48 protein-coding genes (1 of these 48 only partly in view) are annotated in these 54,586 nt (G+C 63.3%); 22 read left to right on the forward strand and 26 right to left on the reverse strand.

Annotation, left to right across the window (positions count from 1 at the left end):
- Positions 1–877, reverse strand: partial view of an acetolactate synthase 3 catalytic subunit gene (locus NCR93_RS09055; RefSeq protein ID WP_008341907.1) — the beginning only. It extends 887 nt beyond the left edge of the window; only the first 877 of its 1,764 coding nucleotides appear in the window; its start codon is at positions 875–877; the stop codon falls past the left edge of the window.
- Positions 878–1,300: 423 nt separating this feature from the next.
- Here NCR93_RS09055 and NCR93_RS09060 point away from each other — a divergent pair, with 423 nt between their 5' ends.
- The 10 genes from NCR93_RS09060 to NCR93_RS09105 all read left to right on the forward strand — a co-directional run bounded on the left by NCR93_RS09060 (position 1,301) and on the right by NCR93_RS09105 (position 8,498).
- On the forward strand, positions 1,301–1,864 hold the full coding sequence (locus tag NCR93_RS09060) for an RNA polymerase sigma factor (RefSeq protein WP_008341908.1): 564 nt from the start codon (positions 1,301–1,303) through the stop codon (positions 1,862–1,864).
- On the forward strand, positions 1,861–2,307 hold the full coding sequence (locus NCR93_RS09065) for a DUF3619 family protein (RefSeq protein WP_175982714.1): 447 nt from the start codon (positions 1,861–1,863) through the stop codon (positions 2,305–2,307). The genes NCR93_RS09060 and NCR93_RS09065 overlap by 4 nt, the downstream gene beginning before the upstream one ends.
- A gap of 28 nt (positions 2,308–2,335) precedes the next feature.
- Positions 2,336–3,103: a DUF3106 domain-containing protein gene (locus NCR93_RS09070; RefSeq protein WP_175982715.1), complete on the forward strand. Its 768-nt coding sequence runs from the start codon at positions 2,336–2,338 to the stop codon at positions 3,101–3,103.
- Positions 3,100–3,621 carry an RDD family protein gene (locus tag NCR93_RS09075; protein WP_008341911.1) on the forward strand — a complete coding sequence of 174 codons (522 nt, stop codon included), beginning with the start codon at positions 3,100–3,102 and terminating at the stop codon, positions 3,619–3,621. The genes NCR93_RS09070 and NCR93_RS09075 overlap by 4 nt, the downstream gene beginning before the upstream one ends.
- 67 nt (positions 3,622–3,688) lie before the next feature.
- Positions 3,689–4,651 carry a UDP-2,3-diacylglucosamine diphosphatase gene (locus tag NCR93_RS09080; RefSeq protein ID WP_239295366.1) on the forward strand — a complete coding sequence of 321 codons (963 nt, stop codon included), beginning with the start codon at positions 3,689–3,691 and terminating at the stop codon, positions 4,649–4,651.
- A gap of 29 nt (positions 4,652–4,680) precedes the next feature.
- Positions 4,681–5,712: a glycosyltransferase family 4 protein gene (locus NCR93_RS09085; RefSeq protein WP_034473050.1), complete on the forward strand. Its 1,032-nt coding sequence runs from the start codon at positions 4,681–4,683 to the stop codon at positions 5,710–5,712.
- Complete coding sequence (locus NCR93_RS09090) at positions 5,709–6,263, forward strand: diacylglycerol kinase (RefSeq protein WP_034473049.1); 555 nt, start codon at positions 5,709–5,711, stop codon at positions 6,261–6,263. Before NCR93_RS09085 ends, NCR93_RS09090 begins: the two co-directional genes overlap by 4 nt.
- A gap of 144 nt (positions 6,264–6,407) precedes the next feature.
- Positions 6,408–7,154: a TetR/AcrR family transcriptional regulator gene (locus NCR93_RS09095; RefSeq protein WP_008341915.1), complete on the forward strand. Its 747-nt coding sequence runs from the start codon at positions 6,408–6,410 to the stop codon at positions 7,152–7,154.
- Positions 7,155–7,739 carry an LOG family protein gene (locus NCR93_RS09100; RefSeq protein ID WP_034473048.1) on the forward strand — a complete coding sequence of 195 codons (585 nt, stop codon included), beginning with the start codon at positions 7,155–7,157 and terminating at the stop codon, positions 7,737–7,739.
- A gap of 12 nt (positions 7,740–7,751) precedes the next feature.
- Positions 7,752–8,498, forward strand: a complete 747-nt coding sequence (locus NCR93_RS09105; protein ID WP_008341918.1) for an SDR family oxidoreductase — start codon at positions 7,752–7,754, stop codon at positions 8,496–8,498.
- Here the strand turns inward: NCR93_RS09105 and NCR93_RS09110 are convergent, their stop codons facing one another.
- The 10 genes from NCR93_RS09110 to sugE all read right to left on the reverse strand — a co-directional run bounded on the left by NCR93_RS09110 (position 8,499) and on the right by sugE (position 19,074).
- The gene (locus tag NCR93_RS09110) at positions 8,499–9,374 is read right to left on the reverse strand and encodes a DUF5672 family protein (protein WP_175982717.1); all 876 of its coding nucleotides are present in this window, start codon (positions 9,372–9,374) and stop codon (positions 8,499–8,501) included.
- 193 nt (positions 9,375–9,567) lie between these two features.
- Entirely contained in the window at positions 9,568–10,437 is an 870-nt protein-coding gene (locus NCR93_RS09115) for a DUF5672 family protein (protein ID WP_008341920.1), read from the reverse strand.
- 294 nt (positions 10,438–10,731) lie between these two features.
- Entirely contained in the window at positions 10,732–12,129 is a 1,398-nt protein-coding gene (locus NCR93_RS09120; RefSeq protein WP_208457015.1) for a S8 family peptidase, read from the reverse strand.
- Between the two features lie 281 nt (positions 12,130–12,410).
- Positions 12,411–13,286 carry a DUF5672 family protein gene (locus NCR93_RS09125; RefSeq protein ID WP_239295367.1) on the reverse strand — a complete coding sequence of 292 codons (876 nt, stop codon included), beginning with the start codon at positions 13,284–13,286 and terminating at the stop codon, positions 12,411–12,413.
- Positions 13,287–13,476: 190 nt separating this feature from the next.
- The gene (locus NCR93_RS09130) at positions 13,477–14,055 is read right to left on the reverse strand and encodes a DUF924 family protein (protein ID WP_175982719.1); all 579 of its coding nucleotides are present in this window, start codon (positions 14,053–14,055) and stop codon (positions 13,477–13,479) included.
- A gap of 2 nt (positions 14,056–14,057) precedes the next feature.
- The gene (locus NCR93_RS09135; protein WP_175982720.1) at positions 14,058–14,789 is read right to left on the reverse strand and encodes an alanyl-tRNA editing protein; all 732 of its coding nucleotides are present in this window, start codon (positions 14,787–14,789) and stop codon (positions 14,058–14,060) included.
- Between the two features lie 82 nt (positions 14,790–14,871).
- The gene (locus NCR93_RS09140) at positions 14,872–15,285 is read right to left on the reverse strand and encodes a group II truncated hemoglobin (protein WP_008341927.1); all 414 of its coding nucleotides are present in this window, start codon (positions 15,283–15,285) and stop codon (positions 14,872–14,874) included.
- Positions 15,286–15,302: 17 nt separating this feature from the next.
- The gene (locus tag NCR93_RS09145; protein ID WP_372492618.1) at positions 15,303–17,819 is read right to left on the reverse strand and encodes an ABC transporter permease; all 2,517 of its coding nucleotides are present in this window, start codon (positions 17,817–17,819) and stop codon (positions 15,303–15,305) included.
- Between the two features lie 71 nt (positions 17,820–17,890).
- Positions 17,891–18,520, reverse strand: coding sequence for a DUF4126 domain-containing protein (locus NCR93_RS09150; protein WP_008341929.1), 630 nt, complete (start codon positions 18,518–18,520; stop codon positions 17,891–17,893).
- A 233-nt stretch (positions 18,521–18,753) separates the two neighbouring features.
- On the reverse strand, positions 18,754–19,074 hold the full coding sequence (gene sugE / locus NCR93_RS09155) for a quaternary ammonium compound efflux SMR transporter SugE (RefSeq protein WP_008341930.1): 321 nt from the start codon (positions 19,072–19,074) through the stop codon (positions 18,754–18,756).
- Between the two features lie 244 nt (positions 19,075–19,318).
- Between sugE and NCR93_RS09160 the strand changes: the two genes are divergently transcribed.
- Positions 19,319–20,776, forward strand: coding sequence for a cytochrome ubiquinol oxidase subunit I (locus NCR93_RS09160; RefSeq protein ID WP_175982722.1), 1,458 nt, complete (start codon positions 19,319–19,321; stop codon positions 20,774–20,776).
- A gap of 20 nt (positions 20,777–20,796) precedes the next feature.
- The gene (gene cydB, locus NCR93_RS09165) at positions 20,797–21,804 is read left to right on the forward strand and encodes a cytochrome d ubiquinol oxidase subunit II (protein ID WP_175982723.1); all 1,008 of its coding nucleotides are present in this window, start codon (positions 20,797–20,799) and stop codon (positions 21,802–21,804) included.
- On the opposite strand, the gene NCR93_RS09170 is transcribed toward cydB, so the two are convergent.
- From NCR93_RS09170 to NCR93_RS09180, 3 genes are read right to left on the reverse strand one after another with little or no spacing between them, the layout of a single operon-like run.
- A complete protein-coding gene (locus NCR93_RS09170) occupies positions 21,805–22,287 on the reverse strand; it encodes a hypothetical protein (protein ID WP_250532204.1) in 483 nt (160 codons plus the stop codon).
- Positions 22,288–22,326: 39 nt separating this feature from the next.
- Positions 22,327–22,893, reverse strand: a complete 567-nt coding sequence (locus NCR93_RS09175) for a peroxiredoxin (RefSeq protein ID WP_051996614.1) — start codon at positions 22,891–22,893, stop codon at positions 22,327–22,329.
- Positions 22,894–22,934: 41 nt separating this feature from the next.
- Positions 22,935–24,233 (reverse strand): EAL and HDOD domain-containing protein, encoded by a 1,299-nt coding sequence (locus NCR93_RS09180; protein WP_175982725.1) that lies wholly within the window; start codon positions 24,231–24,233, stop codon positions 22,935–22,937.
- 464 nt (positions 24,234–24,697) lie between these two features.
- On the opposite strand from NCR93_RS09180, the gene NCR93_RS09185 reads away from it, so the two are divergent.
- Together NCR93_RS09185 and NCR93_RS09190 are read left to right on the forward strand one after the other, a co-directional pair.
- Positions 24,698–26,578 (forward strand): putative bifunctional diguanylate cyclase/phosphodiesterase, encoded by a 1,881-nt coding sequence (locus NCR93_RS09185; protein ID WP_175982726.1) that lies wholly within the window; start codon positions 24,698–24,700, stop codon positions 26,576–26,578.
- 136 nt (positions 26,579–26,714) lie between these two features.
- The gene (locus NCR93_RS09190) at positions 26,715–28,187 is read left to right on the forward strand and encodes an HDOD domain-containing protein (RefSeq protein WP_008341937.1); all 1,473 of its coding nucleotides are present in this window, start codon (positions 26,715–26,717) and stop codon (positions 28,185–28,187) included.
- Between the two features lie 37 nt (positions 28,188–28,224).
- On the opposite strand, the gene NCR93_RS09195 is transcribed toward NCR93_RS09190, so the two are convergent.
- Entirely contained in the window at positions 28,225–28,668 is a 444-nt protein-coding gene (locus NCR93_RS09195) for a hypothetical protein (protein ID WP_008341938.1), read from the reverse strand.
- A gap of 157 nt (positions 28,669–28,825) precedes the next feature.
- Positions 28,826–30,454 carry a methyl-accepting chemotaxis protein gene (locus NCR93_RS09200; RefSeq protein WP_175982727.1) on the reverse strand — a complete coding sequence of 543 codons (1,629 nt, stop codon included), beginning with the start codon at positions 30,452–30,454 and terminating at the stop codon, positions 28,826–28,828.
- Positions 30,455–30,798: 344 nt separating this feature from the next.
- On the opposite strand from NCR93_RS09200, the gene NCR93_RS09205 reads away from it, so the two are divergent.
- Positions 30,799–32,073 carry an MFS transporter gene (locus NCR93_RS09205; RefSeq protein WP_008341940.1) on the forward strand — a complete coding sequence of 425 codons (1,275 nt, stop codon included), beginning with the start codon at positions 30,799–30,801 and terminating at the stop codon, positions 32,071–32,073.
- Positions 32,074–32,134: 61 nt separating this feature from the next.
- On the opposite strand, the gene NCR93_RS09210 is transcribed toward NCR93_RS09205, so the two are convergent.
- The 6 genes from NCR93_RS09210 to NCR93_RS09235 form a co-directional block, all read right to left on the reverse strand.
- The gene (locus NCR93_RS09210; RefSeq protein WP_034473029.1) at positions 32,135–34,027 is read right to left on the reverse strand and encodes a propionate--CoA ligase; all 1,893 of its coding nucleotides are present in this window, start codon (positions 34,025–34,027) and stop codon (positions 32,135–32,137) included.
- Between the two features lie 95 nt (positions 34,028–34,122).
- On the reverse strand, positions 34,123–34,581 hold the full coding sequence (locus tag NCR93_RS09215; RefSeq protein WP_034473027.1) for a hypothetical protein: 459 nt from the start codon (positions 34,579–34,581) through the stop codon (positions 34,123–34,125).
- Positions 34,578–34,862, reverse strand: a complete 285-nt coding sequence (locus NCR93_RS09220; protein ID WP_175982728.1) for a hypothetical protein — start codon at positions 34,860–34,862, stop codon at positions 34,578–34,580. The genes NCR93_RS09215 and NCR93_RS09220 overlap by 4 nt, the downstream gene beginning before the upstream one ends.
- A 131-nt stretch (positions 34,863–34,993) precedes the next feature.
- Positions 34,994–35,752: a 5'-methylthioadenosine/adenosylhomocysteine nucleosidase gene (locus NCR93_RS09225; protein ID WP_250532205.1), complete on the reverse strand. Its 759-nt coding sequence runs from the start codon at positions 35,750–35,752 to the stop codon at positions 34,994–34,996.
- Complete coding sequence (locus NCR93_RS09230; RefSeq protein WP_008341949.1) at positions 35,749–38,115, reverse strand: UvrD-helicase domain-containing protein; 2,367 nt, start codon at positions 38,113–38,115, stop codon at positions 35,749–35,751. Before NCR93_RS09230 ends, NCR93_RS09225 begins: the two co-directional genes overlap by 4 nt.
- A gap of 86 nt (positions 38,116–38,201) precedes the next feature.
- On the reverse strand, positions 38,202–39,410 hold the full coding sequence (locus NCR93_RS09235; RefSeq protein ID WP_175982730.1) for a hypothetical protein: 1,209 nt from the start codon (positions 39,408–39,410) through the stop codon (positions 38,202–38,204).
- Positions 39,411–39,625: 215 nt separating this feature from the next.
- On the opposite strand from NCR93_RS09235, the gene NCR93_RS09240 reads away from it, so the two are divergent.
- Together NCR93_RS09240 and galU are read left to right on the forward strand one after the other, a co-directional pair.
- The gene (locus tag NCR93_RS09240) at positions 39,626–42,493 is read left to right on the forward strand and encodes a valine--tRNA ligase (RefSeq protein WP_239295368.1); all 2,868 of its coding nucleotides are present in this window, start codon (positions 39,626–39,628) and stop codon (positions 42,491–42,493) included.
- A 78-nt stretch (positions 42,494–42,571) separates the two neighbouring features.
- Positions 42,572–43,453, forward strand: coding sequence for a UTP--glucose-1-phosphate uridylyltransferase GalU (gene galU, locus NCR93_RS09245; protein ID WP_008341953.1), 882 nt, complete (start codon positions 42,572–42,574; stop codon positions 43,451–43,453).
- Between the two features lie 88 nt (positions 43,454–43,541).
- Here the strand turns inward: galU and NCR93_RS09250 are convergent, their stop codons facing one another.
- The 4 genes from NCR93_RS09250 to NCR93_RS09265 all read right to left on the reverse strand — a co-directional run bounded on the left by NCR93_RS09250 (position 43,542) and on the right by NCR93_RS09265 (position 46,719).
- On the reverse strand, positions 43,542–43,769 hold the full coding sequence (locus NCR93_RS09250) for a sulfurtransferase TusA family protein (RefSeq protein ID WP_008341954.1): 228 nt from the start codon (positions 43,767–43,769) through the stop codon (positions 43,542–43,544).
- A gap of 64 nt (positions 43,770–43,833) precedes the next feature.
- The gene (locus NCR93_RS09255; RefSeq protein ID WP_175982732.1) at positions 43,834–44,850 is read right to left on the reverse strand and encodes a Gfo/Idh/MocA family protein; all 1,017 of its coding nucleotides are present in this window, start codon (positions 44,848–44,850) and stop codon (positions 43,834–43,836) included.
- Positions 44,847–45,851 carry an inositol 2-dehydrogenase gene (gene iolG, locus NCR93_RS09260; protein ID WP_250532206.1) on the reverse strand — a complete coding sequence of 335 codons (1,005 nt, stop codon included), beginning with the start codon at positions 45,849–45,851 and terminating at the stop codon, positions 44,847–44,849. The genes NCR93_RS09255 and iolG overlap by 4 nt, the downstream gene beginning before the upstream one ends.
- Positions 45,841–46,719 (reverse strand): MurR/RpiR family transcriptional regulator, encoded by an 879-nt coding sequence (locus tag NCR93_RS09265; RefSeq protein WP_008341959.1) that lies wholly within the window; start codon positions 46,717–46,719, stop codon positions 45,841–45,843. The genes iolG and NCR93_RS09265 overlap by 11 nt, the downstream gene beginning before the upstream one ends.
- Before the next feature lie 200 nt (positions 46,720–46,919).
- Here NCR93_RS09265 and NCR93_RS09270 point away from each other — a divergent pair, with 200 nt between their 5' ends.
- The 5 genes from NCR93_RS09270 to iolD all read left to right on the forward strand — a co-directional run bounded on the left by NCR93_RS09270 (position 46,920) and on the right by iolD (position 53,966).
- Positions 46,920–47,972 (forward strand): sugar ABC transporter substrate-binding protein, encoded by a 1,053-nt coding sequence (locus NCR93_RS09270; protein ID WP_008341961.1) that lies wholly within the window; start codon positions 46,920–46,922, stop codon positions 47,970–47,972.
- Positions 47,973–48,114: 142 nt separating this feature from the next.
- Positions 48,115–49,281 (forward strand): ABC transporter permease, encoded by a 1,167-nt coding sequence (locus NCR93_RS09275; protein WP_008341964.1) that lies wholly within the window; start codon positions 48,115–48,117, stop codon positions 49,279–49,281.
- Positions 49,282–49,295: 14 nt separating this feature from the next.
- Positions 49,296–50,081, forward strand: a complete 786-nt coding sequence (locus tag NCR93_RS09280) for an ATP-binding cassette domain-containing protein (protein ID WP_008341966.1) — start codon at positions 49,296–49,298, stop codon at positions 50,079–50,081.
- A 13-nt stretch (positions 50,082–50,094) separates the two neighbouring features.
- Positions 50,095–52,086 (forward strand): bifunctional 5-dehydro-2-deoxygluconokinase/5-dehydro-2-deoxyphosphogluconate aldolase, encoded by a 1,992-nt coding sequence (locus NCR93_RS09285; protein ID WP_175982733.1) that lies wholly within the window; start codon positions 50,095–50,097, stop codon positions 52,084–52,086.
- Positions 52,083–53,966, forward strand: coding sequence for a 3D-(3,5/4)-trihydroxycyclohexane-1,2-dione acylhydrolase (decyclizing) (iolD, locus tag NCR93_RS09290; protein ID WP_175982734.1), 1,884 nt, complete (start codon positions 52,083–52,085; stop codon positions 53,964–53,966). The genes NCR93_RS09285 and iolD overlap by 4 nt, the downstream gene beginning before the upstream one ends.
- Positions 53,967–54,586 lie beyond the last annotated feature (620 nt).

Consider the following 54,586-nt stretch of genomic DNA (forward strand, 5'->3'; position numbering starts at 1 on the left):
CGATCAGCACGTCGCAGTTCTGCATCGCCATGTTGGCTTCGTACGTGCCGTGCATGCCGAGCATGCCGAGGAACTTCTTGTCCGATGCGCGATAGCCGCCGAGGCCCATCAGCGTGTTGGTGACGGGATAGCCGAGCAGATCGGCGAACTGGTTCAGCTCGCGCGATGCATCGGCGAGGATGATGCCGCCGCCGGTATAGATGTACGGGCGCTTCGCCGACAGCAGAAGCTGCACCGCCTTGCGGATCTGGCCCGAATGGCCCTTCGTGACCGGATTGTACGAACGCAGCGACACGCTCTTGACCGGCTCGTACTTGCACGGCGCCTTCGACACGTCCTTCGGAATGTCGATCAGCACCGGGCCGGGACGGCCGGTACGCGCGATGTAGAACGCTTTCTTGACGGTCTCGGCCAAGTCGCGCACGTCCTTCACGAGGAAGTTGTGCTTCACGCATGGACGCGTGATGCCGACGGTGTCGCACTCCTGGAATGCGTCGAGACCGATGGCCGCAGTCGGAACCTGCCCGCTGATGACGACGAGCGGAATCGAATCCATGTAGGCCGTGGCGATGCCGGTGACGGCATTGGTGACGCCCGGGCCCGAGGTCACGAGACACACGCCGACGTTGCCGGTCGAGCGCGAATACGCGTCGGCGGCGTGCACGGCGGCCTGCTCGTGGCGCACGAGAATGTGCTGAATCTGGTCTTGCTTGTACAGCTCGTCGTAGATGTAGAGTACCGAGCCGCCGGGATAGCCCCAAATGAACTCGACGTTCTCATCGGCCAATGCGCGCATGAGCACGGTGGCGCCGATGGAGTCAGCTTCGTGAGGAGGAGTCGTATCCGACGTGGAGAATTCCGCGCTGGGCATGTTCATTCATCACCTTTCGAATTTTCGGCAAAAAATTGATCGGGTGCTCTCTGCCGGGCTTGTGGCTCGGGTTCAAGCGGCGCGTCTAGGTTTGACTGGCGTGCTTCTTGGGCTCGCCTCAAAGCAGACATTTCACTGATGATGCGAGTCAGAAAATGTAACAGCGGCGCGCGCGGGCGGTCAAGCAAAAAGTTACCGAACGCGGCGTGCGCGCTGATTTTGCGCCGTTGCGGTGCGAAAGTTCCTTTACGGGGAGCGGCTGTCCGGGGCGCATTCGGCCGGTCGAGTGCAGGCGGCAAATGGCAACAAAAGCTCTCATCCGCTCCGGATGCGGCGAAACTTTGCTAGGATTCGCAGGTTTTCCTAGAACTCCACGATCCTCATCGACGCAACTTCGGACGCAGCTTCGTTGCGCCGGGTCCCCAACGGATGGCATCAGACAAGGAACTCGCCGACTTCCTGGCGGGCGTCGAAAGACGCGCGTTCAAGCAAACCGTGTACACCGTTCGCGACGACGACGCGGCGCTCGACATCGTGCAGGACGCGATGATCAAGCTGGCGGAAAAATACGGCGACCGGCCTGCATCCGAGCTTCCCCTTTTATTCCAGCGTATCCTTCAGAACGCGACGCATGATTATTTCCGTCGCCAGAAGGTGCGCAACACCTGGGTCAGCCTGTTTTCGTCCTTCGGCAATGCGGACGACGACGAATTCGACCCGCTCGAAACCCTCGAATCCGAGGACGGCGCGGCGGGCAGCGAGAGCAGCGAAAACCGTCTGGAGCGCGAGCAGGTATTGAATCTGATCGACGCCGAAATCCAGAAACTGCCCGCGCGTCAACGAGAAGCTTTTCTCATGCGTTACTGGGAGGATATGGATGTCGCCGAGACGGCCGCCGCGATGGGATGCTCCGAGGGTAGCGTGAAGACGCACTGTTCACGCGCTACGCATGCACTCGCGCAAGCCCTGAAAGCCAAAGGGATCACGCTATGAGTTCCACTCTTGAAACGAAGGAAAACGAGTTCGCGCTGAAAGTCGTGCGCGCACTCGATGAAAGCACGTCGAACATTCCGGCTGCCGCCGTCGACCGGCTGCGCGATGCGCGCCGCGCCGCGATCGCGCGCAAGAAGCCGGAGAAGGTGGCCGTCGCGATGACCGCGCCCGCCTTCGCTCCGGCGTTCGCCGGAGGCACGCTCGACGCGGGCGGCGCCGATAACGGCCGCGGCGCAAAAGGGCTGCTCGCGCGGCTCGGCGGCCTCGGACTCGCGTGGCCGCTCGCGGCGCTCGTCATCGGGATTGCGGGCATCGCGTATTGGGAAGATCAGCAGCGCAAGGCGGAACTGGCCGACATCGACGCGGCCATGATGAGCGACAGCCTGCCCATCGACGCCTATCTGGATCACGGTTTCAACGCGTATCTGACGCGCAATCATTAAGCACTGAAAACAGCGGGGGAATTTCCGGGTGAGTTACAAGCGCGGTCTCGCGATTGTCTTTAGTTGCGCGATTGCGGGTCTGGTTGCGTTCGCCGCGACTTATCCGCGCTTTTATTCCACCGCCGCAGCGCCGTCGTCCGCCGCCGCGCCGAGCGGCAGTTCCGGCACGCCCGCCGATTCGAACGCATCGCCGCTCGCCGCGCTGTCGTCCGACAGCCCGATCTCCTGGAGTCATCTCACCGAAGCGCAGCACGTTGCGCTCGCGCCCTTCGCCACGCAGTGGGACTCGTTCTCCGACGAGCGCAAGAAAAAGTGGCTCAGGATCGCGTCGCGGTTCCATCGGATGTCGCCCGACGCGCAGAAGCATCTGCATCAGCGCATGGAAGAATGGGTGCGGCTCACGCCCGACCAGCGCAAGGTCGCGCGCGAGAACTATCAGGTTTCGAAGTCGGTGCCGCTCGAAAAGCGCGAGAAGGCGTGGGACGCGTATCAGAAGCTCTCCGAAGAACAGAAGAAAAAGCTGGCCGCGAGCGAGCACACGCGCCGTCCGACAATCGTTTCCGCGCCGCCCACCGGCAAGACGGAAGTGAAGGACATCAACCGGCTCGTCGCGGCGCGCGAGCAGGGACACGTCGGCGGCCACGCGGAAGGCAGTTCGGCGGCGGCGGCCGCGCCGGCAGTGCCCGTTTCCGGCTCGCCGGCGCAACCCGCCATTCCGAGCGCGGCGAGCATCGTGCCGGCCACGCCGATTCCGGTATCGCCGCAGCAGGCGCCTTCGATGTACAACGGCTCGTGAGCGCGCAGCCGGCAGTGGCCACCGTCGATCCGATGCGCGCGCCCACACTGCGCCGCCGGCTCGCGACGATGCTCTACGAAGGCGTCATTCTCTTCGGCGTCGTGTTCCTCGCCGGTTATCTCTTCAGCACGCTCACGCAGCAACGCAACGGCCTCACGCATCACAACTGGCTGATGTCGTGGATCGGCATCGTCCTCGCGGCTTACTTCGTGTATTTCTGGACGCACGGCGGCCAGACCCTGCCGATGAAAACCTGGCGCCTCAAACTCGTCGATGCGCGCGGGCAACCCGTCAAACCCGCCCGCGCGCTCGCGCGCTACGCGCTCGCGTGGCTGTGGTTCCTGCCGCCGCTCGCGCTGCATCCGCTCTTCTCGCTCGCCGTGCCGCAGACGCTCGCCGTCTTCGCCGCGTGGGTCGCGCTGTGGGCCGCCGCCGTGTGGCTCGATCCGGCGCGTCAATTTCTCCATGACCGCCTCGCCGGCACGCGCATCGTTCCCGCGCAATCCGTTGTCAAGTAATAAGAACTTCTCGTGACTGTCACGGCTCGGTCACGGCCGGAAGGCGTAATGCGCATACCGAAACCCGATGCGCGAGCCAATGGCCTTCAACTCGTCCGCCCGACCGGCAATCGACCCGCCCTCTCCCTTCAGCTTCAGCAATAGCGAACTGCGCACCGGTCCCTTCGCGCTGCGATCGGAGTCCACGGAATCGTTCGGGTCCGAATCCGCGTCGCCGGGCCAGCACGACGGCATCGCCGATTCTGGCGGAGAGCCGCATCGATACCGCACGATCTGGCTGTCCGATATCCACCTCGGCTCGGGCGGCTGCCAGGCGCCGTATCTGCTCGATTTCCTGCGGCACCACGAGTCGGAGTATCTGTATCTCGTCGGCGACATCATCGACGGATGGCAGCTTCGTAAAGGCTGGTTCTGGCCGCAGGCGCACAACGACGTCGTGCAGAAAATCCTGCGCAAGGCGCGAAAGGGCACGCAGGTCGTGTACATCCCGGGCAATCACGACGAAGCGGCGCGCCAGTTCTGCGATCTCGCGTTCGGCGACATCCACGTTCGCGGCGAAGCCTTTCACACGACGCTCGCGGGCAAGCGTCTATGGATCGTACACGGCGATCTCTTCGATGGCGTGATCCAGCACGCCAAATGGCTCGCCTATCTCGGCGACACCGCCTACACGATGATCCTGCTGCTCAACCGCTGGTTCAATCGCGTGCGCACGAAGCTCGGCTTCAACTACTGGTCGCTGTCGCAATACCTGAAGCATCAGGTCAAGAACGCGGTGAACTTCATCTCGCAGTTCGAGCGCGTGATGACCGACGAAGCGCGCCGCCGCGGCTGCGACGGCGTCGTGTGCGGGCACATCCACAAGGCCGAAATCCGCGACATCGACGGCATTCTCTACTGCAACGACGGCGACTGGGTCGAGAGTCTCTCGGCGCTCGTCGAAACCTACGACGGCGAACTGAAAATCGTCTACTGGACGGTGATGCGCTCGCCGGAAGCGCGGCCGGCGAAAGCACGCGCGACCGTCTGACCACGAACGAACCAACGGGGCCAAAGCCGATGAAGATCATGATCGTTACCGACGCATGGGAACCGCAGGTCAACGGCGTCGTGCGCACGCTCACGCAGACGACGAAGGAACTCACCGCGCTCGGACATCGCGTGGAATTGCTCACGCCGCTCGAGTTCAGAACGATTCCCTGCCCGACCTATCCGGAGATTCGCCTGTCGCTGATGCCGGGACAGCGCGTCGCGAGCCGCATCGACGCGTTCGGGCCGGACGCGCTGCACATCGCCACCGAAGGTCCGCTCGGACTCGCGGCGCGCGCGTATGCGCTGCGTCACAAGCTGCCGTTCACGACCGCGTACCACACGCGCTTTCCGGAGTATGTGAAGGCGCGCTTCGGCATCCCGCTCGCGCTGACGTATCGCTTCCTCCACTGGTTCCACAAGGGCTCGCAGGCGGTGATGGCGCCGACGCCCGTCGTCAAGAGCGATCTCGAAAAATACGGCTTCACGAATGTCGTGCTGTGGACGCGCGGCGTCGATCTCGACATCTTTCATCCGATGGAGTCGAAGGTGCTCAACACGGCGCGGCCGATCTTTCTGTACGTCGGGCGCGTGGCCGTGGAAAAGAACGTCGAGGCGTTTCTCAAGCTCGATCTGCCCGGCTCGAAGTGGGTCGCGGGCGAAGGTCCGGCGCTCGCGGAGCTGAAGTCGCGCTATACGAACGTCAACTATCTGGGCGTGCTGTCGCAGCCCGAGCTCGCGAAGGTCTACGCGGCGGCGGATGTCTTCGTGTTCCCCAGCAAGACCGATACTTTCGGCCTCGTGCTGCTCGAAGCGATGGCCTGCGGCACGCCGGTCGCGGCCTATCCGGTGACGGGCCCGATCGACGTGCTCGGCGAAAACGGCCCCGGTGCGCTCGACGACGACCTTCACGAAGCCTGCCTGCAGGCGCTGAAAATCGAACGCGCCGATGCCCGCGCGTGGGCCGAACGCTTCTCGTGGCGCGCGGCCTCGGAGCAGTTCGCATCGCATCTGCGCCAGTTCGGGCCGCGCGCCGCGAGCTCGGACCGGGCAGCGGCATGACGCGACACGCCGTGGCGCAGGAACGGGCCGAAGCGAACGCGCGAGGCGCTTCGTCCGCGACGGGCCGCGCGCGCGATCCCTTCGACGATGACCCCGAAGACATCGACGAAACGTCCGCGCAGCCGCCCGAGCCGCTCGGCCCCGACGACCTGCCCTTCAATCCGTACAAGGGCAACCGCGGCTTCACGCGCGCGTGGCACGCGATGAAAAATTCGCTGTACGGTTTTCGCGTCGCGATTCGCGAGGAAAGCGCGTTTCGTCAGGAATTGACGCTCGCCGCGATCCTCTTGCCGTGCAGCCTTTTCGTGCCGGTCGCGCCCGTCGAGCGCGCGGCGCTGATCGCGTCCGTGCTGCTGGTGCTGATCGTCGAGTTGCTGAATTCGAGCGTCGAGGCGGCCATCGACCGGATATCGCTCGAACGTCACGAGTTGTCAAAGCGCGCGAAGGATTTCGGCAGCGCCGCGGTGATGGTCGCGCTCGGCGTCTGCGTCATTACCTGGGGTCTGATTCTTTGGCCGTTTGCATCCGCTTGGCTCGCGCGTATCTTATAAAAGAGAATTCGTGCGCTCAAAGCTCGCGTCCGTGCCGCAGAACGACCGGTTTATAATCGTCCGATATTCTCAAAAATAGCAACGGAAGCGGCCGCGCGAACGCTCATCCCGAGCCCTCGCGGCCCGATCCCAAGGTCGGACGACATGGAAGCCAAACCACCCCGCCGCACCCGCGAACGGATACTCGAGCTGTCGCTGAAGTTGTTCAACGATATCGGCGAGCCGAACGTCACCACGACGACGATCGCCGAGGAGATGGAAATCAGTCCAGGCAACCTGTACTACCATTTCCGCAACAAAGACGACATCATCAACAGCATCTTCGCGCAGTTCGAGCAGCAGATTCAGAAGCGTCTGCGCTTTCCGGACGATCATCGCCCGACGATCGACGAGATGTGGTCGTATCTGCAATACATGGCGGATTTCCTGTGGACTTACCGCTTCCTGTATCGCGACCTGAACGATCTGCTCGCGCGCAACCGCACGCTCGAAACGCACTTCAAGCAGATCATCACGCACAAGGTGCACTTCGCGAGCCAGTTGTGCGAGGCGCTCGTGGCCGATCAGGAAATGGTCGCGACGCCCGAGGAGATCAAGGTAATCGCGACGAACATCGGCGTGATCGCGACGTACTGGCTGTCGTATCAGTACGTGATGAATCCGCGCAAGTACAACGATCAGGAAGCGATCCGCACGGAACTGCATCAGGCGAGCCTGCATATCATCTCGATCATGGCGCCGTATCTGCGCGGACGCTCGCGTCAGCTCTTCGACGATCTCGTTTCCGGTAAGCTGCCAAAGCGCGAGTATGCGGATTTCCTGCCGCCGCGCGAAGACGCGTCCAACGCATCGAACGCGTCGAAGACCGAAATACCGAAGGATTCCAGATAAATGAAGGCAGTTTGTGTTTATTGCGGCTCCGCGACCGGCGCCCGCCCCGTCTATGCCGAAGCGGCCAAGGCATTCGGCCGCGCGCTCGTTGAAAACGATCTCTCGCTCGTCTACGGCGGCGGCCGCGTCGGGCTGATGGGACTCATCGCCGATGAAGTGCTCGCCGCGGGCGGACGCGCCGTCGGCGTGATTCCCGAGTTGCTGCTCGCGAAGGAAGTCGGCCACACGGATCTCACCGAATTGCACGTCGTGCCCGACATGCACGAGCGCAAGAAGAAGATGGCCGATCTGTCGGACGCGTTCGTCGCGATGCCGGGCGGCGTCGGCACGTTCGAGGAGTTTTTCGAGGTCTACACGTGGGCGCAGCTCGGCTATCACCAGAAGCCGGTCGGCTTGCTCGACGTGAACGGCTACTACGATCCGCTCATCGCGATGCTGCGTCATACGGTCGACGAAGGCTTCATGCGCGAGGCGTATCTGGATTTCATTCAGGTCGCAGCCGAACCCGGCGAGATGATCGCAAAGCTGAAGACCTACACGCCGCCCGCGATCGACAAGTGGTCCGAAAAACGTAACGCCGTCTGAGGAGCGGAACCGATGTCGAAAGTCATCCTGATTACGGGGGCAAGCCGCGGCATCGGCCGCTCGGCTGCGGTGCTCGCGGGCGCGCGCGGCTGGTCGGTCGGCGTCAACTACGCGTCGAACGCCGCGGCCGCCGATGACACCGTCGCGGCCGTCGTTGCGGCGGGCGGCAAGGCCATCGCGATTCCCGGCGACGTCAGCGACGAAGCCGCGATCATCGCGATGTTCGACGCGACCGAGAAAGCTTTCGGCAAGATCGATGGCGTCGTGAACAACGCGGGCATCGTCGCGCCCGGTTCGATGCTCGCGGACATGGATATCGCGCGCATGAAGCGCATCTTCGACATCAACGTGCTCGGTGCGTATCTCTGCGCGCGCGAGGCGGCGCGGCGCATGTCGACTTCGCGCGGCGGCAAGGGCGGATCGCTCGTGAATGTATCGTCGGCGGCGGCGCGGCTCGGCGGGCCGAACGAGTACGTCGATTACGCGGGATCCAAAGGTGCGATCGACACGCTCACGATCGGGCTGTCGAAGGAACTCGGGCGCGAAGGCGTGCGCGTGAACGCGATTCGCCCCGGGCTCATCGATACCGACATCCACGCGAGCGGCGGCAAGCCGGATCGCGCGCACGTACTTGGCGTGCAGACGCCGATCGGACGCGCGGGCACCGCCGATGAAGTCGGCGAATCGATCGTATGGCTGTTGTCGGATGCGTCGTCGTATGTGACGGGCGCGATTCTGGACGTGTCGGGCGGGCGTTGATCAAGCAGGCTCGGGCATGAACTCGAGCCGATAACCGCGCTCCTCGAGCATCTTGACCACAGGCGGCTCCAGCGGATGTTCGTCGATGTGGCGCCGCGTCGCGCCATAACGCACGACCGGCGGATCGATGCTGGCAAGACGCCGCCATGAACCGTGCATGCCAAATACAGCGTGAAGGTTCACGCCGATGTGACTGAGCGCGGCATGTTCGAAACCGAAACGCGCCGCGACTTCGAGCGGCGCGAACCGCAGACCCACGGCTTCCAGCTCGGGACGCAACATGCAGGTGAGTTGCACGTCTTCATGCGTGGCGTCGTTGAACCAGCTCATGGCGATCGGCTCGGAATCTCTGACGTCGGGCGGCGGGACCACCATCCGGATGTGCGGATGATCGACCAGCGCACGAAGCATGCGACGGCTACGGAGACTGAAGCCTCCGTTGAGCACCGGAATCACGACGGAGTCCGGGTTCTCGAGATCGCCGTACCAAGAAAAATCCTTCTTCCAGTAAATGCCTTCGGGTCTGTCGACGCGCGCGAGGTGTCCGGGCGCGCCGATATAGTCGTATTCGAGGAATTCATCGGTCCAGTTCGACGCGTCGAGCAGCCAGCCGTCTTCCTGGACGATCAGCACGTACTCCGTTTCGACCATGCGCCACAACGCGAACATCATGAAAAGGCTGTATTCCTTGAAGCTCAGCGGCGCGATGGCACGGTGACGAATGTCCGGCGGAAGATTGCCGGGTGCGGACGGGCTTAGAAGCAAGGCGGAAGCGCCGGGCATTTGCCGGCGGGAGAATTCGAGCGCCAGCGCCGCGCCGTGGGCGTCGTTCAGTCCGGTCACGGAGACCAGAGTGATGTTGCTGAAATCGGGCATGAAACACGTCGGATGATAAGGATGCCGAGCGATTCTAAATCACTGGCATTCGACGCCATCTCAAAAGGCTGGGTCATTCATCGACGCGCATTTGGCGGCGAGAATATGGTTTTGACGGGGAAAGTGCGCGATCATTTTCGATGAAGCGAGCAAATCGATCGGGTGGCTGACCGGTTTGGTTCCACCATCTTGCCTACTCCGGAACGAACCTCAATCGGTATCCACGTTCCTGAAGCATACGTGCAAATGCACGTTCTCCATGTTTCTTCATGACGGCGCTTAGTCTGATTTGAAATTGGACCGTGGGCGGATCGATACTCACTAGCCTCCGCCACGAGCAATGGTGACCAAACAGCGTCATGGTGTTGAAGTTGCGATGCAAATATCCGGCGTTTTCCATTCCAAAGCGCGCGCATAGCTCCGCCGGCGCGAAGCGTATTCCGACGGCCTCCAGTTCCGGGCGCAAAATCGCGGTCAACTGCACATCTTCGTTGGGTGCGCCGTTGACCCATGTCATCTTGAGTGAATCTCCGCCTACGCTATCCGGCGGCGGGATACGCACCATGATCTCGGGATGGTCGGCGAATACACGCATCATGCGCCGGCTGCGCAAACAGAAGCCACCGTTGAGCACGGGCATGACCCGCTTGCCCGGCTGATCAAGTTCCAAGCCCCATTTGTGGTGAACAACCCATTGCGTTCTGTCTTGGGTATCGATGCGCCCGACATGAGTCGGCGGCCCCACGTAATCGTAGTCCAGGAACTCGTCACTCCAGTTATTCGCATCGAGGACCCAGCCATCGTCCTGGACAATCAGCGCAAAGTCCGTTTCGATGACACGCCATAGCGCGAACATCATGAACCAGCTGTACTCTTGATACGTGAGGGGTGCAATCTTTCGATGTTCGATTCCTGCTGGCAGGTTCGCCGGAGCATGCGGACTGCACAATAATGCGCGCGCACCCGGCATTTGTTGCCAACTCAAAGTAAGTGCATCGGCCGCCCGCCCGGCATTCGAACACCCGGTTACGGATACGATCGTAATGTTGCTGAAATTCTGCATTCTTTTTCCATGAACTGCGGATAAGCGACCCAATGCTGTTATGAAAGGGCCTGCCAAGGTTCCGTTTCGTCGATGTCGGCAGGTCGGCGAGTCTATGCTTATGGCATGTCGACGGGCCATAGAAATAGTGCGAATTCAAGTCGCATAGGTAGACGAATCCACAGGGTCAGGACCGTCCAGACAACGAATCGAAAAATCTGTGCAGCGGGCGTGTTTATCCGGAAACGCGCACACACCATCGAGCAGGGCCTTCTTTCCGGGCACCACTCGATGGCGACGTTCTGGAAACCGCGATTATTGGATCGGCAGACTGGAAAGCGCTTTCTCGGCGTTGACAATTCCGCCCCCGCATCCCTCAGGGCAGCGTCCGGCCATCGAAGTGGCCGTAGAGACCAGAACACTCTTGATCTGGTCCAGCGTCAAACTCGGTTGCTTTTCGAGCATGAGCGCGATCACACCCGATACGTGCGGGGCAGACTGTGACGTGCCGCTTGACAGCTTGTAGGAGTTGTTCGATTGCGGAGCTGTCTTCCCTTCGTCAGTAAGCGAGATAATTGCCTCGCCCGGCGCCATGACCGTGACCGACGAGCCATAGTTCGAAGTAGCCGAGCGATTGCCAGCAGAGTTTGTCGCACCAATAGATAGCACTCCACGGCAGTTTGCGGGCAGTTGAGTGGATGCGTCGGCATTGGCATTTCCACTTGCCGCGACGATCACGGCGCCTTTTTCAACTGCAAAGCTGACTGCGTCTTGCATGGTCTTACTGCATGCGCCGATACCACCGAGACTCATGTTGATCACGCGCGCTGGATAAGGGTTATCAGGTACGCCTGACACTGAGCCTCCCGCGGCCCACACGACGGCATCCGCGATGTCCGACAACTCGCCGCCACAGCGCCCAAGCACCCGGACCGGCAAGATCTTGCTGTTATATGCGACGCCGGCGATTCCAGTCCCATTATTGGTCTTTGCCGCGATGATTCCAGCAACGTGGTCCCCGTGCCACTCCGAGTCCTTCGCGGAATTCTGCACACCCGAGGGGCATACGTCCCCTATCTGCGTCCAATTGCCGGGGTCCGTCGCATCGGATGAACGCCCGGACCGGTTTCTATCGTAGTTTGCATTGCTTATAAAATTGTATCCGGGAAGCGTCTGACCATCGAGATCCCTATGCGATGTATAGCCCGAATCGAGCACCGCAATCACGACGCCCTTTCCGGTCGCTTGTTCCCACGCAGCAGGCATCGCAATGGCGGTCGCCTGGCTCGACAAATTCCACTGATAGCTGTTATAGAACTGATCGTTCGGCACGAGATTCGCCTGCAGCATTAGGTTAGGCTCGATGTACTCCACCTCCGGGCTCTTCAGATACTCCACCATGAACGCCTGAGCCTCAGAGGAACTCATGCGCTTCGACGCCCGGATGACGTGCCCTCGACCACGCGTCACACTTCTTTCTTCGATCGAAAGATTCCTCAGTTTGGCCACGCGCGCATTGTTCGAAGTGGCCAGCGTAGCGTCGTTGATTGATCGATGCGCGGCACTGTCACCACTGCCGCTCTCGTTCGCCTGCGAGCGGTAATAGACGATGAAACTGTCGTACTCGCTTCCCTGAAGCAATCCGCTGACATTCGCGCGCGATGCATACTCCGTAGGAATTTCGTTCGCAGCGAGCCTCGTTGTCGCTTTCATTTGAGTGGACTCGGGCAACACCGATCCGAGTTCGGAAGATCCCCCGCCGCAGGCTGCGAGACTAGCGGAAGCAGCCATGATTAAAGCAATAGTTCTTTTCTTCATTATTTTGATTCTATTTTTTAATTCGTATACCTAATTTATAGGAACGTAATACATGAACTTACGACTAACACGCTATGCGACCATGCCGTCCTCCTTCGTCGATGATGAGTTCCCGAAAACCTCCCTAGCGTCATCGTCTGGGGGCGATGTCTTCCAGTGTGTCGCCCTATGCCTGCTCACTCCGCAGCGAACGTTACGCGATACCCGCGCGCCTCCAACATACGCACGACATCCATTTCCCGGAATGCCCGCTGTGCCAAACTGCGTTTGACTTTGTACTCCACGCTCGGTGGATCGATGCTGACCAGACGGCGCCAGAAAGCATGATGGCCGAATAGGTCCATGAAATCGGCATCGCCATAGATAGGACCGGAGTCTTCCACCGCGAACAGCTTGCACAAATCGAGCGGAGCGTACTTGATCCCGACCGCCTCGAGTTGCGGACGCAAAGTGGCAGTCAGTTGCACGTCTTCATTGGGTGCGCGATTACTCCAGCGCATGCGAAATTCGCTGTTATCGAGTAATTCCGGCCGCGGAATCTCAACCTTGATTTCCGGATGATCCATCAATGCGCGCAACATGCGCCTGCTGCGCAGGCTGAAGCCTCCATTCAAAACAGGCCGCACGACATGGCCCGGACGATCTATCCGATCGCGCCATTTGAAGTGTGAAATCCATTCGGTACCGGCGGCCGATTCGACGCACGCCTGATGAACGGGTGCCCCTATGTAGTCGTAGTCGAAGAATTCGTCACGCCAGTTATTGCCGTCCAGAACCCAGCCATCATCCTGCAAGACGAGCGCGAAATCGGTGTCGATCAGCTTCCAAAGCGCAAACATCACGAACCAGCTGTATTCGTGGTAGTTCATGGGAGCGATCTTGCGGTGCGCGATTCCTTCAGGCAGCCCGCGCGGCGAATTCGGACTGCAAAGTAATGCGCGCGCGCCTGGCATCTGTCTGCGACTCAATTCCAGCGCTGGAACGGCGCGCGTGGCGTCCTGCAAACCTGTTACGGAAACCAAAGTAATTCGATTAAAGTTCGCGCGCGTCATGCTGTTGCGATGGTCCGATATATGAATAGTGCCTTGATACAGCGGTATTCATATTAGGGGCGCATCGCTCATGCATCAATAGAACTAATCGGAAAACGGATCGTCAACGACCAATGTCAATCCGTTCGATCGACGATGTGACGCGGGCTTCCTCACGTAAAAGGGATGCGGCACACGCTTCGCCCGTGGGTCAAAACCCGCCATGCGCCGCCAGCCACGCCTCCTCATCGGCGCGCATTTCGCGTCCGAGAATCCGATTGCGATGCGGAAAGCGTCCGAAGCGCTCGACCACTTCTGCGTGCTCCAGCGCCGATTCATGGAAGCTCGAAACGCCGGTCTCTTCTTTCAGCTTTGCGAATAAGCGCAGCGCCTCGCGCTGGCTCCCCATCGATTCATCGTGCTCGAACGGCATGTACGCGAACGCGCGATGGTACGCACTCGGCAAGCGCAGATCGTCGCCGCGCTCGACCAGCGTCTTCGCCAGCGCGAGCGCACGCGCATCGCCCGCAAACGCGCGCGGCGTGTTCCGATGACAGTTGCGCGAAAACTGATCGATGAGCACGATCAGCGCAAGCGTGCCGAGCGGCGTGCTTTCCCACTCGCGCAAGCCGCCCGCGTGCGCCTCGTCGAGCAGCGCGCCGAAACGTTCGGTGAGCAGCGAATCGAAGGCGCGCTTCTTCTTCCACCACAGCTTGCGATCCTGACCGAATTCCGCTGAACCGGGCGCGCCGAACCAGAGATCGAGCACGGCCTGAGCGCGCGGATCCATGTTCAGACGAGTTCCAGCACCAGTCGCCGCGTGCGCGCGCTCTTTTTCTCCAGCTTCGCGATGCGCAACTCGCCGATCTCCTCCGTGTTGCGCACATGCGTGCCGCCGCACGGCTGCAGATCGACATTCTCGATGCGCAAGAGACGCACGCGGCCGAGGCCCGTCGGCGGCTTCACGCTCATCGTGCGCACGAGCTCGGGACGCGCGGCCATTTCATCGTCGGTGATCCATTCGGTCTGCACGCCGTGCGCGCCGCCGATCAGCGCGTTGAGCTTCGCTTCGACGGCTTCGCGCTCGATCGGCTCGACCGTCGCGAGATCGAGCCGCGCATATTCCGTCGTGATGCTGCAGCCGTCGACGGGATACGGCAGCACCGCGCAGATCAGATGGCTCGCCGTATGCAGCCGCATGCGCCGGTAACGCTGCGCCCAGTCGATCTCCGCGCCCACCTTGTCGCCGGTTTTCAGCTTCGCAAGCGCATCCTCCTGACCGGGCGCGGGAACGTGAACCGCGTCATCCGGCGTTGCGCCTTCGAACTTCGCCTTGCGCGTATCGGCGATCGCGATGACCGTCCCGTCCGCGAGCGTCAGCGTGCCGGCATCGCCCGCCTGGCCGCCGCCGAGCGGATAGAACACGGTTTGATCGAGGTGGATGCCCTGCTCGTCGATGGCGGTGACGGTCGCGTCGCAACGCGTCTGATAAGCGTCCTCGCGAAAGAGTGCGCGTGTGCTCATGGTCGTGCTTCCTTGCGATGAGGCGAAAAAGCCGATGATGCATCAGCCGCGCCCCGCCTGAACCGGTACAAAAGAAAGCGAATCAACCGGGACGGTTGCGCATCCAGTCAGCGGTATCGAAGAACGAAGTGAGCAGCCGCTCGCGCAAGGATGCGTCGATGCCGATGTCTTCCATCGCCCACGCCATGCAGCGCAGCCATTGATCGCGCTCGCTCGATGCAATCGCGAACGGCAGATGCCGCGCCCGCAAACGCGGGTGACCGAAGCGGCTGATGTAGTGATCCGGCCCGCCCATCCAGCCGCACAGGAACCAGAACGTCTTGTCGCGCGAATTGTCGAGCGTCGGCGGATGCAGCGCGCGGATGCCCGCGAACTCCGGCTCGAGGTCCATCAGATCATAGAAACGGTCGACGAGCGCGCGCACGCGCTCTTCGCCGCCGACCAGCTCGAAAGCGGTCGGCTTTTGCACATCGTCTTCGGGATTGACGTCGGTCATTGCTCTGATTCGAAAAACTACGCGTCGCGCAGCGATTGCAGCGCGGGGCGCGCCAATACGCGCCGCAGGCTCAGCCAGCCGCCGAGCCCCGCGCACGCGACGCCCGCGACGATGCCCACCGGCACGAGCCACGGATTGAAATCGATATGAAACTCGAACACGCGCGCCGCCAGCACATAGCCGATGCCCTGCGCGCCGACCGCGGCCATCAGCCCGGACAGCGCGCCCACGGCGACGAACTCGGCGACCTGCACGGAGCGGATCTGTCCGTGCGACGCGCCGAGCGCGCGCAACAGCGCCGATTCGCGCACGCGTTCGTCGCGCGTGCCGGCAAGGGCCGCGTAGAGCACGAGCACGCCCGCCGCGAGCGTGAAGAGGAACAGGAACTGCACCGCGCCGATCACCTGCGCGAGCGTGCGATGAATCTGCGCGAGAATCGGCGCGATATCGATCGCCGTCACGTTCGGATAACGCGCGACGAGCCCGTCGATCACGCGTTGCTCGTCCGCCGGCAGATGAAAGCTCGTGATGAAGGTCGCGGGAAGATCGGCGAGCGCGTCGGGCGGCAGCAGCACGAAGAAGTTGACCTTGAACGAATTCCAGTCGACCTTGCGCACGCTCGTCACCGGCGCTTCGACCGGCAGTCCGGCGACGTCGAAACGCAGCACGTCGCCCATCTTCACGCGGATCGTCTTCGCGATGCCCTCTTCGATCGACACCTGCGGCTTGCCGTCTTTGCCGAACCACGCGCCTTGCGTGACGCGGTTATCGCCGGGCAGTTCGGTCGTGTACGACAGATTGAATTCGCGATCGACGAGGCGCTTCGCGTCGGCACGGTCGTAGTTGTCCGGATTCACAGCCTTGCCGTTGATGGCGACGAGACGCGCGCGCACCATCGGCGAAAGCGCGGCGTCGGGCTGGCCGTGCGCGTGCAGATAGTCGAGCACGCCGGCGCGCTGGTCCGGCTGAATGTCGATGAGAAACTGATTCGGCGCGTCGGGCGGCGTCGCGTCGCGCCAGCCCTTGATGAGATCGTTGCGCGTCATGCCGATGAGCAGCAGACACATCAGCCCGATGCCGAGCGCGGTGATTTGCAGCGCGCTCGACCCGCTGCGCCGCTCCAGCGACGCAAGCGCATAACGCCAGCCGACGCCCGCGCGGCTGCGCTCGCGCCGCACGAAGCGCGCCGCCGCCCAGAGCGCCGCGCGCGCGATCGCGCCGAACACGAGCAGGCCCGCCGCGAAACCGCCCGCGACGATGCCGCCGAGCTTCAACTCGCCCGCCGCGACGATCAAAAGCGCCGCGAACAGCAGCACGCCGACGCCATACGCGGCATGGGCGACGCGTTGCGCATCGCCAAGCTCGCGCCGGATGACATGCACCGGCGGCACGCGCGTGATCGGCAGAAGCGGCGGCAGCGCGAAGCCGAGCAGCAGCACGAGCCCCATCGCGACGCCTTGCAGCGCGGGCCAGACGCTCGGCTGCGGCAGTTCGACATCGACGAGCGAGCCGAGCCAGTTCAGCAGCACGAGATGCCCGCCGAAACCGAGCACGACGCCCGCCGCGCTGCCGATCAGGCCGATCGCCAGAAATTCGTTCAGGAAGAGCGCGCGCAGCGTGCGCTGGCTGACGCCGAGACAGCGCATCGCGGCGCAGCCGTCGAGATGACGCCGCGCGAAACGATGCGCCGCCATCGCGATCGCGACCGCCGCGAGCAGCGCCGTCAACAGCGACACCAGCGTGAGGAAGTGGCTCGCGCGATCGATCGTCTGGCGCACTTGCGGCTGGCCGTCGGAGAGCGATTCCAGCGCGACGCCGCGCAGCTTGCCGCCATCGACGTTCTCGCGCGCGAACTTCGCGAACTGCTCGACCTGGCTGTCGGAACCGGCGACGAGCAGGCGATACGTCACGCGGCTGCCGTAGCCGATGAGTCCCGTGGCGGCGATTTCGTCGGCGCGCATCATCAGGCGCGGCGAGAAATTGACGAACGAGAAGCCGCGATCCAGTTCGCGCGTGATGACGCCCGCGACCGTGAACGTGCGCGTGCCGACTTTCACCGTGCCGCCGACCTTCGTCTTGAGCGCATCGAGCAAGGCGGCGTCGACCCAGACGGTGCCGGGCGCGGGAATGCCGTGCGCGGGCGCATCGGCGGCGTCGACGGCGGGCGCGATGCGCAGCGCGCCGCGCAACGGATAGCCCTGCGTCACGCCCTTGATCGCCGCGAGGCGCGAGAGCGGCTGCGCGGACGTCGAACTGATCATGCTCGGGAAAATCGTCGTGCCCGCCGTCTCGAGTCCGAGCGATTTCGCTTGCGTTGCGAACATCGGATCGACGGGATGATCGGCGCGCACGACGAAATCGGCGGCGATCATCTGGCGTCCGTCGCGCGCGAGCCCTTGGCGCATGCGATCCGCGAGAAACCCGACGCTGGAGAGCGCCGCCACCGCCAGCACCAGCGCGAGCAGCAGCATCGTGAGCTCGCCCGCGCGCCAGTCGCGGCCGGTCATGCGCCACGCCTGACGCATCGTCTGCATGAAACCGAGCGTGATGTGCGGATGCGAATGTCCTGCCTTACGTGCGGCCTGATCGTTCCTGAATGCGGTGCTCAATCGTGCTTGCTCCGCAGCCGGTTCATCCGATGTTCCGAGCTCGGCAGCATGTGCTTGGCCATGCGCGACACCCCGCCGTGCACGCCGCGCGCGAGCCTCGGCAGCGCCCAGCCCGCCAGCACCAGAAACGCGAGAAGCAGCACGAGAAACAGCAGCGGCACGAAGAGCGCGAGCGCGATGCCGGTGACCGCGCCGACATCCTCGGTCGCCGACGCCGCCCAGTTCGACACCGGCTCCGGCGACAGATTGATGAGCGCCCGCGTGCCCGCCTTCGCGAAATGCGATGCACCGGCGAGCGTGCCGCCCGCGAGCGCGGCGATGGTGAGCATGGCGGGATCGGCGTGGCCGAGGGAGCCGGCGGCGAGCACCGCGCCCGCCGGAATGCGGATGAACGTGTGCACCGCGTCCCACAGGGAATCGAAGGCGGGAATTTTATCGGCGAGAAATTCGACGACCGCGAGCACGCCCGCGACGCCGATCACCCACGGCGAGCCGAGCACCGCAAGCGAATCCGGCAGATGAACGATTCCCATGCGCTGGAACATGCCGGCGATGAAAACAGTGAGATACAGGCGCAGCCCGCTCGCCCATGACAGGCCCGCTGCGAGCGAAAGTGACTCAAGCATTGCCGTCTCCCTTAATGCCGCCAGCTGCCGGCGTTCGCCGCTACGGGACGATTTGCCGACTGAAAAGAGCGGTCTTTGCGGCAGATGCCGGAAGAAGCCGCCTACATCCGCGAAGATAGAACGAAAACACGCAAAACGTTGCGCTCAGACAAATGCGGATGACCTCGAACCATTATATCCACGCAAATACGCGCGGTGCAGCACGGTTCAAGCGATTGGCGTTCCCGGCGCCCTCAGTGTCCTGACGAGAGCTTGAGCCCGATCAGCCCGGCGACGATCAGCACCGCGCTCAGGATGCGCGCCGCCGACAGCGCTTCGCCCATGAACACGATTCCGAAGACGAACGCGCCGACCGCGCCGATGCCCGTCCAAACGGCGTAGGCCGTGCCGAGCGGCAGTTGCTTCATGGCCATCGCGAGCAGGACGAAGCTGCCGAGCGCGGTGATGACGGTAAAGACGGACGGTCCGAGCCGGGTGAAGCCTTCGGACGATTTGAGACCGGCCGCCCAGGCGACTTCCAGCAGACCGGCGACGAAAAGAAGAATCCAGGACATCGAGCGACTCCCTTGAAAAATGGGGCCGTCCCCGACGAAACGATGCGCATGCGGTCGTCCGCATGGCTTAGGCGCGAAAGCCGAAGATTGTACCAAACGGGTGCATTCGCGGCACGCGCACGCGGCGCTTCGCCGCGCGGCGTGTGGTCGCGTTCCTTGAAACCATGCTATTAAGGAGAAAAGCGCCCGCGCGAGGCGCGCCTTTCGACACATCCGCTGCAAAAAGCCTGAACAAGGAGCGTTCATGGATATCGACTCGGTCCTGCTCTCCCGCTTCCAGTTCGCGTGGGTCGTCGCCTTTCACATTCTGTTGCCGGCCTTCACGGTCGGTCTGTCGTGCTTCATCGCGACGCTCGAATTCAACTGGTGGATCACGAAGCGCGACGTCTATCGTCGCCTGTCGGCGTTCTGGCTGAAAATTTTCGCGGTGTCGTTCGGCATGGGCGTGGTGTCGGGCATCGTGATGCCGTTTCAGTTCGGCACCAACTGGAGCCGTTTTTCGGATGCGACCGCGAACGTCGTCGGCCCGCTGATGGGCTACGAAGTGCTGACGGCGTTCTTCCTCGAATCGGCGTTTCTCGGCGTGCTGCTCTTCGGGCGCAAGCTCGTGCCGCAGTGGGCGCATGTGATGTCGGCGATTTTCGTCGCGGCGGGCACCGTGATCTCGTCGTTCTGGATTCTCGCCGTCAATAGCTGGATGCAGACGCCGCAAGGCCACCGCCTGCTGCCGGACGGCCGCTTCGAAGTGGTGAGCTTCTTCGACGTGATCTTCACGCCGTCGTTTCCGTACCGGCTCGGGCACACGGTGAGCGCGTTTCTCGTGACGGCCGGCTTCGTGATTCTCGGCGTCGGCGCGATGTATCTGCGCCAGCGCCGCGCGCTCGAGGAAAGCCGCGTGATGGTGAAGATGTCGCTGATCTTTCTCATCATCATGGTGCCGGTGCAGATGGTGATCGGCGACGCGCATGGACTCAACACGCTCAAGCATCAGCCGGCCAAGCTCGCGGCGATGGAAGCGCTCTGGGAATCCGGCACGCGCGTTCCGGCCAATCTCTTCTCGATTCCCGATCAGGACGAGGAACGCAATCACTTCGAAATCTCGATTCCGGTGCTCGGCAGCATTTATCTCACGCACGACCCCAACGGCTACGTGCGCGGCCTCAAGGACTTTCCGCGCGAGGACCGGCCGCCCGTCGCGGTCGTGTTCTTCGCGTTTCACATCATGGTCGGCATCGCGCTGCTGATGTTCGCGCTCGTGCTGTGGGGCATCGTGCAGTTCGCGCGCGGGCGCATCGAGACGAGCACGCGCTGGCTGCGCGCGGCGACGTGGGCGATGCCGCTCGGCTTCATCGCGGTGATCGCCGGCTGGACGACGACCGAGGCCGGCCGTCAGCCGTGGACCGTCTACGGCATCCTGCGCACGAAGGATTCGGTGACGCCCTCGCTCACCGCCGCCGATGTCGGTCTCTCGTGGCTGCTCTATGTGCTCGCCTATCTCGTGATCTTCGGCGCGGGTTTGTTCCTGCTGCGGCGGCTGGTGCGCGTCGGGCCGGCCGAAGTCGGCCATGCGCACGAAAAGGACGAACTCGATACGAAGGCGCGCGCGGCGCGTCCGCTGTCGGCGGTATCGGCGGGCGCGAACGGCGCGACGCCCCGCGTGAGCGAGGACGACATCGTGCCGCCCGGCCGCGGACGCAAATAAGCAACGAACCGGAGAACGCGATGCTCGATCTCGTGCCGCTGTGGGCCGCCATTCTCGCGCTGGCGGTGTTCATGTATGTGCTGCTCGACGGCTTCGATCTCGGCGTAGGCATGGTTTTTCTGCTGCGCCGCGACGCCGAATCGCGCAATCTGATGATCAACTCCGTCGCGCCCGTCTGGGACTTCAACGAGACCTGGCTCATTCTCGGCGGCGGCGGATTGTTCGCGGTGTTTCCGCTCGCGTTCGCGATCATCGTGCCGGCCGTTTATTTCCCGATTCTCTTCATGCTGCTCGGGCTGATCTTTCGCGGCGTCGCGTTCGAATTCCGCGAAGTGACCGGCGCGCGCAAATGGCTGTGGGACGATGCGTTCGGCTGCGGCTCGCTCGTCGCGACGTTCTCGCAGGGCATCGTGCTCGGCATGTTCATCCAGGGCTTCCCGATCGAAGGCCGCGTCTACGCCGGCACGAGCTGGAACTGGGTCGCGCCGTTTCCGTTGCTCGTCGGCGTGGGGCTGATCTTCGGCTATGCGCTGCAAGGCACGACGTGGCTCGTGCTCAAGACCGAAGGCGAACTGCAGGACTGGAGCCGCAAGATGGCGCGCTATGCGCTCATCGGCGTGATCGCGTTCATTCTGCTCATCAGCCTGTGGACGCCGCTCAAGGACGCGCGCATTGCCGCGCGCTGGTTTGCCTTCCCCGACAGCCTGGCGTTCGCGCCGGTGCCTGTGCTCACCGTGCTGCTCGCGTGGACGCTCTGGTCGAGCCTCGCGAAAGACCGCGACGTAATGCCGTTCCTGTGCTCGATCGGGCTCTTCTTTCTCGCGTTCACGGGGCTCGTCATCAGCCTGTGGCCGTTCATCGCGCCGCCTTCGGTCACGCTCTGGGATGCGTCCGCCGCGCCCTTGTCGCATCAGTTTCTGCTGATCGGGACGATGTTTCTGCTGCCCGTCCTGATGATCTACGTGATCTGGTCGTACTGGGTGTTCCGCGGCAAGGTACGCGGCGACATGGGTTATCACGCGGAATAGTCAGAGCTTCTGCTGCGTGGCGAGCGACAGGATGCGCGCCCATTTGTGCGCCTCGCCGCGATCGCGCATCGGCAGCGTCCATTCGCCGTGCTTCGCGTCCCGCACGTCGAGCACGACCTGCCACGCGCCGTTCGTTCCATTCGCCTGCCGCATGCGCGCGCCGCGCAGGTCCGCGAAGATATAGCTGCCGCGCTCGTCGCCGACGCGCACATCGCACAGACGCTTGCCCGCCGCGACCCGCACGCCGCCCCAGTCGGATTTGAGTTCGTGGGTCCAGTCGCCGTGTTCGCCTTTGCGCAGATTCGGCGCGATCTCGCGGCGGCTCGCGAGCCAGCGCATCACGCCCGCCGCGATGATCGCCAGCACGACGATCGCAACCGCCACCGCGACGCCGAGGCCGAAGTGCGCGTATAGCGCGTCGAACGACCATATCGCGCCGTAAATCAGCAATCCTAAGACGATCAGTCCGACGACGATGGGCATCGCGCCTCCCGCACGCTCAATCGATGAGACCGCAGCGTATCACTGCGCCTTGTGCTTCGCGTTCCAGTCGCGCAGCGCCTGCAGCGTGTTGGCGACGTGCTGGTCCGGCGACAGGCTCGTGTATTCGTAGATGACGCGGCCGTCGGGCGCGATCACGTAGGACACGCGATTGGCCATCGTGCTTTTCATCGGCATAGAGGCGTCGTAGGACTTGATGATCTTCGAGTTTTCGTCCGCCGCGACCGGAAACTTGCTGCGGCATTCGCTCACCGAAAACTTCTTCAACGTATCGATGTTGTCGTGCGACACGCCGATGACCGTCGCGCCTTCGGCCTTGTACTGATCGACCGCTTCCGCGAACTCATGCGCCTCGATCGTGCAGCCCTTCGTGAACGCCGCCGGATAGAAGTACAGCACGACCGGGCCTTTCTTGAGGGCATCGGCGAGCGAATAGTCGTACACGTTGCCGCCGAGCGACGCCTGCGCGGTGAAGTCGGGCGCGGCATCCCCGGGCTTGAGCGTCGCGCCTGCGACGAGCGGATAAACGGCCGCGGCCGCGGCCATCGCCAGAACAGCAGCCGCTTTCATACCGGAAAATCTTTTCATGCGCGCTCCTTTCGAAGACCTCGTTCATGCAAAGACGCCGGCTATGCGTCGTCCTCGCCCTGATCCATCCGGTGTTGCGCGAACCACGCCGCCGCTTCGAATTGCAGTTTCGCGAGCACCGCGGGCGTGAGCACGTCGAGCGATGGCTGCGCGTGCCGGCTCGCGTCGATGGCGGGCGCATCGCCCCGCTCGGCAGCCCGCGCGATGCCGAGCAGCGCGCCGAGCAAGCCTTCGCCCGCGAGAATGGCCGTGCGGATTTCGGCCGCCAGATGGAGCTTATCGAGAATTTCCACGGGCTGCATGTTCAGCACGACATGCACGAGCGAGAAGATGCCGGTCATGAACGCGGCGTCGGAGAAGGCTTCGTCGGCGGGACGCAGCTTTTCGGCCGCGAGCTCCAGGAAGCGCGCGCGCGTGCCGACGAGTTGCAGCAGCGGATCCGAGCGCCACGGCAAACCGCTGCCGTCCGCGTAAAGCAGCAGCTGCGCCCAGCGCATCAACTGGCGCGTGCCGGTCGCGGCGATCGCCTCGCGCAACGACGACACGCGCCGCCCGCGCGTCTGCGCACTCGAATTCGCGAGACGCATCAGCTGCACGACGATATCCGGATTGCGCTTCAGTTCCGCTTCCAGCTCGCGCAGGCCCGGCTCGCCGGCGAGCACGGCCATGAGGCGCAGGAGCGAGCCGCGCGCCGGGCTCTCGCGCCGCGCCGAAAGCACCTGCGGCCGCGCGAAGAAATAGCCCTGAAAGAGATCGAAGCCGAGACGTTTGGCGCGCGTCAGATCGTCGAACGTCTCGATCTTTTCCGCCACGAGCAGCTTGCCGCGCCGCTTCACTTCCGCAGCGAGTAGCGGCAGATGCCGATCGTCCGCGGCGAGGAAATCGACCTTGACGATATCGACGGTCGGCAGCGCGGCGTGCAGCGCGTCGTCGAGCTTCACGACGTCGTCGAGCGCGAAGTGAAAGCCCGCGTTGCGCAACTGCGCGCAGCGTTTGAATAGCGACTCGTCGAACGTGATGCTTTCCAGCAGCTCCAGCACGAAACGCTCGGGCTGCATGATGTGGACGATGTCGTCGAACAGCAGCTCGCGGTTCATGTTCACGTAACCGGGATGCGGCCCGAGCACCGCCGGCACGCCCATCTCGCCGATCGTGCGCGCGACGACATGCGCGGTCGCCTGGACGTCGTCGTGGATGCGGGCGCGATTGTCGGGGCTGTCGCGAAAGAGCAGTTCGTAGGCGACGAGCGCGCCTTCGCCGTCGAGGATCGGCTGACGCCCGACATAGACGCTTTGCCCGCGCCGCGCCGATGCCGCGCGCTTCAGGGAAGAATCGGGCATGGCGCGGACCGGTCGGATGCGCGCGGCGGCGCCGTGAAGCGTTGCGTGATGGCCGGCTCGATGGCCTTGGCTATGGCACAGGCCGGCCGCTTGGTGGATTCGATCATGGGGCGAACGAGTCGAACGGAATTCTGATGGTCAACAGCACGGCGAAAGCCCTGCGTCCGGCGGCACACCGACGAGAGAACGGGTTCCCGGCCGCAAACGCGCCACTGTAACCGAATTCTCCTGACGAGATAATATGAAACCTCATATCGACAATAACTGGACATTCTTGATGCCGCGATGCGCCCGCCGCATCCGCGCCGCCGGTTAAAGAAATCCCCGATCGCGCCGATAACTCGCCTGATAGAGCGTGTCGCGCCTCATTGCGGCACGTCCCGGCCGGAACCCGCGAGGCGCGTGTTCCGCGCGCCGCCGCCTGGCCGAAAAAGCAGGCGCTGCCGCCAGAAACCAACGAGACCATGCAAGCGAACCGGATCAACGTCTCCCGCCGCGCACCGTGGCGCATCGCGCTCGATGCGCTCTCTCGCGCATGGGGAAGCGCCGCGCGCGAGCGGCATCCCGAGAGCGCCGGGGAGCCGCCCGCGCCCGCGACATCGCCCGGGGCCGGCGCGCCGGATGCGCCCGTCGCCGCCGTCGCGAATGCCCTGACCGACGCGTCCGAGGCCACGCTCGGCGCGGTCGACTTCCTCGCCCAGCTCGACGACGCGCTGCGCTTCCAGTATGTATCGGATGCGAGCATCGAGTTCATCGGCTATCACCGCGATTATCTGAGCATGCTGACGCTGCACGATCTCGTCGCATCCGAGGAAGCCGACGAGCTGCATGCGCTCGTCGCGCGGGCGCGCGTGAGCGGCAAGCTCGAATCGGCGACGCTGACGGTCGTGAAGTCGCTCACCTATCCGATCTGCGTCGAGTTGCGGCTCGTGTCGACGGCCGCGCGCGGCATGCCCGGCTTCGCGCTCGCCGCCTTCGACGTGACGCACTGGCGCGAGCGCGAAGCGGCGCTCGTGCATACGATCAATCACGATGCGCTGACGGGCCTCGACAATCTCATCGCCCTGAAGGCCGCGATCGTTGCGGCGCAGGACGAAGCCGAACTCACGCGCACGCACGCGGGACTCGTGCTGCTCGACATCGACGATTATCAGCGCATCAACCGCGCGCTCGGCTACGACGCCGGCGACGAGCTGCTGCGCGAAACCGCGCGGCGCATCCAGCATACGGCGGGACACGGCGAGCGCGTCGCGCGCGTGGCCGGCGACGAATTCGCCGTGCTGCTGCCGCCCGGCACCACGGCGGAACTCGCCGAAAGTCTCGGGCGGCGCTTGCTCACCGCGATCGCGCAGCCCTACCGGCATCGCGGGCAGCACACGCATTTGTCGGCGAGCGTGGGCGTCGCGCTGTATCCGGATCAGGCGGGCAGGCTCGCGCAAAGCGAAGCGCAGACCAACCTCTTGCGCATGGCCGATCAGGCGCTCGCGCAGGCGAAGGAATCGGGCGGCAATGCGCTCGTCTTCCACACGATCGACGACAACCCCGCTGACGCCGAGCGCCTCAAGCTCGAAGCGGACCTGTACGAAGCCGTGCGCAACGGTGAGTTCTCGCTCTACTTCCAGCCGATCACGAAGATCCGCACGGGCGCGGTGGTCGGCGTGGAAGCGCTGATGCGCTGGAATCATCCGGTGCACGGGCTCGTGCCGCCGTCGACGTTCATTCCGCTCGCGGAATCCATCGGCCTCATCAATTATCTGGGCAACTGGGTGCTGAAGGCCGCGTGCATGCAGATCGTGCAGTGGGACGCGATCGGCATCCGGCTCGATTACGTGTCGGTGAACGTGTCGCCGCAGCAGTTCCGCGACAAACGATTCACCGCCGCAGTGAAGGAAGCGCTCGCGCTCACCGGCATCGACGCGCGGCGGCTCGTGTTCGAGATCACCGAAAGCCTTTTGATGCACGATCCGGAGGAAGCGACGCGCCTGCTCGAAACGCTGACGACGATCGGCATCCGCTTCGCCGTCGACGATTTCGGCACCGGCTATTCGAGCCTCGCCTATTTGCAACGTTTTCCGCTCTCGAAGCTCAAGATCGACCGCAGCTTTGTCGAGAACCTGATTACGTCCCGAAACAATCGCGCGATCGTGAGCGCGGTGGTCGGGCTGGCGCAATCGCTCGGACTGGAGCTGGTGGCCGAAGGCGTCGAAACCGAGGCGCAGCGGGATTTGCTCGCGGACCTCGGATGCGACCATATTCAGGGCTGGCTCATCAGCCATGCGTTGCCGTCGGACGAGCTGGCGCGCTCGTTCCAGTCGCATTCGCTCGTATTGCACGAGACATTATGAACGGACGATTGTTCGTGTTTTAATCGAAGCACGCGCCGTAACTCCCTAATAACGTGTACATTTCGTTGTTGGGTGCTGGATTGCAGGACCGCCTCGGGTTAGCCGTCGCGTAACGAACGAGTTCTTATTTTTTGCAATGGCACGCACCAAGGCCGAACTACTGGACAAGCTGTGGTCGCGCATGAGCGAGCGCGGGGATTTCCCCATGCTGTCTCAGGCGCTGCGCTCGACTGTGTCCGCAATGAGCGATGACGACCTCGACTTCACGTCCCTCGTGCAAGTCGTGCTGTCGGACGTCGGCCTCACGCAGAAGGTGCTGCGGCTCGCCAACTCGGCGATGTACATCGCGTTCGGCGGCAACATCACCACCGTCACGCGCGCGTTGATGGTGCTCGGCATGGACGCCGTCGGTCATCTCGTCGTCGGGTTGAAGCTCGTCGACCACTTCCATCAGAGCGCGCCGCGCCGTATCGACGCGAAGCTCGAACTGAACCGCACCCTGCTCTCGGGCGCGGTTGCGCGGCAGCTCACCGAGCACAAGGACTTGCGCTCCGCCGAGGAAGCGGTCGTCTGCACGCTGATGCGGCAGATCGGCAAGCTGCTCGTCGCGTTCTATCTCGAACACGAGTGGGATCAGTTGCGCCGCAAGGCCGCTTCGGAAAACATCCCCGACAGCGCCGCCTGTGCCGCGCTGCTCGGCGTCACCTTCGACGAGATCGGCCTCGAAGCGGCGGACCGCTGGCGTCTGCCCGAGACGATTCGCGAAGGCATGCGCGCGACCGATCCGAACGCGCCTGTCGATGAAACCGTGCCGAAGCACGTTCGCTGGCTGCGCGCGATCTCCAACTATTCGACCGAAGTCGCGGACGCGCTCACGGCGCAAAACGTGGCCGCGGACGGCCGCGAATCGGTGCTCTTCGATATCGCGAACCGCTACACCGGACCGCTCAACACCGACGCCGACACGCTCACGTCGATGAGCCTCGCGCTCGCGAACGAAGAAGCGAGCGACGGCGTGATGCGCGAGATCTCCGAGCTGCAGGCCAACGCCGATGCCATGGCGCGCGCGAACGTATCGGCGGAGGCGCGCATCGGCGCGAGCGTCGCGGACTTGCGCTCGTTGCCGTCGAAGAATGCGCTCGCGCCGGCGCTCGCGCTCGCGTCGGAATCGATACTCGGCAGCCTGCATCTGTCGCGCACCGTGGTGTTCGTGCGCCAGGCCAACAACGAATTCCACGCGCGTCTCGGCCTCGGCGCGGGCGTCGAGCCGATGTTGCCGAAACTGCGCTTCTCGGCGGAGTTCCGGCCCGACGTGTTTCATCTCGCGATCAGCAATCCGGTCGGCATCTTCATCGAGAACGCGCACGACGCGCGCATCGACGCCCGCCTGCCGCGCTGGTACAAGGAGACGCTCGGCGAAGCGCAGGCGTTCGTCGTGCTGCCGGTGAAATCGAACGATACGACCGTCGCGCTGATCTACGGCGACTGGACCTCGCCGCAACACGTGCGCAAGATCTCGCCCGCCGAGATGAGCGCACTGAACGAGCTCACGAAGGAGCTGAGCCGTTTTTTCTTTAGCGCGAACTGGAAGGAAGTCGAGCTCATCTGAGCGGCTTCCTTCTTGCGCGCAGACCCCTTCCTCCGCCTTATTCCCGCTTCAGAATCGCCACGGCCTGCTCGCCGTATCGCACGATATAGCCGCCGTGCGCGCGCTGCCATTCGCGTGCTTCCGATTCGTTCGCAAACCAGTTCTTTTCGTAGTCGTTGAACGCGCCGGCGTCGAGCCGATAGCGGTCGATCGCCGCGTCCGGCTGTTCGTCGATGTGGGATTTGCACGCGTCCCAGCCTGGGTAGCCGAGTTCGACGGCGAGCATCGAAAGCAGATGCTTCAGTTGCAGATCGTCGCGCATCGCGTGCAGATCGGCGAGGCGTTCCGCGCGCGTGACGTTCGTCGCGAGCAGGCGGCGCAGAACGGGCATCGACGCGCTCGTATCGCCGTCGCGGGCGTGACGAAGCAGACGCCGCGCATGTTCGCGCAGATAGTCGCTATTGGAAACGGAAGAAGAGATCGGACAGGATGTAGACCACATGACGTTGTTCCTTTGTTGCGCCGTTCTCGCTGCGGCTATAAAGGTTCGACGTTGCGGTTCGATCCAAAGTTGAGGTGCTGCACGGCAGGTGCGTAAGACTTTCGCGAGACCGGGCGCCCTGCCGCGCCCGTCCGCGATTCTATCCTCAAGCCTTGCGTCAGGCCAACTGGAATTTTCCGACGAGCGACTTGAGCGCGCGCGCCTGATCGTCGAGCGATTGCGCGGCGGCCGCCGCCTGTTCGACGAGCGCGGCGTTCTGCTGCGTGTTCGCGTCCATCTTCGTGACGGCCTCGCCGATCGACTCGATGCCCGTCTTCTGCTCCGCCGATGCCGCCGAGATCTCGCCCATGATGTCCGTGACGCGGCGCACGGCCTTGACGACTTCCTCCATCGTGGCGCCCGCTTCCTGCGCGTAGGTCGAGCCGTCCGACACGCGCGACACCGATGTATCGATGAGCCCTTTGATCTCCTTCGCCGCCGACGACGAACGCTGCGCGAGACTGCGCACCTCGCCCGCGACGACCGCGAAGCCGCGTCCCTGCTCGCCCGCGCGCGCCGCTTCGACCGCCGCGTTCAGCGCGAGGATGTTGGTCTGGAACGCGATGCCCTCGATCACGCCGATGATGTCGCCGATGCTCTTCGCGCTCGCATCGATGCGCTGCATCGTTTCGACGACGCGGCCCACGACCGCGCCGCCCTTCTCCGCGATCTCCGACGCGCTCGCCGCGAGCGTGCTCGCCTGCTTCGCATTGTCGGCGTTCTGACGCACCGTCGACGTGAGCTGCTCCATGCTGGCCGCGGTTTTTTCCAGCGCGACGGCCTGCTCCTCGGTACGGCGCGACAAGTCGACGTTGCCCGTTGAAATCTCGCTCGATGCCGAAGCGATCGCCTCCGCGCTCGCCGCGATATCGCCGACGGTCGACGACAGTCCCGCCTGCATTTCGGAGAGCGCGTGAAGCATCGACGCGTCGTCGCGACGCTTGAGCTTGACCGGATACGCGAGATCGCCCGATGCGATGCGACGCGCGATGTCCTTCGCATAACCGGGCTCGCCGCCGAGCTGGCCGGCGAGACGCCGCACGACCCATTCGGAGACGACGATCGCGAGCGCGAACAACGCGAGCGTCAGCACCGACACCATCACGAACGACGAATGGAAGATGAACGCGGCGGATTCGATCGTCGCCTTGGCTGCGGCGCCGCGGCGCGCGACGAGTTCATCGACCATCTTTTCGAGCTTGCCCGTTTCGACGAGCAGCGACACGTCCTGCATGCCGACTTGCCAGTTCATCTGCGAGAGATCGAGCGGTTGCTCCTTCACGAGCTTCACGAACGTCCGCAGATTCTCGGCCCACTTGCCGAGCGCGATCGAGAAGTTCTTTTGCTGCGCGAGCGCGTCCTTGTCGGCGTGATCGATGTATTGCGCGAGCTGCGCCTGTTCACGTCCGATTTCGGCGAGCGATTGCTCGATCTGCGCGCCGAGATCGTCGCGCTCTTTCGCCGTGCTCGCGGTGAGCAGCATCTTCTGCGACCGGCTCGCGCGCAGCAGATAGCCGCGCGTTTCCTCGGCCGCGCGGCTCGCGACGTAGCCTTGCGTGTAGATGGATTCGGTCGCGCCGTTCAGACGGCTGATCTGCGTGAGCGAAATTGCGCCGATGACGAGCGTGCCCGCGAGCACGAGTCCGAAAGCCAGCCTGAGCGATGCCTTGACTGATAGCGTGCGCTTCGCTTCGTCATGCGCCTTGAAGCCCGCGTCTTTTGCGCCGCGTAGCGAAAACAGTTTCATCGATCGAATCCCCGAATTTGTTCTTTGGACTTGGCCGTCGTGAGGCGTGTCCTGGTCTGATCCCTGCCGGGAATACGGCAGGTTTGCGGGCTTTCTTGAGCCTTTTTTTAGCAGGAGCGCACGTTCGTTCGCTCCGCCGTCGCTTCTTATAACCGGCCAAAAAACCTTGCGTGCGACGAAATCGCAGCTTGATTCGCTGCCGATCCTGTCCGATTCGCGACAAAGCTTGGCAGGACAACGCGTCGGGGACAGCCTACACTTGTCAGAAATTCAGTCTGCGCATAAATGTCGCACTGACAAAAGATCGATTCCGAGACGCTTTCCTGCTTTCACAAGCCATCACTATGCAAACGAGCATCGACAAGGGCGCTTTGTCGCCTTCCGGCGCATCGGCCGGCGCTTCCGCCAACGCTTCTGCAAACGCTTCCGCCGCGACATCAGCGGGCGCGCAACGCACCGTTTATTCGGTTCTGGGCGCGATCAGCTTTTCGCACCTTTTGAACGACATGATCCAGTCGCTGATTCTGGCGATCTATCCGATGTTCAAGAGCGAATTCGCGCTCACGTTCGGACAGATCGGTCTCATCACGCTCGTGTATCAGGTGACGGCTTCGCTGCTGCAACCGCTCGTCGGCCTGTACACGGACAAGCATCCGAAGCCGTATTCGCTTCCGGTCGGCATGGGCTTCACGCTGTCGGGTCTCTTGCTGATGTCGGTCGCGGGCAGCTTCGGCACGCTCTTGATCGCGGCGGCGCTGGTCGGCTGCGGATCGTCGGTGTTTCATCCGGAATCGTCGCGGGTGGCGCGCATGGCGTCGGGCGGCAAGCACGGTCTCGCGCAGTCGCTCTTTCAGGTCGGCGGCAACGCCGGTTCGTCGTTGGGTCCCTTGCTCGCCGCGCTGATCGTCATCCCGCACGGGCAAAAGAGCATCGCGTGGTTCTCGGTGGCCGCGCTCGTCGCGATGTTCGTGCTGGCGAATATCGGCCGCTGGTACAAGCGTCATCCGGCGACGAAGAAGGGCCGCGCGCAGACCGCGCACGCGACGCTGCCGCGCAACAAGGTCGTCATGGCGATGAGCGTGCTCGTGCTGCTCGTGTTCTCGAAGTACTTCTATCTGGCGAGCATCACGAGTTACTTCACGTTCTATCTGATCAGCAAGTTCGGCATCTCGGTGCAGGCCGCGCAGATCCATCTGTTCGTGTTCCTCGCGGCGGTGGCGGCGGGCACGATCATCGGCGGTCCGGTCGGCGACAAGGTCGGGCGCAAGGCGGTGATCTGGGTGTCGATTCTCGGCGTCGCGCCGTTCACGCTCTTGATGCCTTACGCGAACCTGTTCTGGACGGGCGTGCTGTCGGTGATCATCGGGCTCGTGCTGGCATCGGCGTTCTCGGCGATTCTCGTGTATGCGCAGGAACTGATTCCGGGCAAGGTCGGGATGGTCGCGGGCTTGTTCTTCGGATTCGCGTTCGGCATGGGCGGCGTGGGCGCGGCGGTGCTCGGGCATCTCGCGGATGCGACCAGCATCGATTATGTGTACAAGGTTTGCGCGTTCCTGCCGTTGCTGGGCGTGTTGACGGTGTTGTTGCCGAAGACGCATGAGGGGAAGGCGAAGGCCTGAGCGCACGCGATGACGATCACAACGGGCACGCCGGACCGCGTGCCCGTTGTGTTTTGGGCGCTCAGTTTCCCAACGCCTCCCTCACCTGCATCAACGCGCCCGGATCCTCGATCGTCGGCAGCTCGCCCGGATCGCGCCCTTCCGCCAACGCCGCGATCGCGCGTCGCAGCAGCTTCCCCGAACGCGTCTTCGGCAGCATCGTCACGAAATGCACGCGCGCCGGACGCGCGATCGCGCCGAGCTGCGAATCCACCGCGTGACACAACTCCGCTTCCATGCCCTCGCGCGCGCCCGGCGCATTGATGCGATCCGCATCGCGCAGCACGACGAACGCCGCGGCCGCCTGCCCCTTCACGGAATCGGCGATGCCGACCACCGCGACCTCCGCGACCGCCGGATGCGCCGACAACGCCTCTTCGATCTCGCGCGTGCCGAGCCGATGCCCCGCCACGTTGATGACATCGTCGGTGCGGCCGAGGATCGACACGTAGCCGTCCTCGTCCTGCACACCCCAGTCGAAGGTCGAATAGACCATCTGATTCGGCACGCTCTTCCAGTACGTGTCGACGAAGCGCTGGTCGTCGCGCCACACCGTCTGCATGCAGCCCGGCGGCAGCGGATACGCCAGCGTGACGACGCCCTTCTCGCCGGGCGCGCAGGCATCGCCGGTCGCTTCGTTGCGCAGCGTGAGATTGAAGCCCATCGACGGTACGCCCGGCGAGCCGAGCTTCGACGGCAATTCTTCGATGCCGCGCGGAATCGCGATCATCGGCCAGCCGGTTTCCGTCTGCCAGTAATTGTCGATGACGGGCTTTTTCAACGCGCTCTGGATCCAGTGCGCAGTCGGCTCGTCGAGCGGCTCGCCCGCGAGAAACAGCGTGCGCAGGCTCGACAGATCGTATTTCTCCATCAGCGCCGGATCCTGCTTCTTCAGCACGCGGATCGCGGTCGGCGCGGTGAACATCAGATTGATCTTGTACTGCTGGACGAGCCGCCACCAGATGCCGCCGTCGGGACGAATTGGCGTGCCTTCGTACATCACGGTCGTGAGGCCGGCGATCAGCGGCGCATAAATGATGTAGCTGTGCCCCACGACCCAGCCGATGTCCGATGCGGTGAACATCGTGTCGCCCGGCGCGCCCTGAAAGATGTGCTCCATCGATGCGGCGAGCGCGACCGCGTAACCGCCGACATCGCGCTGCACGCCCTTCGGCCTGCCCGTCGTGCCGGACGTGTAGAGCACGTACGACGGCTCGTTCGATTCGAGCCATTCGCACGGCACGTGCGCGTCGAAAAATTGCTCGCGCAGCGGTTCGTACGCGACGAGATAACTCGCCTGCAAGCGCTCGGGCGCGAGTTGCCGGTCGATCAAGAGCACTTGCGGCACCTTGTATTCGGCGCGCGAGAGCGCTTCGTCGACGAGCGGCGTGTAGTCGATCACCTTGCCCGCGCGCGCGCCGGCATCGGCGGTGACGATGAGCGCAGGCTCGGCATCGTCGATGCGCGCCGCGAGATTCGGCGCCGCGAAGCCGCCGAACACGACCGAGTGGATCGCGCCGATGCGCGCGCACGCGAGCATCGCGAAGAGCGCTTCGGGAATCATCGGCAGATAGATGAGCACGCGATCGCCCTTCTTCACGTGCAGCGAGCGCATGACGGCTGCCATGCGGTTCACTTCCGCGTGCAGCTCGGCGTAGGTGTAGCGGCGCTCGATGCCCGTTTCCGTCGATACGTAGACGAGCGCGTCCTGTTGCGCACGCGACGCGAGATGCCGATCGACGGCGTTATGGCACAGATTGGTCTTGCCGCCGACGAACCACCGCGCGAACGGCGGCTTGCTGCGGTCGAGCACCCGCTCGAACGGCGTCTGCCAGTGAATGCGACGGGCCTGTTCGGCCCAGAACGCTTCGGGCTCGTCGATCGACCGTCGATACGCTTCTCGGTAAGTCGGCATGCGCGTCCTCTGCAAAGCGGCGTTGGCTGAGCCCTGAGCATAGAGCAGCCGTCCAACCCGCGCCAGACCGGGCGCGCCCTGATCGGTCCGGCGCGTCAGAGCGCCCGGGTTCGGGCTGAGGCGCGGCCCTCGGACGCGGTGTGCTTGAGCAGCACCGGCGCAAGCTCGCCCGCGACGCGCATGCTCGACACGACGACCGTTCGTACGCCGCATCCGTCCGTCAATGCGCGCAGCGTTTCTCGCGTGCTCGCGCGCGCCTCGATGCGCGGTTCGATCAGGATCAGGCCGCGGCAGTACGCGGCCAGCATCGCGCGATGCGTGCGCATCCACGCGGCGCGCAGACGGGCGTCGTCGGCGGTTTCGTTTGCGTCGTGCTCGGCCACGAGAACGAAAGGCGTCGCGAGGGACACGAGACGGCGCATCTGCGCGCCCCATGCGAACGCATAGCCCGGTTTCACGGCGCGCGGACGCAGGCGCACGAGCGGGAATCGGCTCGCGTCGAAAAGACGCTCGTCGAGTTCGATGGATTTCGGTGCAAGGTCGGCGGCGTTCACAGCGGTTTCGGACTCCAGTAGTTGAGCGCGGCGACGAGCGACGGCCAGCGGGAACGCCGCGGCACCACGCGTTTCTTGGGCTGCGTGGCGCGTGGCGCGCGGCGAGCCAACTCCTGCGCCGCCTGCGCCGCCTGCGCCGTCGCCTCCGTCCACGCGCGGCGCGTGGTTTCGAGCACCTTCGCGGCGTTCGCCGAAACAGCGCAACGCTCGCCCCGCTCGCCGCTTTCGGACGCCGGGCGCGCTTCGCCCATCGTGCCGATGGCGGTGAAATCGTTGGTCATGTCGTCGGGCCTCCTGTGTCTGCCTCACGGTGTGCGAGTCATTGTATTGAGAATCATTCTCAACTACAAGCAGGATTTTCGACGATGCGCGGCCCGTGGAAAGCCGCGTCCGCGTGGGATTCGGCGCTCGATCAGCCGGCAGCGCGGAGAAAGCGCGACAAAATGCCCGACGAGTAAGTCGCGGCGATCGACGTCAGAAATTCGGTGAACGATAGCGGCGCGGGGGGGTCCGCCGCATCGGAAATGGTCCGCACGACCGCGCACGGCACGCCGTGCTCGTAGCAGACCTGCGCGATGGCCGCGCCTTCCATTTCGACCGCGAGCGCGTCGGGCAGCGCGTCGCGCAAGCCGAAGAGCGCGTCGTGGCTCGCGATGAAGCGATCGCCGCTCACGATCAGCCCGCGATGCGCGCGCGGCCCGGCGACGGCGAAGCGCTCCGTCAGCGTACCGCCCTCGTCGGCGATGAACGCATCGGCGGCGGCGGCGAGCGCATCGGAAAGCGCGCGATCGGCCTCGAAGCGCGCGCGGTCGAGCAGCGGCACTTCGTAGCGCGGAAAGAGCGGCGATGCGTCGAGATCATGCTGCAGCAAAGCATCGGCGATGACGACATCGCCCACTTGCACGTCCGCCCGCACGCCGCCCGCGACGCCTGTGAAAACGATGGCATCGGTTTCGAACACATGGATGAGCGCGCTCGCGGTCGCGGCCGCCGCCACCTTGCCGATGCGCGCGAGCGTGACGACGGCCGGCAGCCCATGCGCGTCGCCGACGTAATACTCGCGCTGGCCGAGCGTCACGGTGCGAACTTCGCCTGCCGAGCGCATCTGCGCGATGAGGTCGCCCAGTTCCTGCGGCAGCGCCGCCATGATGCCGAGCCGCTTCGTCTTCATTCGACGGCCTGCAGTTTCGCCACGGCCAGCGCGAGCCACTTTTCGCCGTGGCGCTTGAAGCGCACTTGCGCGCGCGCGTCGCCGCCCGAGCCTTCCAGCGCGGTCACGGTGCCTTCGCCGAACTTCGTATGGAACACGGCCTGGCCGACCTTGAAGCCGGATTCCGCCGCGCGCTGCTCGTTGGCGAACGACGGCAATGCCGCGCTGGCGCCCTGATCCCGCGCATAACCGGAAGAACCGCCGCGCTCCTGTCCGGGACGCGCAAACCAGTCGCGGCCCCAGCCGGCGTTGTCGGCGCGTCCGCCCCAGCGCGCGCCCGCCTCCATCTTCGGCGTGAGCCACTTGAGCGAGCCTTCGGGCAATTCGTCGAAGAAACGCGAACGGATGTTGTAGCGCGTCTGGCCGTGCAGCATGCGGCTCTGCGCGAACGACAGATAAAGCCGCTCTTTCGCGCGCGTGATCGCCACGTACATGAGACGCCGCTCTTCCTCCAGCCCGTCCGATTCCTGTGCGCTGTTCTCGTGCGGGAACAAGCCCTCTTCCAGCCCGGTGATGAACACCGCCGTGAATTCGAGGCCCTTGGCCGCGTGCACGGTCATCAGTTGCACGGCGTCCTGGCCGGCCTGCGCCTGGTTGTCGCCGGCTTCGAGCGATGCGTGCGACAGGAAACCGGCGAGCGGCGTCATCGTGTCGGGATTCTGCGCGGGATCGGCGATGCCGGGCGCATCGAGCACTTCGATCTCGCCGTCCTCGCTGACGATCTCCGGCAGCGCCGACGCGCCCGGACGCAGCGGAATGGAGCGCGCGGGCGTATCGAGCCCGTAGCCTTCCTCGCTGACGAACGCCGCCGCCGCATTCACGAGTTCCTGCAAGTTCTCGAGCCGATCCTGGCCCTCGCGCTCGGTTTCGTAGAACGCGGCGAGACCGCTCGCGCGCACGACGTATTCGACGGTTTCCGGCAGGCTCATCTGCTGCGTTTCGGCGCGCATTTTCGCGATGAGCGTCGCGAATGCGCCGAGGCTCGTGCCCGCCTTGCCGGTGACGTACGGCACGGCGGCGGCCATCGAACAGTTGTAGAGACGCGCCGCGTCGGCCACTTGCTCGATGGAGCGCGCACCGATCCCGCGCGTCGGGAAATTGACGACGCGCGCGAAGGCGGTGTCGTCGTTCGGATTGTCGATGAGACGCAAATACGCGAGCGCATGCTTCACTTCCTGCCGCTCGAAGAAGCGCAGACCGCCATACACGCGATACGGAATGCCCGCGTTCACGAGCGTATGTTCGATGGTCCGCGACTGCGCGTTGCTGCGATAAAGCACCGCGACCTCGCCGCGCGACACGCCCGTATTGATGAGCGCCTTGATTTCCTCGACGATCCAGCCCGCTTCCTGCGAATCCGTTGCGGCCTCGTAGACGCGCACCGGCTCGCCGTGTCCCGCGTCGGTGCGCAGATTCTTGCCGAGCCGGTTGGCATTGTTGGCGATCAGATAGTTCGCGGTATCGAGAATATGGCCGTGCGAGCGATAGTTCTGCTCCAGCTTGATGAGATTGCGCACGCGGAATTCGCGCTCGAAATCGTGCATGTTGCCGACGTTCGCGCCGCGGAACGCGTAGATCGACTGGTCGTCGTCGCCGACCGCGAAGATCGCGTTGTGCTCGCCCGCGAGCAGCTTGAGCCACGCGTACTGCAGCTTGTTCGTGTCCTGAAACTCGTCGACGAGAATGTTGCGAAAGCGCGCCTGATAATGCGCGCGCAGCGGCGGATTGTGCGCGAGGAGTTCATAACAGCGCAGCAGCAGCTCGGGAAAATCGACGACGCCTTCGCGCTGGCATTGCTGATCGTAGGCTTCGTAAAGCTCGACGAACTTGCGATTGAACGCATCGGTGGCGTCGACGTCTTTCGGACGCAGGCCCTGCTCCTTCGCGTTGTTGATGAAGTACTGCAGATTCTTCGCCGGATACTTCTCGTCGTCGACGTTCAGGCCTTTCATCAGCCGCTTGATCGCGGACAGCTGGTCGGCCGTGTCGAGAATCTGGAATGTCTGCGGCAGGCCGGCGTCGCGGTAATGCGCGCGCAGCATGCGGTTGCACAAGCCGTGAAACGTGCCGATCCACATGCCGCGCGTATCGATGGGCAGCAGCGCGGACAGGCGCGCCATCATCTCGCGCGCGGCCTTGTTCGTGAAGGTGACGGCGAGCACGGTCGGCGGCGACGCGTAGCCCTGCTGGATCAGCCACGCGATGCGCGTGATGAGCACGCGCGTCTTGCCGCTGCCGGCGCCCGCGAGAATGAGCGCGGGCTCGTCCGGGAGCGTCACGGCGGCGAGTTGTTCGGGATTCAGATTCGCGAGCAGGTCGGGCATGGGAAAGAGGCGTCGAGGTAAGCGAGCATTATAAATGTCCGGTTCTTCGACGACTTTCCGCGTCGCCCATCGCAGCCGACACTCGATTACGGCGCAGACGGCCTACTTTCCATGGATTGTTGCATTTTCTGGGCCGCGTCCGCGCCTAGCGTATTTCGCACACGTCCGTTCACAAGCGTGTTCAGAAATTTGTCATCGAAGCCATTCGCCACTTTCCAGGCGTCCCGATCCCGCTCGAACACGAATTCGCCCTTGAGCTGCACGTATGGCATCGCACCGATAACGCTCAACAGATCGTCCTTATAGTCGACCAAAACCGGACATGCGTAGGAATGGTCATCGATCCTGCGGCAATCCGCTGCCGGAAGCACGCCGATGACCCTCGCTTCCATCGTCCTCGGCACATCTTCCCCGTACACCGGTTTGTGATGCGACGGCGACCGTCTGCCCACGCGATCGTCGATTCCCTTGATTCCCGCGATGACCGCCGCGCGAATCGCGTCGCGGCCGAGCGGGGCGCCCAGCGCCTTGTTCAGCCCGGCCTCGTTGTAGCGCGCGGCCACGTATTCGTACGGATAGGTGTGCACTTCGAACTCACCATTCTTTTCCCTGGGCCGGATCACGTAGCTTATGGGGCTCGTCGCCTCCCCCGCTTTGATGACCGCTGTGCAACCGCGCGATCTGTCGCCATCGTCGTAGCCCACTTCCTGGAAATCCGAAAATCGTGGCGTCAAATCGCGGTCATCGTTCAGCGACAGGCCCGGACGCTTCGTGGCGAGATCGGTCTTCGATTGAACGCCGATCCGGAACAGCGCGTCCTTCGTGCTGGTTGCCGCGCAGGATGGCGTGCTCGCCGACCAGAGGGTGTAGGCCCCGACCGCCGCGAAGATCACGCAAAACGCCGATGCGTATCCGATCATGCGACGTTTCACCTTCTTGCGCGTGCGCGCGGCGAACGCCGCGAATGGCGCCCGGAAACGCGGGTCGATCTGCCCGACGACCGACTCGTACTGCAACAAGTCCTCGGGCGCCTTGTCCGTCTCCAGCGTTTCCACGAAACGGACCGCCGCCGCTTCCGCCGCTTGCTCATCCAGGAAACCTTCTTGAATGAGCCAGTCGAGCATCGCGCGCGCGGAATCGAAGCGCAGGTCGATCTCGGACATCTGGTCCATCGACTCTAGCACCCGCAGGGCCGTTTTATCGTCGATATAGCCGCAACTATTCAACGCTGCCAAAGTCTGCAAGCGGACCATGCCCGCGACGCTAACCTTCTGACACTCCTGATCTGTGGTCATCTCGCCCCTTTCTCTTGCGCCACTCGTGCCGGATGCACGCGTGCGAATCCGCCAGCGTAGAACCATGGCTTTTTGCGATACAGGGACAGAGCGCGCTTTTGACAATTACTTCCAGATATCGCTCTTACGGGGCACTCGGGCACCGTACGAGTAGGCCACGTGGGCACCGCTATAATTGACGGATTCCCTGCTTTCAGATCTAGACGAACGACGACATGAGCGACAACACACTGGCAAAAAGCTTCGAGCCTCAAAACATCGAGTCCCAATGGGGCCCGGAATGGGAAAAGCGCGGATACGCCGCTCCCACGTTCAAGGAAGGCGCGAAGAATTTCTCCATCCAGTTGCCGCCGCCGAACGTCACCGGCACGCTGCACATGGGGCACGCGTTCAACCAGACCATCATGGATGGCCTGACGCGCTATCACCGCATGCTGGGCGAAAACACGCTGTGGGTGCCGGGCACGGACCACGCGGGCATCGCGACGCAGATCGTCGTCGAACGCCAGCTCGATGCGCAAGGCATCTCGCGCCATGACCTCGGCCGCGAAGAGTTTCTGAAGCGCGTCTGGGCGTGGAAGCAGCAATCCGGCTCGACCATCACGAATCAGGTTCGGCGTCTGGGCGCATCGATCGACTGGTCGCGCGAATACTTCACGATGGACGACAAGATGTCGGCCGCCGTGCGCGACGTGTTCGTCACGCTCTATAAGCAAGGGCTGATCTATCGCGGCAAGCGGCTCGTGAACTGGGACCCGGTGCTCGGCACCGCCGTGTCCGATCTCGAAGTCGTGAGCGAAGAAGAAAACGGCAGCCTGTGGCACATCAACTATCCGCTGCCGGACGGTTCCGGTCATCTGACGGTCGCGACCACGCGCCCGGAAACCATGCTGGGCGACACCGCCGTGATGGTGCATCCGGAAGACGAGCGTTATCAGCATCTGATCGGCAAGACGGTGACGTTGCCGCTATGCGATCGCGAAATCCCGATCATCGCCGATGAATACGTCGATCGCGAATTCGGCACCGGCGTCGTCAAAGTCACGCCCGCGCACGACTTCAACGACTACGCCGTCGGCCAGCGCCACAAGCTGCCGCAGATCGAAATTCTCACGCTCGACGCGAAGATCAACGACAACGCGCCTGAAAAATATCGCGGCATGGATCGCTTCGACGCGCGCAAAGCCGTCGTGAAAGATCTCGAAGCGCTCGGCCTGCTCGAATCCGTCAAGCCGCACAAGCTGATGGTGCCGCGCGGCGACCGCACCAACGTGGTCATCGAACCGATGCTGACGGACCAGTGGTTCGTCGCGATGAGCAAGCCGGCGCCCGAAGGCACCTTCAATCCGGGCAAGTCGATCACGGAAACGTCGCTCGATGTCGTGCGCAACGGCCAGATCAAGTTCGTGCCGGAGAACTGGACGACCACCTACTATCAGTGGCTCGAAAACATCCAGGACTGGTGCATTTCGCGCCAGTTGTGGTGGGGCCATCAGATTCCCGCGTGGTACGGCGAGAACGGCGAGATTTTCGTCGCGAAGACCGAAGAAGAAGCCCGCGCCGAAGCCGACGCGCAAGGCTACAAAGGCGCACTCAAGCGCGATGAAGACGTGCTCGACACCTGGTTCTCGTCCGCGCTCGTGCCGTTTTCGTCGCTCGGCTGGCCGAACGAGACGAAGGAATTGAAGGCGTTCCTGCCGTCGTCGGTGCTCGTGACAGGCTTCGACATCATCTTCTTCTGGGTCGCCAGAATGGTGATGATGACCACGCATTTCACCGGCAAGGTGCCGTTCGACACCGTCTATGTGCACGGACTCGTGCGCGACGCCGAAGGCCAGAAGATGTCGAAGAGCAAGGGCAACACGCTCGACCCGATCGATATCGTCGATGGCATCGACCTCGAATCGCTCGTCGCCAAGCGCACGACCGGCCTCATGAATCCGAAGGCCGCCGCGCAGATCGAGAAGAAGACGCGCAAGGAATTCCCCGAAGGCATTCCGTCGTTCGGCACCGACGCGCTGCGCTTCACGATGGCCTCGATGGCCACCCTCGGCCGCAACGTGAACTTCGATCTCGCGCGCTGCGAGGGTTATCGCAACTTCTGCAACAAGCTCTGGAACGCCACGCGTTTCGTGCTGATGAACTGCGAGGGCCACGATTGCGGTTTTGCGAATCCGGGCGCGTGCAAGCCAGGCGATTGCGGCCCTGGCGGCTACACGGATTACTCGCAGGCGGATCGCTGGATCGTGTCGCTGCTTCAGCGCGTGGAAGCCGAAGTGGAAAAGGGTTTCGCGGACTATCGTTTCGACAACGTCGCGAGCGCGATCTACAAATTCGTGTGGGACGAGTACTGCGACTGGTATCTCGAACTCGCGAAGGTGCAGATCCAGACCGGCACGCCCGAGCAGCAGAGGGCGACGCGTCGCACGCTCTTGCGTGTGCTCGAAACGGTGCTGCGCCTCGCGCATCCGATCATTCCTTTCATCACGGAAGCGTTGTGGCAGAAGGTTGCCCCTCTCACCGACGCCTTCCCGCAAGGCGCGAAGGAAGGCGAAGTCTCGATCATGACGCAGCCTTATCCGCGCGCCGAGCAGAAAAAGATCGATGAATCGTCAGAACAGTGGGCTGCCGAACTGAAGAGTGTCATCGATGCATGTCGTAATCTACGTGGCGAAATGAATCTGTCGCCCGCGGTGAAGGTGCCGTTGCTCGCGCACGGCGACGCGGCGCGCCTCACCGCGTTCGCACCGTATATCGCTGCCCTCGCGCGTCTTTCCGAAGTGAAGATCATCGACGACGAAGCCGCCCTCGACAAGGAAGCTCATGGCGCGCCCGTCGCGATCGTCGGCACGAGCAAGCTCGTGTTGAAAGTCGAAATCGATATCGCCGCGGAACGCGAGCGCCTGACCAAGGAAGTGGACCGTCTGACGACCGAGATCGCAAAATGTAACGCGAAACTCGGAAACGAAAGCTTTGTTTCAAAAGCGCCGGCCGCTGTCGTTGAACAGGAGCGTAAAAGGCTGGCAGAATACGGAACCACTATCGAGAAGCTTCAGGCCCAATTATTGCGTCTGCCTGCTTGAATTTGAGGGTTCGAATCATTTATCGATCCGCTCCGTCTGTCTCGACGTTTCATTGATTAAGAGGATCAGGGTCATCACATGCTAAAAGTTACCAAAGCGGTTTTCCCCGTCGCAGGTCTGGGCACGCGGTTCCTTCCCGCGACCAAGGCCAGCCCGAAGGAAATGCTGCCTGTCGTCGACAAGCCGCTGATTCAGTACGCGGTCGAAGAAGCAATGGCGGCCGGCATTACCGAAATGATCTTCGTGACGGGACGCAGCAAGCGCGCCATCGAAGATCACTTCGACAAGTCCTATGAGATCGAAGCGGAACTCGAAGCGCGCGGCAAGGACAAGCTGCTCGAACTCGTGCGCAGCATCAAGCCGAGCCATGTCGACTGCTTCTACGTGCGTCAGGCCGAAGCGCTCGGTCTCGGCCACGCTGTGCTCTGCGCGGAGAAGCTCGTCGGCGACAATCCGTTCGCCGTGATCCTCGCGGACGACTTGCTGTACGGCAAGCCGCCCGTCATGTCGCAGATGATCGAAGTCTTCGATCACTATCACAGCTCGGTGATCGGCGTCGAAGAAATCCCGCCGGAGGATTCGAAGTCCTACGGCATCATCGACGGCAAGGAATGGGAAGACAACATCTTCAAGCTGTCGGGAATCGTCGAGAAGCCGGAACCCGCCGTGGCGCCGTCGAACCTGGGCGTAGTCGGCCGGTACGTGCTGAAGCCGCGCATCTTCGATCACATTCGCGCGCTGAAGCCGGGCGCGGGCGGAGAACTGCAACTGACGGACGCGATTCAATCGCTGCTGTCGGATGAGCAAGTGCTCGCGTACAAGTATCAGGGCACGCGCTTCGATTGCGGCAGCAAGCTCGGCTATCTGAAGGCGACGGTCGAGTTCGCGCTGCGTCATCCGGAAGTGAAGCAGGAATTCGAGGAATATCTGCGCAATCGCGCGCCGATTCTCGAAGACTGACTTTCTGGCCGGATCGGCTGAAAAAAATGCCCGTCACCTGCGTGACGGGCATTTTGCTTTTGGGCGTTTGCTTGTGCGTTCGTTGGCTTCAACGCCGGCGCATCAGGAAGATGAACGTCTTGTCCTGTGCGGTCGATTCGACGATCTCGTTGCCGGTCTGCTTCGCGAAGGCCGCGAAATCGCGTTGCGATCCCGGGTCGGTCGCGAGCACTTTCAAAATCTGACCGCTCGTCATGTCGGCGAGCGCCTTCTTTGCCCGCAAAATCGGCAACGGGCAGTTGAGCCCGCGCGCGTCGACTTCCTTGTGAACTTCCATCGCGATTGAACCTTTGTTTGCCGGTGAGGGGAGCGCTCGTGAAGGTTCGATTTTAACGCAGAGGTCAAAACTCCACCGCCCGCCCACTCTCATAAGCCTGCCGCATCGCAATACCAATGCGCGTCGCCTCTCTTGCATCGTCGAGCGTCAGCCCCGTCGGCTGCCCTTGCCGAAGCAACCCGACGAACGCCTGCGCCTCGCGCAAAAACGCATCCTCGAAGCGCTCGAAGAACGTCGGCGTGCAGGCATTGCGCACGCCCTGCGCATCCGCGATTTCCACGCGATTCGCCCGCGGATTGCGTCCCACCGACAGCGCGCCCGCCGTGCCGATCACTTCCGTCTGCGTGTCGTGCCCATGCGCCATCGTCCGCGACGCATACAGCACCGCGAGCCGTCCGTCATCGAACTCGATCGTGCCCACGCCATTGTCGATGTCATTGCACTCGCGCAAGCCTTCGTGAATCGCGATGGTTCCGCTCGCATACACGCGTTTCGCGCGCGGATTGCCGAGCAGCCAGCGCGCAAGATCGATGTCGTGCACGCTGCAATCGAGAAACAGCCCGCCCGATGTCGGCGCGAATCGCACGAAGAAGCCATCGGGATCGTTCTTGTCGCAGGTCTGCGAGCGCACCATGAACGGCCGGCCGATCGCGCCGCTCGCGACGCGATCGAACGCATCGCGATAGCTCGCATCGAAGCGCCGCACGAAGCCGATCATCACTTGCAGATGCGGATGCCGCGCGTGCTCTTCGATCACCGCGTCGCATTCGGCGAGATCGAGCGACAGCGGCTTCTCGCAGAACACATGCTTGCCCGCGCGCAACGCGGCGATGATCTGCCGCGCATGCAGCGACGTCGGCGTGACGAGCCACACGGCATCGACGGAGGCATCGGCGAGCAGTTCATCGTAATCCGCATAAAGCGACAACTCGGGAAGACTCGACGAAGCCCACTCGCGCTCGTTCACAACCGGACTGCACGCCGCGACGAGTTTCGCGCCCGGCACGCGCCACGCGAGATTCTCCGCATGCCGGCGCCCGAGCCGCCCCAGTCCGGCGATACCGAAGCGCACCGCGCTCATGCGACGTTCTCCCCGAGCTTGACGATGCGCTTCTCGCGCCACGACAAGGTCGCCGCTTCGGCGAGTTCCAGCGCCTTCAGGCCATCGGCGACGGTGGTTCGCACCGGTTTGCCGTTGCTGACCGCATCGAAGAAATGCGCGATTTCCGCCGCATACGCCGCGCGATAACGTTCGAGAAAGAACGCCTCGGGCTTGTCGCTCGACACCGACGCCGACGTGTACGCGGTGACTTCCGTCGGCCGCACATTGCCAGCCTGCAGCATGCCCGCGCTGCCGAGCAGCTCGAAGCGCTGATCGTAGCCATACGCCGCGCGCCGCGCCGTATTGATCTGGCACAGACGCCCGCGCTTCGTGCGGATCGTGACCGCGGTCGAATCGATATCGCCCGCTTCGGCGATGGCCGCATCGCTCAAGCAACTGCCCGTCGCGTGCAGCGTGTCGGCTTCGTCGTCGAGAATCCAGCGGAAGATGTCGAAGTCGTGAATCAGCATGTCCTTGAAGATGCCGCCCGAATGCAAGATGTACTCGACCGGCGGCGCGCCCGGATCGCGGCTCGTCACGATCAGCATTTCCGGATCGCCGATCTCGCCCCCGTCGATACGCGCCTTCAACGCCGAGAACGTCGGATCGAAGCGACGCTGAAAGCCGATCATGCAGACGACGCCCGCCTTCTCGACAGCATCGGCGCACGCGCGCGCACGCTCGGTCGTGAGATCGACGGGCTTCTCGCAGAACACATGCTTCTTCTGCGCCGCCGACGCCAGAATCAGATCCGCGTGCGTATCCGTGCTCGAACACACGACGGTCGCGCCGACGGAGGCATCGCCCATCGCGCCATCGACATCGGCGACGGTCGCGCCATGCGCTTTCGCGAGCGCGGCGGCCGCGTCGCGATTCACATCGACGACGTATTTCAGACGCACGCCCGGTTGCCGCGCGAGATTGGCCGCGTGAATCTTGCCGATGCGCCCCGCCCCAAACACCGCCACATCAATCGTCATAGCCACCTGTCTCCTTGGATTCCTCAACGTTCAACTCGAGCCGGTACGCGAGCGCGATGAACAACGCCTGGCACAGGCAAATGGTGCTCGTGAGCGAGCGAAACGCGAACGCGCTGCCCTCCTTCACGAACAGACTCGCGCTCGCGTGACGCGCGAGCGGCGAAAGCTGGCTATCGGTGATGACGAGCGTCGCCGCGCCGTGATGCTGCGCGGCGCGCACGCAATATTGCGTCTCCTTGCCGTAGGGCGCGAAGCTGATCGCGATCACCACGTCTCCCTTCTTCACGCTGCGCACCTGTTCGCGAAACATGCCGCCGAAGCCCGAGATCAAATGCACGCGCTTCTTCGTGTGCTGCAATGCATAGACGATGTAGCTCGCGACCGCGAACGACCGGCGCACGCCGATCACGTAGATGTTCTCCGCCTGCGAAAGCATCTCGACGGCGGCTTCGAACTGCGCGTCGTCGAGACCGGCTTCGAGCTCGTCGAGACCCGTGCGGCTCGCCGCGATGAACTCGCGCGCGACCGACACGCCGGACGCATCGCCCGCCTTCTCGTCGATGAGCTTGCGTATGCGCTGCTGATACGTCTGCTGCGAACCGCCCGCGCCCGTGTACGCCTGCCGGAACACGGCCTGCAAGTCGGAGAAACCGGAGAAACCGAAGCGCTGCGCAAACCGCACGACCGCCGACGCATGAACGCCGCACGCGTTGGCGATATCGCTCGTGCGATCCATCATCACGCTTGGCCGATGCTGCTCGATATACGTCGCGACGCTCTTCAACTGGCGCGGCAGCGAGTCGTAGGCGTCGGTGATCCGCTGCATCAGTTCGTCGACGCTTTGCACGTCGGTGCTGGTCTCATCCATCACAGGCTCTTTCGATGTTCGTCGTGAACCGATTATAGGAACACGGCAAGCAAATTGGAATGTATTTTCCATTTGCCGCACCAATGAAATTTCTATTGCAGGCCACCGAAAACTGACCTACTCTTGGTCCTGAGCACGGCACATCGAAGGGTCGGCTCGCGAAACATCACACCAAACAACAACCGAGATAGGTGGAGACAATGACCATTTGCAACGGTCGGGCCGCGCTGCGCGCGCTGGTGGCTGCTGCTGCGTTGTGCAGCGCATCGATGATGGCGGCGAGTCCCGCACACGCGGCGCCCGACGCGAAGTTCGTGCTGATCAGCCACGCGCCGGACTCGGATTCCTGGTGGAACACCATCAAGAACGCGATCAAGCAGGCCGACGAAGACTTCAACGTGCAGACGGACTACCGCAATCCGCCGAACGGCGACATCGCGGACATGTCGCGCCTGATCGAGCAGGCCGCCGCGCGCAACTACGATGGCGTCATCACGACCATCGCCGACTTCGATGTGCTGAAGAGCGCCATCAACAAGGTCACGGCGAAGAAGATTCCGCTCGTCACGATCAACTCGGGCACCGAGGAACAGAGCGCGCAACTGGGCGCGATCATGCACGTCGGCCAGCCGGAATATGTGGCGGGCAAGGCGGCCGGCGAGAAGGCGAAGGCCGCGGGCGTGAAGTCGTTCGTCTGCGTGAATCACATCGCGACGAACACGGTGTCGTTCGATCGCTGCAAGGGCTTCGCGGACGCACTCGGCATCGACTACAAGGCATCGACGATCGATTCGGGACAAGACCCGACCGAGATTCAGTCGAAGGTATCGGCGTATCTGCGCAATCATCCGGATACGGGCGCGATCCTCACGCTCGGACCGACGCCCGCATCCGCGACGCTCAAGGCCGTCACGCAAATGGGCCTGCAAAACAAGGTGTATTTCGTGACTTTCGACTTCTCGGACGACATCGCGAAGGCCATCAAGGACGGCACGATCAAGTTCGCGATCGATCAGCAGCCGTATCTGCAAGGCTATATCCCGGTGGCCGTGCTCGCGATCGTGAAGAAGGAACATACGACCGATCCGGCGAAGATCCGTCAGCTTCTCGAAGCCAATCCGAAGTTCAAGGCGCGCCTCGAAACCTACGGATTGCAGCCGTCGTACGGACCGAAGAACATTCGTTCGGGCCCGGGTTTCATCACCAAAGAAAATCTCGACAAGGTCGTGAAGTACGCGGGTCAATATCGTTGATCCCGGCGTGACCTGATTCGGGCGGCGCTTCGCGCACCGCCCGCTTTTATCGACGTTCAGCGCGCCTTGCTGCGTCCGTTCGCGGACGCGGCGGCGACGCGCGCATCGGTACCGCATCGACATCGAGTCTCAAGGAGCCATCATGGGCGTAGCCGGCAAACACTACCCTCCTCACGTGAACCGTCAGCAGGACAACGCTGAAACACCTGACCAGGCCAAGCCCTCGGATGAGCGCGTACGCCACACGTCGTGGTTCGGTCATTTGCTGAATCGCCCGGAGTTCGCGGCCATTTCCGGCACCGTGCTCGTCTTCATCGTGTTCGGCTTCGGCGCGGGATCGTCGGGCATGTTCAACCTCGACGGCGTGATGAACTGGTCGCAAGTGGCCGCCTATCTCGGCCTGCTCGCGGTCGGCGCGTGTCTGCTCATGATCGCGGGCGAGTTCGACTTGTCCATCGGCTCGATGATCGGCTTCGCGGGCATGATGGTCGCGTTGCCGGCGGTCTATTTTCATTGGCCGCTATCCCTTTCGATTCTCTTCGCGTTCGTCATGTCGATGCTGCTCGGCGCATTGAATGGCTATCTCGTCATGCGCACGCGCCTGCCGTCGTTCATCGTCACGCTCGCGTTCCTGTTCATTCTGCGCGGCCTCACGCTCGCGCTGTCGATCATGTTCGCGGACCGGACCATCATCTCGGGCGTCGGCGATCTCGCCCAGGCCGATCCCATCGCCGACACGCTCTTTCATGGCGTCGCGTTTCACGGCCTGTTCACCTGGCTCGCGCACATGGGCATCGGCAAGCTGCTCGACAGCGGCCAGCCGCTCGTGCCGGGCATTCCGAAAGTCATCATCTGGTGGCTCGCGCTCGCGGCGGTCGGCGCGTTCGTGCTCGCCAAGACGCGCTACGGCAACTGGATTCTCGCGGTCGGCGGCGATGCGAATGCCGCGAAGAACGTCGGCGTGCCGGTGAAGCGCGTGAAGATATCGCTCTTCGTGCTCACCGCGTTCTGCTCGTGCCTCTTCGCCGTGCTGCAAGTGTGCGATATCGGCTCGGCGGCGGCGGATCGCGGCTTGCAGAAGGAATTCGAAGCGATCATCGCGGCGGTCATCGGCGGCACCTTGCTGACGGGCGGTTACGGATCGGTCGTCGGCGCATGTTTCGGTGCCCTGATCTTCGGTGTCGTGCAGATCGGCATCACTTATACGAACGTGAGCTCGGACTGGTTCCGCGTGTTCCTTGGCGTGATGCTGCTCATCGCCGTGCTCTTCAATCACTACGTGCGCCGCCGCGTGTCCCAGGCTCAATGAGAGGAGCAACGAACATGCAAGACGACAACATCCTCGCGCTCGAAAACGTCAGCAAGTTCTTCGGCAAGGTGATCGCGCTGAACGGCGTCACGTTGCGGCTCAAACGCGGTGAAGTGCATTGTCTGCTCGGCGATAACGGCGCGGGCAAATCGACACTCATCAAGACGCTCGCAGGCGTGCATCAGCCCTCTTCCGGCGACTATCTCGTCGATGGCAACCCCGTGCATTTCGACTCGCCGAAAGAAGCGCTCGATCTCGGTATCGCGACTGTGTATCAGGATCTCGCGCTTGTGCCGTTGCTATCGGTGGCGCGCAACTTCTTCATGGGACGCGAGCCGCAAAAGAAGCGCTTCGGCATCAGCGTGATGGACCTCGATCTCGCCGCCGAAACGTCGCGCGCCAAGCTCGCCGAAATGGGCATCAATGTGCGCGATCCGCATCAGCCGATCGGCACGATGTCCGGCGGCGAGAAGCAATGTCTCGCGATTGCCCGCGCGATTCACTTCGGCGCGCGCGTGCTGATCCTCGACGAACCGACCGCCGCGCTCGGCGTGAAGCAGAGCTTCAATGTGTTGAAGCTCATCCACAAGGCGCGAGAAAAAGGCATCTCGGTGATCTTCATCACGCACAACGTTCACCATGCCTATCCGATCGGCGATTCGTTCACGCTGCTCAATCGCGGCCGCTCGATGGGCACGTTCACCAAGGACAACATCAGCAAGAACGAAGTGCTCGACATGATGGCGGGCGGCGCAGAAATGCAGCAGATGATGACCGAACTCGAAGGCGCGACGATCTGAGGACATTGAATCCATGCCAACGCAAAATCCCTCTCGCTTCGCGCCGGATCGCACGCGCGATATCGTGTGTCTCGGCCGCCTCGCCGTCGATCTCTATGCGCAAAATGTCGGCGCGCGGCTCGAAGATGTATCGACGTTCGCGAAGTATCTCGGCGGCTCGTCGGCGAACATCGCGTTCGGCTGCGCGCGGCTCGGGCTGAATGCGTCGATGCTCGCGCGCGTCGGCAACGATCACATGGGGCGCTTTCTCACGGAGACGCTCGAACGCGAAGGCTGCGATGTGAGTCACGTTCGCATCGATCGTGACCGGCTCACCGCGCTCGTGCTGCTCGGCCTCGAAGACCGCGACACGTTTCCGCTCGTGTTCTATCGCGAGAACTGCGCGGACATGGCCGTCGACGAACAGGATTTCGATGAAGCGTATATCGCGTCATCGAAGGCGCTGCTCATTACGGGCACGCACTTCTCGACGGAACAGGTGAACCGCACGAGCCGTCGCGCGCTCGACCACGCGCGAAGCAACGACGTTCGCACGATTCTCGACATCGACTATCGGCCTGTCTTGTGGGGTCTCACGGGCAAGGCGGATGGCGAGACGCGCTTCATCGCGAATGAAGGCGTCACTGCGCATTTGCAGCGCATTCTGCCGTTGATCGATCTCGTCATCGGCACGGAAGAAGAGTTTCGCATCGCGGGGGGCAAGGACCGTCTGATCGATGCGCTCGCGATGGTCCGCAAGGTCACGAGCGCGACGCTCGTCGTGAAGCGCGGGCCGCTCGGCTGTTCGATCATCGAAGGCGCGGTGCCGTCGTCCATCGACGATGCGCCGGTTCATGGCGGCGTCGAAGTGGAAGTGCTCAACGTGCTCGGCGCCGGCGACGCGTTCGCTTCAGGCTTCTTGTCGGGATGGCTGCGCGACGAGCCGCTCGAAGCCTGCGCGCGAACGGCCAATGCATGCGGCGCGCTCGTCGTGTCGCGTCACGGCTGCGCGCCCGCGATGCCCACGCCCGCCGAGCTCGATTACTTTCTCGCCGCGGCGAAGGAAGACCCCGCGCGCATGCGCCGCCCCGATCGCGATGCAAAGCTCGCGCGTCTGCATCGCGTGAGTCCGAAGCGCAAGCAATGGGACGAAGTGCTCGGCTTCGCGTTCGATCATCGCAATCAGTTCTTCGATCTCGCGCAGCAAACGGGCGCGAGCGAAGCGCGCATCTCGACGTTGAAAAACCTGTTCGTCGAAGCCGTTGCACAGACGGAGAAAGAACTCGCGCTCGAAGGACGCATTGGCGTGTTGATCGACGATCGCTACGGGCAAGATGCGTTGAACGCGGCGACGGGACGCGGCTGGTGGATCGGCCGGCCGGTCGAATTGCCCGGCTCGATGCCGCTCGAATTCGATCATGGCCGCTCCATCGGCACGACGCTCGCGCAGTGGCCGCGCGAGCAGGTCGCGAAGTGTCTCGTGCAATATCACCCCGATCATCCGCATGACGTGCGTCTCGAACAGGAAGCGCAGTTGCGCGCGCTCTACGATGCCGTTCAGGCAAGCGGCAACGAACTGCTGCTCGAAGTGATCGTGCCGAAGAACGGGCCACCGATTGAAGACGACACCGTGTATCGCGCGTTGAAGCGTCTTTATAACCTCGGCATCTATCCGGAATGGTGGAAGCTCGAACCGATGAGCGCGAAGCAATGGCAAGCCATCGATGCGCTGATCGCGCAGCGCGATCGGTATTGCCGTGGCGTCGTGCTGCTGGGCTTGTCGGCGGGCGTCGATCAGTTGCGTGAAGGCTTCGCAGCGGCGGCATCCTCGAAGACGTGCAAGGGCTTCACCGTCGGGCGCACGATTTTTCATGAGCCGAGTCATGCGTGGCTCGCCAATGAGATCGACGACCGCGAATTGATCGCGCGCGTGCGACGCACGTTCGAAGCGCTGATCGATGCATGGCGCGAGGCGCGTTCGTCTTCGGGCGCAGAACTTCGAGTGACACAGGAGCAAGCCGCATGAACCAGCGTGCAACGCAATCGGAGACTGCAGTGAGTTCGACCATTCGACTGACCGCCGCGCAAGCGCTCGTGCGCTATCTCGCGGCGCTTCGCACCGAACACGGCGAGCCGCTTTTCGGCGGCGTGTTCGCGATCTTCGGGCATGGCAATGTCGCGGGTATGGGCGAGGCGTTGTATCGGCATCGCGATGAATTGCCGACGTATCGCGCGCACAACGAGCAGGCGATGGCGCATGGCGCGATCGCGTATGCGAAGGCGCATATGCGGCGGCGCATGATGGCGGTGACGACGTCTATCGGTCCGGGCGCGACCAATCTCGTGACGGCGGCCGCGCTCGCGCATGTGAACCGCTTGCCGGTACTGCTGTTGCCGGGCGATATCTTCGTGTCGCGCGCGCCCGATCCGGTGTTGCAGCAAGTGGAGGATGGTCACGATGGCGGCGTCTCCGCTAACGATGCGTTGAAGGCGGTATCGCGTTACTTCGATCGCATCGTGCATCCCGCGCAATTGTTGAGCGCATTGCCGCGCGCGATACGCGTGCTCACCGATGCGGCGCAATGCGGCCCGGTCACGCTCGCGTTGCCGCAGGACGTGCAGGCGATGGCGTACGACTACCCTGCTTCGTTCTTCGAGCCGCGCGCCGTCGAGTTTCATGCGCCGGCACCGATTCCGCGCGAGATCGAACGCGCCGCCGCGATGCTGCGTGAAGCGCGCGAGCCGTTGATCGTATCGGGTGGCGGCGTGCTGTACGGACTCGCGACCGATGCGTTGCGCACGTTCGCGCACAGGCATGGCGTGCCCGTCGCGGAGACGCAGGCGGGCAAAGGCGCGCTGGCCTGGGACGATGCGTTGAACGTCGGCGGTATCGGCGTGACGGGCGGCACCGCTGCGAACGAACTCGCGCATGCGAGCGATTGCGTGCTTGCTATCGGCACGCGTCTACAGGATTTCACGACCGGATCGAACACGCTATTCACGCAGGCGCGGCTTGTCGCGGTCAATGCGAATCCGTTCGATGCGCTCAAGCAGAACGCGCTCGCCGTGCAGGCGGATGCGCGTGCCGCGCTGGAAGCGTTGTCCGAGGCGCTCGGCGACTGGCACGCATCGCCGCAATGGACGACGCGCGCGCATCGGCTTGCGAATGAATGGCGCGAGACCGTGGCGCATGTGACGAACACGCCCGTCGCGGATGGCAAGCTGCCGCGCGAAGCCGATGTGATCGGCGCGGTGCAGCGCTCGGACGATGCTTCTTCAGCCAACGATATCGTCGTGTGTGCTGCGGGCACTTTGCCCGCGGATTTGCAGAAGCTCTGGCGCACCAGCGCGCCGGGCGGTTATCACGTCGAATACGGCTATTCGTGCATGGGCTATGAAGTCGCGGGCGGACTGGGCGTGAAGCTCGCGCGGCCCGAGCGCGAAGTGATCGTGATTGTCGGCGACGGCTCGTATCTGATGATGAATAGCGAGCTCGCTACGTCGGTGATGCTCGGCGCGAAGTTGATCGTGGTGTTGCTCGACAATCGCGGATTCGGGTGCATCAATCGCTTGCAGCAGGCTTGTGGCGGGGCGCCGTTCAACAATCTCATCGATGATTGCAAGCAGGGCGCGCTTGGGGCGCCGGAGATCGATTTCGCGATGCATGCGCGGTCGCTCGGGGCTTTGGCGGAGCATGTTTCCAGCATCGATGAGCTTATCGTCGCGATGAAGCGCGCGCGGGCGGCGGATCGCAGTTATCTCATCTCTATCGATACGGATCCTTCGAGGACTACCGAGGAAGGTGGATGGTGGTGGGAAGTCGCCGTTCCTGAAGTGTCGGATCGCGCGGCTGTCGTCGTTGCGCGTGAGGCCTATGAGCAGGCCGTCAAAGCTCGTAGTGTTTGATTGAGCTTCTATGGAAGCCTGTGATCGCGTCGGTCTATTGGCGTTGCCCCTGTGCGGGGCGGCAGTCACTTTCTTTGCTGCTGCAAAGAAAGTAACCAAAGAAAGCAGCTCGTCACGGCCCGCGGTCACACGCAATTTGGGTAGTTCTCTCGTCCCAGGCGGCACTCGCCTAAAGAGTGCCCTCAAAGGACCAACCGGGCTTGGCTCGCGCACGGTCCGCCGCCCGAAAACGTTGAGCGCGCTGGTTCAGCACGAAACGGTATCGGCACAGCGCTGCGCGCTGCCGCCGGGTCTGCAAGGGAAACCCAAGGGCGGCGATTGCAGTGAGATGGAGACGTTAGTAGAGAAGCACGCGCGGACCCGCTTGACCGGTCGGCCGCGAAGCGGGCTGGAGCTATTTGGTGCTGAACCAGTTTGGTGTGTGGTGCGAGGTGGCAGACCGTGCGCGGGCCAAGCCCGATTAGGTGTTTGAGGGCACTCTTTAGGCAGCCCACGATCGACGAGAGGACTACCCAAATTGCGTGTGACCGCGGGCGTATCGGAAGCTGCTTTCTTTGGTTACTTGTATATTGAATCTGGCGTCCGGAAGCTGATCTCTCCCGTTCGCTCGAAGCGGTAGC

Source organism: Caballeronia sp. ATUFL_F1_KS39 (assembly GCF_023630985.1).
Classification (GTDB): Bacteria; Pseudomonadota; Gammaproteobacteria; order Burkholderiales; family Burkholderiaceae; genus Caballeronia; species Caballeronia zhejiangensis.

Bases quoted from the DNA above. Each gene is read 5' to 3' on its own strand.
- NCR93_RS09060 (WP_008341908.1), top strand. From the start codon at position 1,301: ATGGCATCAGACAAGGAACTCGCCGACTTCCTGGCGGGCGTCGAAAGA.
- NCR93_RS09065 (WP_175982714.1), top strand. From the start codon at position 1,861: ATGAGTTCCACTCTTGAAACGAAGGAAAACGAGTTCGCGCTGAAAGTC.
- NCR93_RS09080 (WP_239295366.1), top strand. From the start codon at position 3,689: ATGCGCGAGCCAATGGCCTTCAACTCGTCCGCCCGACCGGCAATCGAC.
- NCR93_RS09085 (WP_034473050.1), top strand. From the start codon at position 4,681: ATGAAGATCATGATCGTTACCGACGCATGGGAACCGCAGGTCAACGGC.
- NCR93_RS09090 (WP_034473049.1), top strand. From the start codon at position 5,709: ATGACGCGACACGCCGTGGCGCAGGAACGGGCCGAAGCGAACGCGCGA.
- NCR93_RS09095 (WP_008341915.1), top strand. From the start codon at position 6,408: ATGGAAGCCAAACCACCCCGCCGCACCCGCGAACGGATACTCGAGCTG.
- NCR93_RS09100 (WP_034473048.1), top strand. From the start codon at position 7,155: ATGAAGGCAGTTTGTGTTTATTGCGGCTCCGCGACCGGCGCCCGCCCC.
- NCR93_RS09105 (WP_008341918.1), top strand. From the start codon at position 7,752: ATGTCGAAAGTCATCCTGATTACGGGGGCAAGCCGCGGCATCGGCCGC.
- NCR93_RS09110 (WP_175982717.1), bottom strand. From the start codon at position 9,374: ATGCCCGATTTCAGCAACATCACTCTGGTCTCCGTGACCGGACTGAAC.
- NCR93_RS09115 (WP_008341920.1), bottom strand. From the start codon at position 10,437: ATGCAGAATTTCAGCAACATTACGATCGTATCCGTAACCGGGTGTTCG.
- NCR93_RS09120 (WP_208457015.1), bottom strand. From the start codon at position 12,129: ATGAAAGCGACAACGAGGCTCGCTGCGAACGAAATTCCTACGGAGTAT.
- NCR93_RS09125 (WP_239295367.1), bottom strand. From the start codon at position 13,286: ATGACGCGCGCGAACTTTAATCGAATTACTTTGGTTTCCGTAACAGGT.
- NCR93_RS09130 (WP_175982719.1), bottom strand. From the start codon at position 14,055: ATGGATCCGCGCGCTCAGGCCGTGCTCGATCTCTGGTTCGGCGCGCCC.
- NCR93_RS09135 (WP_175982720.1), bottom strand. From the start codon at position 14,789: ATGAGCACACGCGCACTCTTTCGCGAGGACGCTTATCAGACGCGTTGC.
- NCR93_RS09140 (WP_008341927.1), bottom strand. From the start codon at position 15,285: ATGACCGACGTCAATCCCGAAGACGATGTGCAAAAGCCGACCGCTTTC.
- NCR93_RS09145 (WP_372492618.1), bottom strand. From the start codon at position 17,819: ATGCAGACGATGCGTCAGGCGTGGCGCATGACCGGCCGCGACTGGCGC.
- NCR93_RS09150 (WP_008341929.1), bottom strand. From the start codon at position 18,520: ATGCTTGAGTCACTTTCGCTCGCAGCGGGCCTGTCATGGGCGAGCGGG.
- sugE (WP_008341930.1), bottom strand. From the start codon at position 19,074: ATGTCCTGGATTCTTCTTTTCGTCGCCGGTCTGCTGGAAGTCGCCTGG.
- NCR93_RS09160 (WP_175982722.1), top strand. From the start codon at position 19,319: ATGGATATCGACTCGGTCCTGCTCTCCCGCTTCCAGTTCGCGTGGGTC.
- cydB (WP_175982723.1), top strand. From the start codon at position 20,797: ATGCTCGATCTCGTGCCGCTGTGGGCCGCCATTCTCGCGCTGGCGGTG.
- NCR93_RS09170 (WP_250532204.1), bottom strand. From the start codon at position 22,287: ATGCCCATCGTCGTCGGACTGATCGTCTTAGGATTGCTGATTTACGGC.
- NCR93_RS09175 (WP_051996614.1), bottom strand. From the start codon at position 22,893: ATGAAAAGATTTTCCGGTATGAAAGCGGCTGCTGTTCTGGCGATGGCC.
- NCR93_RS09180 (WP_175982725.1), bottom strand. From the start codon at position 24,233: ATGCCCGATTCTTCCCTGAAGCGCGCGGCATCGGCGCGGCGCGGGCAA.
- NCR93_RS09185 (WP_175982726.1), top strand. From the start codon at position 24,698: ATGCAAGCGAACCGGATCAACGTCTCCCGCCGCGCACCGTGGCGCATC.
- NCR93_RS09190 (WP_008341937.1), top strand. From the start codon at position 26,715: ATGGCACGCACCAAGGCCGAACTACTGGACAAGCTGTGGTCGCGCATG.
- NCR93_RS09195 (WP_008341938.1), bottom strand. From the start codon at position 28,668: ATGTGGTCTACATCCTGTCCGATCTCTTCTTCCGTTTCCAATAGCGAC.
- NCR93_RS09200 (WP_175982727.1), bottom strand. From the start codon at position 30,454: ATGAAACTGTTTTCGCTACGCGGCGCAAAAGACGCGGGCTTCAAGGCG.
- NCR93_RS09205 (WP_008341940.1), top strand. From the start codon at position 30,799: ATGCAAACGAGCATCGACAAGGGCGCTTTGTCGCCTTCCGGCGCATCG.
- NCR93_RS09210 (WP_034473029.1), bottom strand. From the start codon at position 34,027: ATGCCGACTTACCGAGAAGCGTATCGACGGTCGATCGACGAGCCCGAA.
- NCR93_RS09220 (WP_175982728.1), bottom strand. From the start codon at position 34,862: ATGACCAACGATTTCACCGCCATCGGCACGATGGGCGAAGCGCGCCCG.
- NCR93_RS09225 (WP_250532205.1), bottom strand. From the start codon at position 35,752: ATGAAGACGAAGCGGCTCGGCATCATGGCGGCGCTGCCGCAGGAACTG.
- NCR93_RS09230 (WP_008341949.1), bottom strand. From the start codon at position 38,115: ATGCCCGACCTGCTCGCGAATCTGAATCCCGAACAACTCGCCGCCGTG.
- NCR93_RS09235 (WP_175982730.1), bottom strand. From the start codon at position 39,410: ATGACCACAGATCAGGAGTGTCAGAAGGTTAGCGTCGCGGGCATGGTC.
- NCR93_RS09240 (WP_239295368.1), top strand. From the start codon at position 39,626: ATGAGCGACAACACACTGGCAAAAAGCTTCGAGCCTCAAAACATCGAG.
- galU (WP_008341953.1), top strand. From the start codon at position 42,572: ATGCTAAAAGTTACCAAAGCGGTTTTCCCCGTCGCAGGTCTGGGCACG.
- NCR93_RS09250 (WP_008341954.1), bottom strand. From the start codon at position 43,769: ATGGAAGTTCACAAGGAAGTCGACGCGCGCGGGCTCAACTGCCCGTTG.
- NCR93_RS09255 (WP_175982732.1), bottom strand. From the start codon at position 44,850: ATGAGCGCGGTGCGCTTCGGTATCGCCGGACTGGGGCGGCTCGGGCGC.
- iolG (WP_250532206.1), bottom strand. From the start codon at position 45,851: ATGACGATTGATGTGGCGGTGTTTGGGGCGGGGCGCATCGGCAAGATT.
- NCR93_RS09265 (WP_008341959.1), bottom strand. From the start codon at position 46,719: ATGGATGAGACCAGCACCGACGTGCAAAGCGTCGACGAACTGATGCAG.
- NCR93_RS09270 (WP_008341961.1), top strand. From the start codon at position 46,920: ATGACCATTTGCAACGGTCGGGCCGCGCTGCGCGCGCTGGTGGCTGCT.
- NCR93_RS09275 (WP_008341964.1), top strand. From the start codon at position 48,115: ATGGGCGTAGCCGGCAAACACTACCCTCCTCACGTGAACCGTCAGCAG.
- NCR93_RS09280 (WP_008341966.1), top strand. From the start codon at position 49,296: ATGCAAGACGACAACATCCTCGCGCTCGAAAACGTCAGCAAGTTCTTC.
- NCR93_RS09285 (WP_175982733.1), top strand. From the start codon at position 50,095: ATGCCAACGCAAAATCCCTCTCGCTTCGCGCCGGATCGCACGCGCGAT.
- iolD (WP_175982734.1), top strand. From the start codon at position 52,083: ATGAACCAGCGTGCAACGCAATCGGAGACTGCAGTGAGTTCGACCATT.